Genomic DNA, 48,113 nt, shown 5'->3' on the forward strand with positions numbered 1-48,113 from the left:
ACTTTGCGCAAAAATTATACTTAGAATAAATGGTTCCGAAAAAGGGATTGAGGGAATACTAAAAAATAAAGGCGATGGTTATAGCGGTGCTGAGCTTAAGAACCTGAAATTTGACACTAAACAAGACAGTACATCTACAGAATTCGTTTTTAAAGAAATTAGCGGAATAATCGATTAATAAAAAACTCCCCCGTTATTGACATTCTTTGGAGGTTTTTTTTCTTGCTTCCGACCTCAAAAACGAACTTCCCACCTCTGCGAAATAAGAAAACGAGGCTTTTTACCTCGTTGATGAGGTTATTTACTTCTTCGTTGAGGTTTTGAACCTGAACGGTGAGGTTCTGTGCTTGGACGGTGAGGTTATTTAACTCGTCGACGGGGTTATTTGCTTCTTCGTTGAGGTTTTGAGCTGGGACGGTGAGGCTTTTTGCTCAAACGGCGAGGTTATTAACTTGGTGGATAAGTAAAATAATTTTTTATATTTGATAAATAAAATGTTTGTTGCGCCTATATACAAGTTATGCCCAATTGTAAAACGACAACATTGAAAAAAATATTGACACTTTTTTTGACATCACTTTCGATATTTACTTTCGGGCAGACAGACACGACAAAAAAAAAGTATGAATATGAAATATGTATTTACCATAGACCAAAAGAAAAACCGACAGTTATTAAGAACGAGAGAATTGGTATAGGCGACACAACAATAGCATTTGTTAGCGGGACAATTTATGACTACGAAAAGCAACCACTTGGCTTTGCTGCCTTAAACTTTTTAAGTCTGACTGACAGTAGTAAGCACGATGTATTTACAGACAGTTTAGGTAACTTCAAATTACACTTACCAGCAGACAAATATAAATTGACTGCATTATTTGTTGGTTACACAAGCTTGACAATTGACGACCTTCAACTTGGGACTGGAGAACTTCGTGAACTTAAATTACAACTTGGAAACGGTGGTGCATTCAAGACATATTTGATACAGTCTGACAAACCACTCAGCGAAAAGGATTTGCGAAAAACAGAGAAACGACTTAGACGAAAAGGATGAAAACAACTGGGCATAACAGCACCTACCCAAAAGGCGGGGTTTCGTGTTCCAAAGACAGTTTTGTGGCTAATCAAACATTAGTTTTTCAAATGAAGTTTTGTGGCAAATGTCCCGCCCTTCGGGTAGCTGCAAAACGTTACAGGCTAGTGTTCCCAAAATTGCGTGGAATGGAAATAACTTAAAATAGAAGTAAATTATAATTCTACCAACGTAATTTATAATGTTCGCGTTGAAATTTATAATGTTGTCATTGTAATTTATAATATTCGCGTTGTAATTTATAATGTTCGTGTTGTAATTTATAATGTTGTCATTGTAATTTATAATGTTCGTGTTGTAATTTATAATGTTGTCATTGTAATTTATAATATTCGTGTTGTAATTTATAATGTTGCCGTTGTAATTTATAATGTTGCGGTTGAAATTTATAATGTTAACGTTGTAATTTATAATGTTGGCTTAAAACACCAGCCTATAACAGCCGTTTCTCGCAATTGCGAATTTTGTGGTAAGTTCACGTTCTCGTTTCGCAAGAATTTTTATCTTTAACAGAAAATAATTCGTTCCGAAGTTCGCAACTGACGCTAAGCGTGGGAACGTTGCCGTCAATCGCCCATCACGTAAATTTACACTATAACTTATGAAATACTATTTTAAAACTATTTCAGTTTTTTTGCTATTCTTTTTTATAACATCATTCATCGTAAATGAGCAGAATAAACTAAAAACTGGATTTTATTATCTAGCTGACAAAGAAGATGGAAGCGAATTAATCAAAGATGTGGACGGAGAAGATACGTTCGCAGTTGACAAAAGAGAAATATTAACCGTTAATGATTTTAGTGATGCAAAATTTGTTATAAGAAATGCTAAACCAAATCCAATAAAAATAATAGAATTAAAGTTGACAAAAGTTGGTAGAAAAAAATGGTTAGAAATTAAAAACCAATTATCATCTTCCGGAGAAAGTGTTGTATTTATCTGCAATGACAAAATTTATTTAGAAAAAACTATATCTGGAAGTAATAATATAGAAAATTCAACGATTGATTTATTAATTGAATCAAAATATCAAGAAGAAGTTATTAAGGTAATTAAATCTGAAATTAACGACAGCCGCTAACAGCCGTTTAGTGCAATAATTAGTTCATTTTTTTCTTAACTGAATTCTAATACCCACCAAATGAAATACATATTAATTTGTTTCGCCTCCTTACTACTTATCTGTTGCAGTAAGTCAACCTTTAATCCGGAATGGACAAAGCAAACGGCACCGTCAACTTATACCGCACGGTTTGAAACATCAAAAGGGAATTTTGACATAGAGGTAACCCGCGCCTGGTCGCCACAAGCTGCCGACCGCCTCCACCAACTATTGACACATCACTTTTATGACAATCAGTATTTCTACCGCGTTGTACCTAATTTCGTGGTGCAGTTCGGGAATATTGATACTACAGTTACAAAGAGATGGGAGAAATTTAAGGTCGCCGATGAGCCCGTTCTCAAAAGTAACCTAAAAGGTTATGTAAGTTTTGCAAGGGCTGGTAAGGAAACACGAGGAAATGACCTGTTTATCAATCTTAAGGACAACGTCAGGTTAGATACTGTAGCCCCTGAAGGGGTTAGAGGATATCCGGTATTGGGTTATGTAACAAATGGCATGGAAGTGGTAGAAAAATTTTATTCGGGATATGGCAATAAGACTATGGACGTATATGATTCCCTGAGCGCCAACCGCGCGAAGTACTTAAAGCTTTTTCCAAAACTGGATTCCATTAGGAAAGCGTATATCCTAAAAAATACGAAAGATTGATAGAATTAAGCGCAATCAAAAAATAAATGGCTATATTTGAACTAGTGATTTCCAAACCTCAATAAGCATTGAGGTTTGGATTTTTACTTTTTGTATTTTTACAACACTATGGATTTACAGGAGCAATTAAAAAAACTTTTTCCGGAGCACCAACCTTCTAACGAACCTGAAGCGATTGAACAGCAAAAACATACTCTTTTTATCCAAAAAGAACCTGTGATTTGTAAGTATGAAAAACGAAAAGGAAAAGCAACAACCATCATTGAAGGCTATGAAGGCAACGATGAAGATTTTAAAATATTAGCCAAAGAACTTAAAACCAAACTCAGCGTTGGAGGAACTTTTAAAGACGGTGCAATCATTATTCAGGGTGACTACCGCGATAAGATAATGAATTTATTAAAAGATAAAGGCTTTAAGGTAAAGAGAGTAGGCGGATGAAAAATTACGAATTACGAATTATCAATTACGAATTGCAAATAACCGAATAACCAAATTAACAATAAAATGATCAAGTCATCTGAACTAATATTAAACCCAGACGGAAGTGTGTATCACTTAAACCTGAAACCCGAACATATTGCAAACGATATCATCTTTGTAGGTGATCAAAACCGTGTCGAGAAAATTACACAGTTTTTTGACAGCATCGAATTCTCAACACAAAAGCGAGAATTTAAAACGCAAACAGGTTTATACAAAGGCAAAAGAATTACTGTAATGTCAACCGGCATTGGGCCTGATAACATTGACATTACCATCAATGAATTGGATGCTTTGGTTAATATTGATCTGACAACGCGTCAGCCTAAGGAGCATTTAACGTCACTAAACATTGTGCGTATAGGAACTTCAGGTTCATTACAGCACGATATTCCTGTGGATAGTTTTGTTATGGGCGAATATGGACTTGGACTCGATAACATGCTCCGCTCCTACGTGATTGAGGATATCTGCGAAAAAGATATGGAAGATGCTTTTATCAAACACACTAATTGGGATATGAGAAAAGGAAAACCTTATATAATCGCATGCTCCGAAACAATGAAAAATAAATTCGACAGCGATCAAATCCACAAAGGAATTACAGGAACTGCGGGCGGATTTTATGGCCCACAAGGAAGAGTATTGCGTTTGGCAATTCAGGATCCGGAGTTAAACGGCAAAATGGATAATTTTAAATTTAACGGCGTCAGAATGGCGAATCTCGAAATGGAAACTTCAGCAATTTATGGTTTAGGAAAGCTTTTGGGACACAATTGCTTGTCGTTGAATGCCATTATCGCCAATCGCTCTGACGGAAGCTTCAGTGCTGATCCATACAAAGCGGTGGATGAATTGATTCAGTATACCTTAGGGAAGTTTGCTGACTAAAAATAGAGCAAAGAAAAAAGAAACAAAGACTTAAATCTTGCTTCCTGCTTCTTTCATCTCAACAATATGAAAACAATAAATATAGCCGGAGTTCCCGAACATTTCAACCTGCCATGGCAATTGTGCATCGAAAACGGTGAGTTTGAGGAAATCGGAATCGATTTACAATGGACCGACGTTCCCGAAGGTACAGGCAAAATGTGCCAGATGCTTCGCGACAAGGAAACTGATATTGCAGTTATCCTGACGGAAGGTATTGTGAAAGATATCGTTGCAGGAAATGACTGTTCCATTGTACAGGTGTATGTTGAAAGTCCATTGATTTGGGGAATCCATGTCGTTGCTAATTCAAAATACAATGCACTGGCTGATTTAGAAAATACCAAAGTAGCCATTTCCCGATATGGATCGGGTTCGCATTTGATGGCGTATGTCAACGCTCAAAATCAAAATTGGAATACTGAAAACTTGCAGTTTGAAATCGTAAATACTATCGAAGGTGCAGTTGAAGCACTGACTAACAGTAGCGCAGATTATTTTATGTGGGAACGTTTTATGACAAAACCTTTGGTTGATAAAGGTGTTTTCCGCCGCGTGGCAGATTGTCCAACGCCATGGCCGTGTTTTGTAATTGCTGTTCGGAATGGGTTTTTGGAAGCCAATGAACAAAGCGTTGCGCTTCTGTTGGAAACAATAAACAATACAACCATCGAATTCAGGAATATTCCAAGTATTGACAGAACATTAGCATCACGGTACAATCTGAAATCCGAAGATGTGAAAGAATGGCTATCGCTCACCAAATGGTCACAGAAACCATTAGCCGAAAAAGTGTTAAACAATATCCAAAATCAATTGTTTGACCTTAAAATTATCGATAAAAAAGGTACTTTTGCTGAAATCGTGAAAGCCGTTTAGCTTTTGCCATTGTCAATATGATAAAAATTGGAGGTCTTACTTATCAACAACTTAGAGAAAAATTCAGGATAAAAAGTCCGTGGGACATGATTATCATTTTTATCTTAAACATACTGATTACTATTCCAATTTTTATTATTGCCCACCACAATCTAATTACACTTGATTGGGCAAATCACGTAGACAGGGTTTTATTATTTATTCTTATCCTCGTAACGATTCAGCTTATTTTAAGGGCTATGAGAAGGATAACTTTAATTTCAGTGATACTCTATTTACTTTTTTTATTGTTTGGAACCCTATCCGGCAGATACAATTTTCAAACCGTGTTTGAAGATTATCGCTCCATGATGTACACTATGAACGATGATCCATATCCACAGGATATTATCATTACCAAATTGCTGCCTTTTCCAAATAAATCAACAATTCTGAACGCAGTTGAATACCAAAATCCAAGAGTTAGAGCTTTTGCCATCAAAGCGGTCAACAAACATTTTAAAAATGTAAAAAAATATTATGATTATTTTACTATCATTCAATCGTTCGCTGTTTTTAAGGAAATAAATAGCCGATGGAATTATGTCAGCGATCCAAAAGGTCATGATTATATTGCCAAAGCCACCGAATCTGTTCAATATCTTTCGGGCGATTGCGATGATCATTCCGTGTTTATGGCTGCCTGCATTAAATCTATTGGCGGCACTATGCGCCTTATTCATACCAAAGGACATATTTACCCCGAATTATTAATTGGCAGTAAAAAAGATTTGGAACATATTAACTATGCCATCAAAAAAGAGCTTTTCCCAATGGAAAGTAAAAACAAGTCGATCAATTACCACATTGATGAGCGTGGTAATATTTGGCTCAATCTGGATTATACAGCAAAATATCCCGGCGGACCATTCATGAATGAAGAAATACTTGGTGCACTTACACTTGATTAATTCACCATTCATAATTCACCATTCACAATTAATTTACTATATTCGTTTCTAAATAAAACGACCTATAATGAAAAAGTTATTTTGTCTATTTCTCCTGCTGTCATTGGCTTCTCAAGCACAAGAGAATACTGTGCTTGCCAACAAAAAGAATGAATTACGGGTAGATGTTCTCTCTGCCATCGTTTATGCAAAAGCAAGTGTTAGTTACGAACGTTTTTTTGGGAAGGATTGGTCTACGGGTTTTAACGTGAATTTTTCAAACAGCAATAAACTAAATGACGATTTTGATAACGGATACAGAAACAACGTTCCAAAATATGAGTTTAACCCTTATTTGAGATATGCGTTATCAAAAAGTAAATCAAGATATTATTTTGCCGAGGTTTTTGGCTCCTATAATGGTGGCGATTTTAAGGAAATAATGCGAGTGAACGGAGAAAATGGCATTGGCTATTATACCACTGTGAAATCAAAATACACCGATTTTGGTTTGGGTGGAAGTCTGGGTTATAAAATGTATTTCAATAATAGCATTGCTTTAGAATTTATTGTCGGGTTTGGTTCAAATCTTACCAATCGTGACAAAAGTCCAGACGTTATTTCAAGAGTTGGTTTAAATTTAGGGTATCGATTTTAATATAGATAAGATGAAAAAAATACAATATATACTGCTAATTAGTGTAGCGATTTTAGTTTCAAATTGCGTTACCAATGATGATGGATTTTATAACGATGTTTTTGTAGATGTGCCTAATTTAGTGTCTATTGATGCGCATTCTCCAACATATACTGTTGGTGAGAAACTATATATCAGTGCAGATTTTTCAAGATATTTGGATGAAAACGGTTCTACCTTAGATGTGTATCAAACTACGGGTGCAACACAATTTGCATTCTCTTATGTAATAGAAAAGCAGGTAAACGCCACTACCTGGGAAGTAGTAACAGTAAATAACAGCCAATTGGATATTATAAAAGGGGAAGCACAAAACGCCACTTTTGTTTATGGAGTATGCGACTACAATGCTACTGACGAAAGTTATGAATATCGCGTTGGATTTCCGTTATTATCGGCAGGAACGTATCGCATGAGTTTTGGCTACAACAGCGAATCTACAACAACAGTTGAATTACGCTCAGTAAGTGCCGCAAACCGGTTGACAGTCAACATTAATTCACTGATTACGGGCTTAGATAGTAGCGGATATTATAACTTTGCGGTAAGTCCGTAACCAAATAGTATCAAATAATATAGGGTAATTCTAATTTTGTATAGTTACCCTAATTTTATTTAGGTTATCCTAAACAAATGTTACCAGACAATAACTTCTTTTCCTAAACCTGAAAGATAGCTGTTCGTCTTACTAAAATGCTTGTTCCCAAACCACAAACCGCGATTGGCACTCAATGGAGAGGGATGACCAGTTTCTAAAACATGGTGCTTTTTCCGGTCAATTTTGGCACCTTTCTTTTTGGCAAATCCACCCCAAAGCAAGAATACAACATGCTTCTTCTCATCCGATATTTTTTGGATAACAGCATCCGTAAATGTTTCCCAGCCTTTATTTTGATGGCTGCCAGCTACACTTTCCCTAACCGTTAAGGTTGCATTGAGTAATAAAACTCCTTGGTCTGCCCAGCGTTCCAGGTTTCCGGTCCTAGGAAATGGCTTATTTAAATCCGTTTCAATTTCCTTGAAGATATTGATTAATGATGGTGGGAAAGCAATGCCGTCATTTACAGAAAAACACAATCCATTGGCCTGCCCTATTCCGTGATAAGGATCCTGTCCAATAATAACAACCTTAACATTTTCAAAACGACAGTGGTCAAAAGCGGCAAAGATTTCACTTTCTTTGGGAAAACATTGATGAGCCGTGTACTCGCTTTTAACAAAAGAAATCAATTGCTTAAAATAAGGCTTTTCAAACTCATGCGTAAGTACTACTTTCCAAGAGGAATGTATTTTGACTTCCATTTAACTTTTTTTACAAATATAAATACTTTAAAACTTTGTAACTTTGACACTTTGCAATTTTTATGATATCCATCACAGATAAGACATTACAGGATTTAGAATTCAACACAGTTTTGCAAACCATTTCAGAAAGATGCAATACTGAACTTGGGAAGCAGAAAGCTCTCGAAATTGTTCCTTTCAAAGACAAGGAAACATTGATGAAGTCCTTGTTGCAAACCTCTGAATATCTATCTTCTTTTTCCAATAATAATGCAATTCCCAATCACGGTTTCGACAATCTGACCAATGATCTAAAATTCCTAGCCATTGAAGATAGTTTCCTCGAAGTAAGTAGTTTCAGAAAAATAGCCACGTTATCGGAAGCTGTAAATGTTTTATTATTGTTCTTCAAGAAATTCCATGACTATTATCCAAAACTAAACGAGAAAGCAGCACAAGTAGAATACACCAAATTTATCATACAGAAAATTGATGAAGTGGCAGATAAATATGGCGAGATTAAAGACAATGCTTCGCCTGATTTAATCAATATTCGTAGGGATATGAGTTTGGTTCGTGGTAAAGTCAATCAGAGTTTTGGGCAAGCAATGACGCAATATAATTCACTAGGCTACTTAGATGAAATTAAAGAAAGTTTTGTTCAGAATCGTAGGGTTTTAGCTGTCTTAGCAATGTACCGCCGAAAAGTGAAAGGGTCTATTCTTGGCAGTTCAAAAACAGGAAGCATTGCTTATATTGAACCTGAAACAACACTACATTATTCAAGAGAGTTAAGCAATCTTGAATATGAAGAACGAGAAGAGATTACCAGGATTTTAAAAAAGTTATCTAACGATATTCGCCCGTTTATAGAACTTTTGAAGCAATATCAAGAGTTTCTGAGTGATATTGATGTCATTTCGGCGAAAGCCAAATACGCCAACAAAATCAATGCTATTTTACCAACCATTACTACCGAAAAGCATTTGTATTTGAGGGATGCCTTCCATCCTATTTTGTTTTTAAGCAATTTAGAAAAGAAAGAAAAAACGTTTCCGCAAACCATTGAGTTAAATAATCAAAGTAGAATTATCGTCATTTCTGGCCCAAACGCCGGCGGAAAAACTATTTCACTAAAAACCATTGGATTGTTGCAGTTAATGCTGCAATGTGGAATCCTGATTCCGGTTCATGAACGCAGTAAAACGTTTTTATTTGATAGAATTCTAACTGATATTGGCGATAACCAATCAATAGAGAATCATTTGAGCACTTATAGTTATCGCTTAAAAAACATGAATTATTTCCTTAAGAAATGCAATGCCAAGACTTTGTTTCTTATTGATGAGTTTGGAACAGGTTCTGATCCCGAATTAGGTGGTGCTTTAGCAGAAATATTTCTGGAGGAATTTTATCATCGGGAAGCTTTTGGAATTATTACCACACATTATTCTAATTTAAAAATCCTTGCCAACGAATTACCTTTTGCATCCAATGCCAACATGCTTTTTGACGAGAAATCTTTGGAACCAATGTACAAATTGATTTTGGGTCAGGCCGGAAGTTCTTTTACCTTTGAGGTTGCACAAAAGAATGGAATTCCTTTTGGTTTAATAAATAGGGCTAAAAAGAAAATTGATGGAGGTAAAGTACGATTTGACAAAACCATTGCCACACTTCAAAAAGAACGTTTTAAGCTTGAGAAAACTTCACAAAATCTAAAAGAGGAAGAAACAAAAACCCGTGAAGAAAGCAAGAAAATGGAAACGATAAATTCTAAAATTAAAGAAAAACTAGAACGTTACCAGGAATTATATGATGCCAATCAACGGTTAATTTATATTGGCCAAAAAGTAGATGATATTTCGGAGAAGTACTTTAATAATAAAGATAAAAAGATTTTGATTGGTGAGTTTTTGAAAATGGTAGAAATCGAAAATTCCAAACGAAAAAAAGCAACTGTAAAAGAAAAAACCGAAAAAGAAGTTATCCAAAAAATAGTACTTAATGAAGTTAAGGTTAAAGTTGAAGAAATTCGGGCTGAGAAGAAAGAAAAGAAATTAAAAGCTATTCCTGTTGAAAAACCAAAAGTTATTCTTAAAATTGGCGACAGAGTCCGAATGATTGATGGTAAGGCAATTGGAACCATTGATAAGATTGAAAAAAGTAAAGCTATTGTCAATTATGGCGTTTTTACTTCTAAAGTAAACCTGGAACAACTTGAGTATGTTCAGGTAAAATAATAAATATGGAAATCTCAGAATTACCAAAAGATAAAAAAATAATCCTTTTTGATGGGGTTTGTAATCTTTGTGATTCGTCTTTACAATTTGTTATTAAACATGATTTAAAAGATATTTTCAGGTTTGTTCCGCTTCAATCAGAATTGGGTCAAAAAATCATTAACCATATCGGAGCTATAAGCATTGACAGTACTATTTTATACGAACCTGAAAAAAATTGGTATATAAAATCAGATGTTGCATTTAAAATTATCAAAGAAGTTGGTGGGCCATATAAATTTTTACTTGTATTATCTATTCTTCCTAAATCAATCTTGGATTATGTCTATGATTATATTGCTAAAAACAGATACAAATGGTTTGGCACGAAAGAGTGTTGTATGATACCAACAACTAAACTACAATTTAAATTTTTAGCATAAAAAAAGCCATCATTTCTGATGGCTTTCTTATTATGAAATAAAAAATTATTGCTTAACAATTTTCTTAACAGCAATTCCTTGGTCAGTAGTGATTTTCATCATGTACATTCCTGTTGCTAAATCGCTAACTGAAATTTGACCTTCAGTAGCATTAACTTTTAACGTTTTAACTACTCTTCCGTTTAAATCGGTCAAGTCAACTGTACTAACAACCGCATTTTGATTGTTAGAGAAATTGATAACGTTATTAACAGGATTAGGGAAAACCGAGAACTTAGAAGATAAAAATTCGCTAGTTCCTAAAACTGATGTGAATGTAATTGTATCCAACCTCATATTAACAGCAGTTGCCGTAGGAGCTGAATTATCATTAAATCCAAAATAGTAAACACCCGCACTTGGTGCTACGAACGTAGTAGGGACATTAACCAGAGTCCAAGTAGTTCCCGGAGCGATGGTAAAGGTGCCTAAAACTGTAGTTTGTGCTGCTGTTGTATTAGCAGTACCTGCAGTTACTCGTAAAGTTCTTGCCGAAGTAGTGGCTCTATGGTAGAATGAAACTGAAACTGTTTCATTTGCTTGTAATGAAAACGCAGGTGTTATTAACCAGTTGTTATTTGCAGTTGTGGTACTTGATCCAAATATCCAATACCCAGGAGTAGCTCCCTGACCAGCAGTTCCTCCAGGAGGAACAACAGGTTGTGCTTGTTGAGCACCAGGACCGTTTGTTACAGCAGACCAACCAGCCAACTGAGATGCATTGTCAAAGGTAAAGGTTTCAGGTGTAAGTTTTGCCGTAGTAAATTTATTAACAGGGGTCCAAACACTTTGAGTTGCACCACAATTACTTCTAACATAATAATCATATACAGTATCGGCAGTCAAACCTGTTAAATTAACAGAATTTGTTGATGGGGAAACTGTTGTTCCGGCTCCTTGTACAAAACCAACAGGACCATATTCAACATCATAAGTTCCAGGATTGCTCAACGATGCCTGCCAATTTAATGTAACTGAGGTAGTTGTAGTAAGGGTTTGAAGACCAACATTGTATACCTTCAAGCATGTGATTGGAGTGTATGTAAGGTCAAAATCAAAACCTGCTCCATCCCAGTAGTTGCTCCATTCTATATAATAAGTAACACCAGCAGCTACAGGAAGTGTAACGGATGATAAATAGTTAGCAGCAGAAACGTCATCATTTGCAGCAACACATGTTAATGTGCCACAAGTTCCAGTCATAATTGAGACCATAGTATCTACACTATTTGGGGCTACATTTGCAGCTAAATTTGAAGAGATAGTAATTTCCCCATCAGAAACTGGGGTAAATGTATACCATAATCCGTTAATAGGTCCTCCAGCATTATCAGCGGTTAGATCATAACATCCGCCTTCATAAGTACCTGTAATTGCAGGAGCAGTATTAGTCCCTGTTGTTGCTACAAGAGGTGTAGCGCAATCATCTTGCGCAAACAAGGATAACGAACCTAGCATTAGAATCGAAGAAAGTAATAATTTTTTCATAAAATAGTTTTTAAGTTTAAGACACAAATTTAAATAAAGAATTTCTAATATAATAATTTTTTAACTATCTTTTTCCCATTTGCCTACAACTGATGTAGCTAAAGCGTTTCCGAGCACGTTTGTTGCACTTCTGAACATGTCGCAAAAATGGTCAATTGGGAGGATTAAAGCTATTCCTTCAATCGGGATTTTAAACATTCCACAAGTAGCTGCGACCACTACCAAACTGGCTCTCGGAACACCTGCAATTCCTTTACTGGTTAGCATTAAGACTAAAAGCATTGTCATTTGTGTGCCAAAATCAAGATGTACCCCATAGGCCTGGGCAATAAAAATACTGGCAAAAGTCATGTACATCATACTGCCATCCAGATTGAATGAATATCCTAACGGCAACATGAAGGAAACTATTCTGTCTTTCACTCCAAATTTTTCCAGCTCTTCAGTTAATTTGGGAAAAACCGCTTCCGAGCTTGTCGTTCCGAAGGCGATTATCAACGGACTGACAATATGTTTTAATAGCGTCGTCATTTTTGTCTTTAAAAAAATATAGCCAATCAATAACAGTATAAACCAAAGTGTGGAAATTCCAACCAGAAATGAACCAAAGAATTTGGCATAAGTAAGCAGCAATTCATTTAAATCCCGAATAGCGAAAACACCCGCAATCGCTCCAAAAACGCCAATCGGTGCGAACTTCATAACATAATTTACCATTTTTAAAATGATGTGTGATGTTTTGTCTAAGGCGTTTACGACAGGTTTAGCATGCTCACCTATTGAAGCTGCTGCCAATCCGAAGAAGATAGAGAAAATGACAATTTGCAGAATCTCGTTGCTGGCCATAGCTTCCACAATGCTTTTCGGAATGATGTGCTCAATAAAATTCTGTGCGGAAAAACCATCGGTCTTTTCTACAACTTCTGTTGCGGTTGCCACATCTACATTTCCCAATTTCAAACCGGTTCCGGGTTGTAATGTATTTACCCAAAACATTCCAATCAATAAGGATATGAACGAGGCGGTAAAGAACCATGCTAATGCTTTGCCTCCTATTCTACCAACAGCTTTGATGTCACCCAGTTTAGCAATTCCAACAACAAGGGTTGTGAATACTAATGGAGAAATAATCATTTGAACCAGCCTAATAAAAATAGTAGCCAGCATTTTTATGTAGCCACTGAAATCCTTTGCAATTTCCTCTGTATAATTATAATGAATAAAAATTCCTAAAAGTGCTCCAAGCAGCATTGCGATAAGAATCTGAACAGTAAGATTGGAAAAGAATGATTTCTTTTTATTTTTCATTTGCGCTCATTTTGGTAGGTTTTGTTTAATAAATAAAAATCAGCAAGTACTATTGCTGCCATAGCTTCAACTATAGGTACTGCACGAGGCACAACACATGGATCGTGGCGTCCTTTGCCATGTTGCTCAACCAAAGTATTTTCATTAGTGAGCACTTCTTGTTTTTGAATTAAAGTCGCTACCGGTTTGAAAGCTACCCTGAAATAAATATCCATTCCATTGGATATTCCGCCTTGTATTCCGCCGGAAAGATTGGTTTTGGTTGTTCCGTCTTCGTTGTATAAATCGTTATGCTCACTGCCTTTCATTTTGGCACCACAAAATCCGCTGCCAAACTCAAAACCTTTAACTGCATTAATCGAAAGCATTGCTTTGCCTAATTCAGCATGCAGTTTATCAAAAACAGGTTCGCCTAAACCAATAGGAACATTTTGCAAAACACAGGTTATTGTTCCGCCAACGGTGTCGCCTTCCTTCCGGATTTCCTTTATATAGCTTTCCATTTTTTCGGCTGTTGCCAAATCCGGGCAGCGAACTGCATTGGTTTCTGTTAAAGAGAAATCCAATTCCTGATAAGGTTTATCTATAAATATGTCGCCAACAGAAGATACAAACGCGTTGATTTTAATATTAGGTAAAACTTGTTTCGCGATTGCTCCTGCCACTACTCTGCATGCTGTTTCTCGCGCTGAACTTCTTCCACCTCCACGATAATCGCGAATGCCATATTTCTTTTCATAGACATAATCGGCATGACTAGGACGATAACTGTCTTTGATATGTGAGTAGTCTTCCGACTTCTGATTTGTATTTGGAATAATAAAACCTATTGGAGTACCGGTAGTTTTGCCTTCAAAAATACCTGATAGCAATAGAACTTCGTCTTCCTCTTTTCGTTGGGTAACTATAGAAGATTGTCCAGGCTTCCTGCGTTGCATCTCGTTTTGAATAGCATTTAAATCGAGCTCAATTCCCGAAGGGCATCCATCAATAATTCCGCCTAAAGCTTCTCCGTGTGATTCGCCAAAAGTCGTAAGTTTAAAAAGTGTTCCGTAGCTATTTCCGGCCATTTTATAATGTTTTAAACAAATATAGCGTAAAGTTTAAAAAGTGTAAAAAATTATTATCAAAGTTAACCCAGGACAAGCCAGATAAATTAAAGATTTATGGAAACTTTCAAAAAAAAATTTTTTTTCTATCCGAATCAAATAAAGCATCCAAAATAATTTTAATAATAATATAAGAAGTTTATCATATTATATAAGGTATTACTATCTTTTTATTTTAAATTTGCAGCAACTAATTTTAAAAAATAAGAAAATGAAAAAAATCATTTTATCTGCTTTTATGCTTATCGGATTGGCATTTAGCGCACAAGCTCAGGACATTTCAAAGAACGCCTTAGGTTTACGTCTGGGAGACAACGATGGTTTTGGTGGGGAAGTATCTTATCAAAGAGGTTTGTCTAAAAACAACCGCCTTGAATTGGACTTAGGATTGAGAAACAGTAACAATGTTGATGCTTTCAAATTAGTTGGTTTATACCAATGGGTTTGGGACATTGACAACGGTTTCAACTGGTATGCCGGCGTTGGTGGTGGAATTGGAAGTTGGAGTTATGATTATAACCAAGGAGGAAATGATTATAAAGATAATGGAACTATTTTACTTGCCGCTGGAGATATTGGTATTGAATATAACTTTAAGGAAGTGCCAATTCAATTATCTTTAGATTTTAGACCAGAATTTTATTTCGATTCAGATAGATATAGAGATCATAGTTTCGGTCCGGATCTTGGGCTAGGTATTCGTTACAGATTTTAAGCTATGCATTTATAAAACAAATCCCGTCTTTACAGGCGGGATTTTTTATTTAATGATAATTGGTTTCTTTGAGTTGATCTTAACTACCGTGTAAGGATAAAAGGTGTCATCATCAGTTTGAACGGCATCAATATTTATTTGGTTGTCTTTGACATATATTTCTATTTGCATAGGAGTTTCCAGGATTTTGTCGATTGTTACTTTATTTTTTTTCTCTAATGTTGGTCCTGCATTAAGAATAACAAAATTGCAATCGCTTATATCATTTGCCCTTATTTTTTTGCGCAGCGTTTCATCTCCCATAAGCATATTTATTTCTTTTGGTTCGGTCAACACTTCATAAAACTTAATGTTTGCACCATTATCATTATTTACCATGAGTACTTCATAGAGAGGCTTATTTGTTACACTCTTGGTCGATGAACAGGAATATATCAGTGCAATTACCAATATTGAAATTACTTTTTTCATTTGGAGTTGTTAAGAGCTTGGTGGTATAATGCTTCGTATAAAGGAAGAATATTTTTGATATCAAATTGTTGGGCAACACCCAATGCTTGAGCCCTAAATTGTCCTAATGTAGCATCATCAAAAAGAATTTTTAATGCATTTTCCGCCATGCCATCAATGTCGCCAACATCACTCAGGTAACCCGATATTCCCTCAAAGTTAACTTCGGGCAAACCGCCTGAATTACTTGATATTACCGGAACACTCCATGCCATAGCTTCAAGTGCCGCAAGACCAAAACTTTCTGTTTGGGATGGCAATAGGAACAAATCGGAATAGGAAAGAATCTGATCTATTTCATTACTGTTTCCAAAGAAAATTACTTTATCCTCAATACCCAGTTCTTTACAAAGTTGTTCCGCTCTTGATTTTTCAGGACCATCACCAACCATCATTAGCTTGGCTGGAATTTTTTGTTGAATTTTATAAAATATTTTGATAATATCCGGAATGCGTTTTACTTTTCTAAAGTTACTAATGTGAGTGACTATTCGTTCTTCCTTTTTTGCCATAACAGATCGATGGCATGAAATCTGACTCTCATTACGTATTTTTTCAAGTTCAATAAAATTCGGAATCACATGAATTTCTTTTTTGATATTGAACAATTTATTGGTTTCGTCTTTTAAGCTTTGTGAAACTGATGTTACTATATCCGATTTATTAATACTAAAAGTAACAGCCGGTTTGTATACAGGATGATTTCCAACCAAAGTAATATCAGTACCGTGAAGCGTAGTAACCATTGGAATTTTAATTCCTTCATTCTTCAACATCTGTTTTGCCATATAACCTGCATAGGCATGCGGAATAGCATAATGTACATGTAATAATTCTATTTTATAGAGTTTTACCATGTCAACTAATTTACTGGATAACGCTAATTCATAAGGCTGATAATGAAATAAAGGATATTCCGGAACATTAACTTCATGGTAATGCACGTTTGAATTTAAGAGAGCCAACCGCACGGGCTGACGATAGGTAATGAAATGAATTTCGTGTCCGCGATGAGCAAGTTCAAGCCCTAATTCGGTGGCTACCACACCACTACCGCCGAAGGTTGGATAGCATACAATGGCAATTCTCATGTGTCTTTTTTAATGATACGAATTTAAGCAAAATTGGATTGTCTTTTCTTAGTTTGTGATAAAAAGATTATGTGAATGAATTTTGCTACTTTAGTTATCTGAATTGAAACTATAATCAAAAAAAAATAATTAAAACAAATTTATTATGAATCCGATTTTAAGAAATATTTTAGCAGTAGTCCTTGGCCTCTTCATTGGCGGAGCAGTCAATATGGCTATCATTTTAATTAGCGGCTCCATTATTCCTCCACCGGCAGGAGCTAATTTGACAACAATGGAAGGTCTACAAGCCGCAATGCCATTCATGGAACCTAAGCATTTCCTGTTACCATTTTTAGCCCATGCACTGGGAACACTGGTTGGTGCTTTTGTAACAGCAAAAATAGCTGTTTCCAATAAAATGCGATTCGCCATCGCAATTGGAATTTGCTTTTTGGTTGGCGGTGTAATGAATATTTTCATGCTTCCTTCCCCTACTTGGTTTACTATCGTTGACTTAGGGTTGGCATATATTCCAATGGCGTATTTTGGTGGAAAATTGGCAATAAAAAAATGATTGAAGTAAGGATTATAACAATCCGTTATACTTTCTTATAAACCATTCCGAAGCAAGGGAAATTGCAATCAAAACCAATAACCAAATCCAATCAATCAATGGTGATTTTTTTACCAATGTTTTTTGAATGGCTTTATAACTGTCATCAGCGAGCAATTGTTGTATAAGTATATCTAATTGGTTTGGCAGGAATGCTTTGCCTTTGGTTTGTGTTGCCAATTGGTTTAGTTTGTTCCAGTCGGGATTTACAAATTGTTTTTCAATATTAAAATCCAGTACTTCAAAACTACTTGAGTAAACAGAGTTTGAATTCAGCTCTTTCACTTTAAAAGCATAATTTCCGGCCGATAATCCATCCAGGTTAACCTGAAAAGCATTCGTGGTTCGAAGCAAATCATAATTTTTAACTTGTTTGGTTTTGGTATTTGTGACCGCAATAGTTAATCGGGCTTTCTCATCCAGTTCATAGTTTTTGTTAAAATATTGAGCTGTAATTTCAATCCCTTCTCCCGAATTATAAAAGCGATCATGTGTAACTACCAATGATTTTTTGGCATTATTTGATGCCAGATATTGTATGGTTTTGTCTAAAAAAATATCAAAATCGGCAAAGCTTTTCTTGTCAACATAACTATTGGCTCTCCATTTCCATATGTTTTCTCCAAAAAGAAAAGCGCTTCTTCTTCCTTGATTTTCGGCGAAAGCCAATAAAGGCTGATTGGTTGGGATGTTACGGATGGTAGAAAATAACAACGTATTGGTATTACTGCTCGCTGTAATGACTCCAAAAGGATTTTCCAATGGTGGAAATTGTTCGAAACCAATATTATCCAAAGCAAAAAGGTTAAACTGGTTGTCAAACGCAGCAAGATAATCTTCTTTGCTTCCGCTCATTTTAAAGCTGAAACTCTTCTGGTTTTGATTCAGAAAATTATAATCGGTATCGTTTCCTGTGATTATCCAACTGTTGATTTTGGCATTTTCGTTTTGGTCAAAGATGGCTTTAAACTCCGCATTTGGTTGATACAATATCAAAACATTATAATTTACTAATGAATTGACCTGATTAGGTTTAAGAAGAGTTACTTTTCGTTGTGCGTTAGTTTCAATACTTCGTTTAATTGTACCCAAATCAGGATGGGAAATTGAAGATATTAAAGCAACTTCTGTCTTTTGATCAATAACTTCTACAGCGAAATTCTTGACATTGTTATAATTATTCTTTTCCTGCTCTTTTGATGTAACGCTAGCTCTTAAAATCTGCAACCCGACTTTGTTGGCAGGCAGCAATACATTCAGCGTGGTTGATTTTTTAGATGGAGAAAAAGCTACGGTTTGTTGGTTCAGAATACTATTACCTTGCGAGATCTTAAAGGTTGCATTTATGCTTTTGGTACCGGCATAATTCAGGAAGATTTCAACCGGATATTTATTCTTATGAAACGCATATTTGTTGACGTTCAACTGGGTAATTCTCAAATCTAGATACGTTGCTGTATCGCCCACCACTAAAGGATAAACCTTATTGTCAGGATTGAATCCAAAAACGTAATCTTCACCTGAAGTTTGATTTCCGTCAGAAATTAAAACCGTTGGATAATGCTGGTTTTTGTAAATGTTCTTTAGGTTTTTGGCAACAACATCAATATTGGTTTGTGTACCTTTAAAATCAATGGTATCCGAAGGCAAAAAATCAGTATCAAACTGATACGTCTGCACATCAAATTTATCTGTAAGCTGTTTGTTTTCAGAAAGCTTTTGAAAGATTTCCATCGCTGACTTATCAGCTTTCAAATCAGTAATAGATGCCGAATTGTCAATAACAATAGGCAGCGGAGTTTTAACGGTCTCAATGGTTTTTTTGGAAACAATAGGATTTATCAATAAAAGTAACAATCCAAAGATGCTGAAGAAACGCAGGAAAGCCAAAAGCAAGGCCACATTCGACCTGATTTTGACCTTGTATAAATATTGGTAAAATGATAAACCAGCAGCAATAAGTATTGATACGAGTAATAACAGGATTGTTGTGGTATTCATTAAAAGTTATAATAATTTAGGTTAGCATTCCTCCGCAAACATTCAACACTTGCCCTGAAACGTAAGCACTCATATCGGAAGCAAAGAAAAGACATGCATTAGCAACATCCTCAGGTGTTCCACCGCGTTTCAACGGAATAGAATCTCTCCAACCCTGAACAACATCTTCGTTTAATTTAGCAGTCATTTCAGTTTCAATAAATCCAGGTGCAATAGCATTACAACGAATGTTACGCGAGCCTAATTCAAGCGCAACCGATTTGGTAAAACCAATCATTCCCGCTTTTGAAGCTGCGTAGTTGGCTTGACCAGCATTTCCTTTTACACCAACAACCGAACTCATATTTACTATAGAACCTTTGCGGTTTTTCAGCATGATTTTCTGAACCGCTTTAGTCATGTTGAATACTGACTTAAGGTTGATTTCAATTACTTTATCAAAATCCTCTTCAGACATACGCATTAAAAGATTGTCTTTTGTAATTCCGGCGTTATTGATTAACACATCCACATTTCCAAAATCTGCCATAACATCATCAACTAGTTTTTGTGCTTCGTTAAAATCGGCTGCATTAGATTTATATCCTTTGGCTTTGATTCCCATCGCCGTTAATTCGTTTTCTAAAACCAAAGCTGATTCGGTAGATGAACTATAAGTAAAAGCTACATTTGCTCCGTGTTGTGCAAAAACTTTTGCGATTCCGCTTCCAATTCCTCTACTTGCGCCAGTTATGATGGCAACTTTTCCTTCTAATAATTTCATTTTTTAAAAGAGTTAAATTTGATAGCCCAAATATAGAATAATTTATACTTAGTAAAAAATCATTTAGTATCATTGTATGGCAAAAGCGAACACTTGACCAGATGATTGAAAACCAAAGTCAATTTGAAAAACTATATCATGAATATAAAACACTTGTATTCAATGTGGCGTTGAATTATTTGCAAAACATTGAAGATGCTGAAGAAATCACGCAAGATGTTTTTGTAAAGGTTTATAATTCGTTGGAGAACTTCAATCAAAAATCGTCGCATAAAACCTGGATTTACCGCATCACTATTAATCATTGTCTGGATTATATTAAACAAAAGAACAGCCAAAAACGCTTTTTTATTTTTGGCAAGAAAAGCCAGAACGAACAGGAATATCTGAACACAACAACTTTTGAACATCCCGGAATTTTAATGGAAAATCAGGAAGATGCAGCAATTCTTTTTGAAGTTATCAATACGTTAACCGAAAACCAAAAGACTGCTTTTTTGCTATCTAAACTGGATGGACTAAATAATCCTGAGATTTCTGAGATTATGCAGCTTAGTATTTCTTCTGTAGAATCGCTTGTATTTAGGGCAAAAGTTGCGCTTCAGGATAAATTATCTCAAAAATTTAGTAACTACCGCAAGAAAAAATAATAACATTCGTCAAAGTAATTATGGAAAGAAATAATTGGATAGAAAACATTTTAAACAGCACTAACGGAATTTTAAAAGTAGTGCCGAGTGATAATTTGTTTTCACAAATTCAACAAAGGATTCAACAAGATAAAAAGGTTTCATCAAAAATACTGTGGCTTGTTGCCGCATCAATTGCGGTTTTAGTAATACTGAATTTTTCGGTTTTATGTAAGTTTAATGAAAAAACAAGTTCAACCACAGCCTACTTAGAAATGACTGTCAATAAAAGTAATCAACTATATCAATAAAAATGGAAAAGACAAAACTATTAACGATTACCATTATCGGATTATTGTTGCTCAATTTGGGCACACTTGGATTTTTATTTTTTAATGGTTTTAAAGGTCACCGGCAGCTACATGATAGCAGACCAATGCCAAGAGAAATCATTATAGAAAAGCTTCATTTTGACACACAACAGCAAAAGGAATATGACAAATTGATTACCTGGCATCGTGCTGAAATCACTAGATTGGATGATGCTATCCGGAAAGCAAAAAATGATTTGTACTCTGGATTATCTAAAGATAAAATCGATCTACAAACTAAAGACAGCCTGATAAGTGTGATAAATTCTAATCAAAAGCAAGTAGAGGAAACCCATTTCAAACATTTTGAAGACATTAAAAAACTGTGCCGTAAAGACCAAATGGAAAATTTTAACGACCTGACAGAGGAATTTGGAAGAATATTTGCTCCAAAACCACACGGGCCAAGACATGACTAAGGCAATTTTAATCATAATTGCGTCTTTATTATTTTGCCTTCCGATTCATTCTCAAAGTAAAACTGATTCGCTAGCGATTAATTTTCATTTAGAATTCAATAAACTTCCGCTTGAAATAAACAAAAAATATGTTTCGGCAAACAAGGATACTTTGACAGTTGAAACCTTTCGATGTTATGTATCCAATATTCAGATTCAGTACAAAGACAACTCCGTCTTTACTCAAAAAAACAGCTATTACCTACTCGATTCAGAGCATCCCAACTCTTTTCAAATTCCGATAACCAAAAAGACTGACAAGCAAATTTCCAAAATTACCTTCAATATCGGAATCGACAGTTTGACAAATACTGCAGGAGCAATGGCTGGAGATTTAGATCCTGTGAAGGGAATGTATTGGGCATGGCAAAGCGGTTATATAAACATGAAAATTGAAGGCAAAAGCTCGAGCTGCAAAACCAGAAAAAATGAATTCCAGTTTCATGTTGGCGGCTATCTTCAACCCTATTATGCAATGCGTCAGATGAAATTTACCTTAGATAAAAAAGCAAATGATGACATAAATATTGGCATTGATTTATTTCCGTTTTTCTCCAATGTAGAATTAAAAGAAACCAACAGTGTTATGATTCCGGGAAACGAAGCTATGAAGCTGGCGAATTATAGCTGCAAAATGTTTTACATCCAATGAAAAAAATCATAGCTTTATTGGGATTTGGACTTTTCATTTTTGGAATTTTAGCTTTTTCCAATAACTTTTTTACTACGCCTTTATATCTTGAACTACCCAATGGTTGGCCAAAGCCAAAATATGATTTCAAAAAAAATCCATTAACCGAAGAAGGGTTTCAACTTGGGAGAAACTTATTTTATGACCCGATTTTATCAAAAGACAATACCATTTCCTGTCAGAGTTGTCATTTGCAACAAACCGGATTTACTCATGTTGATCATCAATTAAGTCATGGTATCGAAGGGAAAATCGGCACCAGGAATTCAATGGCATTAATTAATTTGGCCTGGAGCAAAGACTTTATGTGGGATGGCGGTGTCAACAATCTCGAAGTGCAACCTATAAATCCAATTACCAATCCATTAGAAATGGATGAAACATTGGAACATGTGATTGCCAAATTACAGGCAAGCGAAAAATACAGAAAGCTTTTTGCAAAAGCATTTGGTGATGAAAAAGTAACTAGTCAACGGCTTTTGAAAGCGCTAGCCCAATTTACAGTAATGCTGAAATCATCGAATGCAAAGTATGATAAAGTAATAGCCAAAGAAGAAAATTTCACAGTCCAAGAGCAGCATGGCTATGATTTATTTAAAACAAATTGTGCCTCCTGTCATAAAGAGCCGCTTTTCTCCGATGACAAATTTGAGAAAAATGGGTTAAAAATTGATGAAACCTTAAACGATTTTGGACGAATGAAAATTACCAACAACCCCGAAGATTATTTGCGGTTCAAAGTGCCGACTTTAAGGAACATTCAATTTACATTTCCGTATATGCACGATGGCAGGTTTAAAACCCTGACCGAAGTAGTGAAGCATTACAATTCTTTAGGTTATGATAAAAGTTTGCCCAAAGAATTAGACAAACCTATGAACTTATCCAATAACGACAGAGTCGATTTAGTAGCTTTTTTACAAACGCTGACCGATAAAGAATTTTTATTTGATAAACGATTTTCATTCCCAAAAGAATAATTTTAAACTAATGCGCAAGAAATAAAAACATCTTTCGTCTAAAAAGTTATAACCAAACTAACCAAAATGAAAAAATTACTTTTACTATTACTGTTTGCTAGTACTTCTCATTCACAAACCAATCCAATTATCACGACATGGCTGCGCAATACAACGGGAATTACAGGTCGTCATTATGTATCGGGAAATTCAACGCCAATAACTGATGCAGTTGCTGCCAATGTGCAAACCGTTCAATATTCAACCAATTGGGTTTATGTCACTACAAATGGAATCCCGGCTTATATAACCGGACCTTTTTTAGATGGAAATCCATCGTTGGCAACTACTCAAAATGGTGCTATCTTTAAAATGCCATTAAACCCAACCCAAAACACAGGAACAGCAACGGCTACCACTGGTGGAAATATTGGCTTGTTCAAAAACGGGGTGGCTTTATTTGATTATAGAGATGGCGTTTCCTGGAAAAACAGCACGCAAACTATTTGTGGTGGCCCCGTTCAACCCGCATGTATGGGTGATGGGGTCTGGAACAGGGATGCAATTCCGGCAGAACGTAACGGGTTCGATTGTGCAAAGGCACATCCGGCAATGGGAAATTATCACCACCATCAAAATCCAAGTGCTTTTAATTTAGATTTAGTAGTAATTTCAACGATTTGCGACACTTATCCTTCCGATGGTTTGTATGTAATCAATACGTCACAACATTCTCCTTTAATTGGCTTTGCTTATGATGGTTTTCCAATTTATGGTGCTTATGGTTACGCTAATGCTGATGGAACTGGCGGGATTGTCCGAATGAAATCAAGTTATCAGTTGCGCAACATTACAACAAGAACTGTCTATGCGGACGGAACTAATGTAACCGATGGTCCTGCAGTAAGTACGACCTATCCTTTAGGGTATTTCAGAGAAGATTATGAATATGTTGCACATCCTTCTGACGCGAGTTATTTGGATGTTCATAATGGAAGATTTTGCATAACTCCGGAATATCCTTTGGGGATTTATTGTTACTTCACAACGGTTGATTCCAATCATAATTCCGCTTATCCTTATGTTGTCGGCCCAACATTCTATGGCAATAAAACTGCGGTTAAAGTAACAAGTATTTCCGAAAGTACGACACAATATACTTTGGCGAATGCCGATTTTAATCTGTCCAACTTGAATATTAAAATCTATCCTAATCCCGCTCAGGATTTCATTGCGATTCAATCGGATATGATAGCAGATAATCTGGATGTTTCTTTAATTGACGAACTGGGCAAAGTTATTAAGACCAATAAAATCCTTCAGGGAAGCACACTTTCCATTATTGATTTAAGTACCGTTTACAACGGCGTTTACTTTGTAAAAGTAGCAAGTGCTAAAGACAGCAAAACATTCAAAATAATCATTAACAAATAACCATGAAACTACGCTATTTATCATTCCTTATTATACCTGCGTTTTGGTCATGTAACAGTTCAAGTAGTGATTATATTGATCCGTATGCCAATATAAAAGTCACATTTGGAACAACTATCGATTTAGAGAACCTGGCTAATTACGCAAATCAAACGATTCCAACATACATCACTAAAGACAATACCGCTGGAAATCCAATTTCTGATAAAGGTGCAACACTGGGCAGGATTCTTTTTTATGACAAAAATCTATCCGCCGATAATACTATTTCCTGCTCAAGTTGTCACCAACAGGCAAATGCCTTCAGCGATACAGATGTGGCGAGTATGGGCGTAAACGGAACAACCGGAAGACACGCCATGCGCTTAATCAATACACGCTTTGCTATTGAAAACAAATTCTTTTGGGATGAACGTGCGGCAACATTGGAATTTCAAACCACGCAGCCAATCCAAAACCACAACGAAATGGGTTACAGCGGCACGAGTGGTGACGAAGGTTTTAGCGGTTTGGTAACCAAGTTAAATCAAATAGGCTACTATAAAGAGCTTTTCAAGTTTGTGTATGGCTCGGAAGAAATTACCGAAAACAAAGTCCAATTAGCATTAGCGCAGTTCGTTAGAAGTATTCAGTCTTTTGATAGTAAATACGATACAGGACGAGCACAAGTTAGTGCGGATAATCAACCTTTTCCAAATTTTACCAATCAGGAAAACCAAGGGAAACAATTGTTTTTGGCACCACCCCAATTTGATGCTACCGGAAACCGAACAGGTGGCGGAGTAGGTTGTGCAGGCTGCCACGCGGCACCCGAATTTGATATTGCGCCCAACTCGGGCAACAATGGTATTATTGGAACCTTAGCCGGAAGCGGAATTGACATTACAAACACGCGTGCTCCTTCCCTACGCGATATTGTCAAACAAGACGGAACATTAAACGGGCCTTTAATGCATACCGGAGTTTTTACTTCGTTGCAAACAGTTATTGGTCATTATGGAACTATAAATTTAGCTCCTGGGAATACTAATTTAGATCCAAAATTGAGACCAAATGGTTTCGGGCAAAAGCTGAATTTTACAGCTCCGGAAGTAAACGCTTTAATGGCTTTTCTCAGAACACTTTCTGGTTCGAATGTGTATGTTGATAGTAAATGGTCTAATCCGTTTCCTAATTAGTCATTGCAAGGAAGAACGAAAAAGCAACCTGTTGAAGCCGTCATTGCGAGGAACGAAGCAATCTGTTCAACTTTACGTGGGCTTCAACAGATTGCTTCGCAAGCTCGCAATGACTGGCTTCGTTCCTCGCAATGACTACTTTAAAAACCCAAGCTCATAAACCATGGGTTGTAATTTCTCGGTTAATGTTTTATAGGCTTCCTCAAAGGGTTTGAAACTCACAGGTACATAATCGCCACTTTCGTTTCGTTTCTTCAGGGCGTTTCTAATTTGATACCAACCCACATCGGGGCGGTTTAGTTTTAGTTCGTCGCGCACGGCTCTAACATCGGTATTTGCAAAATAGGCTTGCCATAGTTTTTTGCCTTCGGCTAGGACTGCTTTGGCTTCGGGAGATTGCTTCGTGCCTCGCAATGACAGGTAGCGTACCATAAAATCGCTTTCAAACCTATCGGGTGCGCCTACTTCTTCCTCGGTAAACGGTATAAAATGGTTTACTATGCTCCATTTCCTGTCGTTCCACTCTAGGTCGTTGGCACTGGCGGTGAGGTTACTGCCGTTAAACAACATCCAGATTATACAATCATTTTTAAATTCATCTGTTAACGGCTCTGTTGGTATTAAAAACTGATCGCGGTCGTTGAGCCAAGTGGGTTTTATTAATCGTCGTACTGAAAAAACTATTGCGGCTTGCCAAAGGTTTTCTTTATTAATATAAAATCCATTTCCTCCACCATAAGGAGATGAAAAAACTACAGTTTGTTGAGTTGCATGTTGAATATCATTTACTCCGCAATACATGTATGCAACTGCATTATCAGACCAATTCGAAACTCTTGCTTTACCTGGAGTTGGAGCTATTGCATTTTTTAAAGGTATAACCTCAACCTTATTAACTTTTGGTCTTTTTAACCAAACATTTAAAAATGATTTATTTGGTAAATTGTAAAATGATTTTTCTCCAATTGGCTTTGCACTTTTATCTAATACTTCCGTGTTAATATCAGTAATATCAATTCTTTTTGTAGAAAGCATATCTGTTTTCCAAATCAAAAAGCCAATAGGAAAATTCCCTTTTAATCCATCAAAAGATTTACTATGAACAATAAAGCCTCCTAAATATTTTGCTTTCCAAATCTCTCTAAACTTTTCAAAGTTTGGTGCATTTACATATTTCATTTTGCTAAACATAGCAACAGTTGCTGTTGGTATTTCTTTTGCAATTCGTGCAACAAACTGCGTAAACAGTTCATTACTTGCTTTTCCATAATCTCTCATTGCAGTAGCAGCAAATTTTGTTTTTGCAACTCCTGATTTGTTTTCAGCGTCTTCACCTACAGAAATATTATCTGCATTAGTTGCCTCCGCATAAGGCGGATTAATCAACACCAAAATCTTTTTGCCTTGCGCTATAGCATCTCGCAAGCCTTGGGGTAATTTGTTGGTTAACGTGTAATCAATCGTTCCTTCATCGGTAATATCATCATTTAGGTAATCGTACTGAAACCGTGTAGCCGCTACGCAGGTTTTGGTAGCGCGCATTACATCTACATCGGCAGCATCTAGAGTACTCATATATATGTTGCGTGGGTTAGAGTGTTTTACCTCTAGGTTGCCCACACCACAGCACATATCCCATACTATATAGTTTTTTTGCCAGTTATTACCCAGCGTTTCGGCTAGTTTGTCATAGGCTTTGTCTACCACATTTAGCGGCGTATAATAAGCACCTTTAAAACTGCGTTCATCAATAGGTATTAAGCTGTCTCGCCGTTCTAACAGGTAATTGCGGTATTCGGCTTTAGGTGGTTTGTGGTATATCGTCCAAAACTGTCGGTAGCCTTCTTTGTTGCCTAGTTTATAAACCTTTCCGTTAAGCAGGAATACGGGCGAGCCGTCTTTGTGCATTAGTTCGGCAGGCAGGTTATCATGAGTGCTTACCGTGCCATCGTGCATAATATCGGCAAAAAATAACAGGGCATACTCTTCGGGTGCTACACCCTCTATCTCATTTCCAACCATGAGTACCCATTTGTCAAATACTTGTTTGAGGTTATCGGGTGTTATAGGTGTTCGGATAATGTCGCCTTTTTTAATGGCATTTTTTACCGTATTGATAAACTCTTCTTCGTGGGTTTCTATCTTAAACGATACGAAGTGTGTCCCGATATGTGCCGAAATTGCATCGAGTGCATCCTGCGTATACTGGCTTGCCGATTTACCCCACTTGATAGTTTTCTTTTCCAGGAACGGAATCACATCACCGCTTTTCATAATCGCTGCCTTTTGCGTATCAATAACACATAAAAATGGCGGCACATATTCACCTTTGTTTAGCGCATCCTGCACGTAATGCATGAGTTGGGTAAACATGGCGTAGGTAGAAATCCTGCTGTTGTCTTTGGCTTCAAACCATATTTCTTTGGTTTGTATATCGATAAGGTTTTTTTGGTACTCTTTTAAACCCAATGCTTTTATATAGGCATCTTTTACATCTTCTTCGCTCGAAGCTTTTTGCAGTTTTTCGTATAGGGTCATGTTGAATTATGAATTGTGAATTGAACAAATATAAATAATTGCAAGTTGTTTGTAGTGAATTATGGATGGTTTTTCTTAAAAACCCCACCGTTGACGTAACAAACCCAAAAAATGACGTCATCTAATCCGTCGTTGGGGTTGCTGACGCCAAATTTGGGGTTATAGTACCCCAAATTTTAGGTTCACAACGCCAAACGCCAGGTTCGTAATACCAACAACGGTATACCTGACGCCATAGCTGGGGTATTTTGCAGATTGGTATCACTAAAAAACCCTTTTGGCATAATTACCAAAAGGGTTTATGTGTTTAAACAGCTGCTTTTTATGCCGGTGTAGTAGGAGTTGAACTGCTTTTGTTAAAAAACTGCGCTATGTCTTTTACCTTAGATTCAAAACCTGCCGCTTTGGTTCCTGCTTTATATTGGCTAAAACCATAATCGGTTAAAGCAGCCTGATAATTGTCATTATCGTGAAGAATCCTGTTGTTGTCTAAACCGTCTAACAGGTTTTGTAAACGAGCCATGGCAGCTTGTATAAAAACACGGGAGTCATAATCGTTTTGATACTCTGTCCAGTCTACATCTGGGCTGCTAAGTCCGGGCTGGTTGTTGCGGTAATCTAAGGCTTTGTTTACAACGAGTTTGTTTTGCTCGTTGATGCTGCCATACTTTCTGCGCTCGTCGGCAGAAAGGTTTCTTAGTTTAGCCGTTAAGGCTGTTTCGAGAGCGGTTAATGCTGTACCTACTGCAGTTTTCTCGGCAGCGGTGTAATGCACATTGTTTAAATTTTCTAAAGGCATGATACTTTAATTTAAGGGTTACTATAATAATTACCTTTCAAAATTAGTAATTCACAATAACAAAAAAATCCCCACTAGAGGGGATTTTTTTATTTATTATTTAGGATAAATTATCCCATCACTTCCTTAACTTTTTTACCAATCTCAGCAGGAGAATCTACTACGTGAATACCACATTCTCTCATGATTCGTTTTTTCGCTTCGGCAGTATCATCCGCTCCGCCAACAATTGCTCCTGCATGACCCATTGTTCTTCCTTTTGGAGCTGTTTCTCCGGCAATAAACCCAATAACCGGTTTGCGGTTACCATCGGCTTTTATCCATTTGGCAGCATCAGCTTCCAATTGACCACCAATTTCTCCAATCATCACAATGCATTTTGTTTCTGAATCATTCATCAACAATTCGACTGCTTCTTTTGTTGTAGTTCCAATAATTGGATCACCGCCAATACCTATAGCTGTTGTAATTCCCATTCCCTGCTTCACAACCTGATCGGCCGCTTCATAAGTTAATGTCCCCGATTTAGAAACTATTCCAACCGTTCCCTTTTTGAAAACAAAGCCCGGCATAATACCTACTTTAGCTTCTTCGGGAGTAATGACTCCGGGACAGTTTGGGCCAATTAATCGGCAGTCTCTGTCTTTAATATATTCATAAGCCTTAATCATATCGGCAACCGGAATGCCTTCAGTGATAGCGATAATCACTTTTATACCCGCATCGGCAGCTTCCATAATAGCATCAGCAGCAAAAGCAGGTGGAACAAAAATAATTGAAGTATCAGCTCCGGCTTTCTCAACCGCATCTTTTACCGTATTGAAAACCGGTCTGTCCAAATGGGTTGAACCTCCTTTTCCCGGCGTAACGCCACCAACAACATTGGTTCCGTATTCAATCATTTGCTCAGCGTGGAAAGTTCCCTCGCTGCCTGTAAATCCCTGAACTATTATTTTTGAATTCTTATTAACTAAAACGCTCATGTTTGTGTTTTTTATTGTGTTTATTTTATTGTGTTGCAAAAGTAGAAAATAGTAATTAGTAATTAATGGTTCGCAAGTATTTTTTTCCGCCCGTCAGTTCGAGTGATTCCGATGCAATCGGAATTTTATCGAGCACTTACAACTGACTCATCTGATAACCTCGGTACAGCTTGTTGTTTTTCAATTCCCAGATAACCATGAAATGAGCCAAAAGCATTTCTTCCCGTGGGTTTTCAATAGTTTTTACATAATGAGAATAACGAATAGAAACCGTATTTCCTTCTTCAAGGATATGAGTTATTCTGGCTTTGGATCGAACATACGCTTTGCTTAATTCGCTGGTTAAATCAATTATCTCCTGACGTTTTAGTTTCAAAAAACCTTTAGAACTGTGCCATTCCAAAACCACATCTTCGTGTAAAAGTTTCGCAACTCTTTCGTTTTCAAGCAACGCATCCGATTTGTAAAATTCCTGAACAATTTCTTTAGCGCTCATCTTATTTAAGTTTGTTTAGTATTTCCGGTATTCTTTTGACGTTGGCCAACTGCTTCAGTTTCTCACGAGATTCTTCTATTGGTGTACCAAAATAACTCTTTCCGCCTTCAACCGATTTGGTTACTCCGGTTTGTCCCATGATAACCGCTTTGGTTCCAATGGTAATTCCGCTTGTCGTACCAACCTGCCCCCACATTGTAACTTCGTCTTCAATTATTACGCAGCCCGCAATCCCCGTTTGGGAAGCAATCAGGCATTTTTTCCCAATTACTGTATCGTGCCCAACATGCACCTGATTATCGATTTTGGTTCCGGCACCGATGGTGGTATCTCCGGTAACACCTTTATCAATAGTACACAACGCTCCTATTCCCACATTATCTTCAATAACCACTCTTCCTCCGGAAAGCAATTGATCAAAACCTTCAGCGCGTTTTTTATAATAAAAGGCATCAGCGCCAAGTATGGTTCCTGAATGAATGATTACGTTATCTCCAATTACAGTATTGTCGTAGACAATAACATTCGCGTGAAGCAGACAATTTTTACCAATAATAACATTGTGTCCGATAAAACAATTTGGCTGAACAACTGTATTTTCTCCGATTGATGCTGAATTTGAAATGCTGACATTCGCGGCCACAAAAGGTCGGAAATGTTTAGTCAATGTATTGAAGTCCCTAAAAGGATCATCAGAAATCAATAATGCTTTTCCTTTTGGGCAATCCACTTCCTTGTTAATCAAAATAATAGTAGCCGCGGATTCCAATGCCTTATCATAATACTTCGGATGGTCTACAAAAACAATATCTCCCGGCGTAACCACATGAATTTCGTTCATGCCTTCCACAGGAAAATCATTAGCACCAACATATTGGCATCCGATAATGGCGGCAATTTCTTTTAAGGTATGTGTTTTTGAGAATTTCAAAACTACTCTTTTACTCTTTCCATATAAGAACCGGTAGCAGTATCAATCTTGATTTTATCCCCTTCATTGATAAACAAAGGAACATTTACCGAAGCTCCGGTTTCTACTTTCGCGGGTTTGGTAGCGTTTGTTGCTGTGTTTCCTTTTACGCCCGGCTCAGCATAAGTAACTTCCAAAACAATAGAGGCCGGCATATCTACAGATAGTGGCAAATCTGTTTCAGTATTAATCTGAACCATTACTACTGTTCCTTCTTTTAACAAGTCTGGGGCGTCAAGGACTTTTTTATCCAAAGTAATTTGTTCGTAAGAATCCGTGTTCATAAAATGAAACTGATCTCCTTCAGCATATAAATACTGGAAGTTTTGCGTTTCAACACGCACTTCTTCAATTTTATGTCCGGCTGAAAATGTATTGTCCAACACTTTTCCGTTTGTTAAGCTTCTTAGTTTAGTTCTAACGAAAGCCGGACCTTTACCAGGTTTTACGTGAAGGAATTCAATGATTTTATAAATATCGTGATTGAACTTGATGCATAATCCGTTTCTAATATCTGATGTAGATGCCATTTTACTATTTATTTGTTAATGTTTTACTTTGGTTGCTGTAATAATTACGATCCCGAGTAGCCTTTCATAATCCCTCTTGAAGAGTTTCTGATAAAATCCAAAATCTCATCACGTTCCGGTGACGCCGACATTTCAGCTTCGATAATCCCAACAGCCTGTGATGTGTTATAATTTTTCTGATACAGAATTCTGTAAATATCCTGAATTTCCCTAATCTTTTCTGAAGTAAATCCTCTTCGGCGTAAACCAACTGAATTAATCCCAACATAAGAAAGCGGCTCTTTCGCAGCTTTAGTATACGGTGGAACATCTTTACGTACCAGCGAACCTCCGGAAATCATTGCATGATCACCAATCTGAATAAACTGATGAATGGCAGCCAAACCTCCAACAATGGCATAGTTCCCAACAATTACGTGTCCGGCCAAAGCTACTCCGTTTACGATGATAGCGTTATCCCCAATATGACAATCGTGCGCAATGTGGGCCGTTGCCATGATTAAACAATTGTTTCCAATCTTAGTTTGACCAGATGCAATTGTACCACGGTTTATCGTAACACATTCTCTTATAGTTACATTGTCACCAATTACCGCAAGTGATTCTTCTCCACCAAATTTTAAATCTTGAGGCACTGCCGAAATTACTGCACCTGGAAAGATGTTGCAATTTTTTCCAATTCGTGCACCTTCCATAATGGTAACATTGGAACCAATCCAGGTTCCGTCGCCAATAACAACATTATTGTGAATGGTGGTGAATGGTTCTATAACTACATTTTTGGCAATCTTTGCTCCCGGATGTACGTATGCTAACGGTTGGTTCATTTGTCTTTGTATATTATTCTTAATTTTCAAATGTAATTCGCATTTACAATTAAATTGCAAAATGCGTATTTCATAAGTGATCGTTTAATTAATTCTGGCAATTTGTGCCATTAATTCAGCTTCGGCTACTAATTTTCCATTAGCATAAGCCCTAGCCTGCATATGACAAATTCCTCTACGGATAGGCGAAATCAAATCACATTTAAATATCAATGTATCTCCCGGCAATACTTTATGTTTGAACTTCACATTGTCAATTTTCATAAAGTAAGTAAGATAGTTTTCAGGATCAGGAACCGAGCTTAAAATCAATATTCCACCCGTTTGTGCCATTGCTTCTACAATGATTACGCCCGGCATTACCGGTGCGCCTGGAAAATGCCCAACGAAGAACGTTTCGTTCATGGTTACATTTTTCAAACCAACTACATGGTTGTCTGACATTTCAATGATTCTGTCGATAAATAAAAACGGCGGCCTGTGCGGAAGAATACTCATTATTTTATGAATATCCATTAGAGGCTCTAAGTTTAAGTTGTAAACCGGAATCTGATTTTTCTGTTCTATTTTGATAATCTTAGACAATTTTTTTGCAAACTGAGTGTTTACAAAATGTCCGGGTTTATTGGCAATAACCTTTCCTTTAATGCGGGTTCCAACCAACGCTAAATCACCAATAACATCAAGCAATTTATGACGTGCTGCTTCATTTGGATAATGTAAAGTCAGGTTATCAAGAATGCCATTTGGTTTAACTGAAATGGAATCCTTTCCAAAAGCCACTTTTAGGTTTTCAATTGTTTTTGGAGATATTTCCTTGTCAACATAAACAATGGCGTTATTCAAATCACCGCCTTTAATCAAACCGCTGTCTAAAAGTGTTTCCAATTCGTGAAGGAAACTAAAAGTTCGCGCATCGGCAATTTCCGTTTTAAACTCCGAAATGTTTTTCATTGTAGCATTTTGAGTGCCTAAAACCTTGGTTCCAAAATCAACCATGGCAGTTACCTGATATTCATCGGATGGCATCAAAAGAATTTCACTCCCTGTTGCTTCATCCATAAAAGAAATCACTTCTTTCACAACATAATAACAGCGTTCCGCATCTTGTTCGATAACACCCGCTTTCTCGATTGCTTCTACAAAATATTTAGAAGAACCGTCCATGATTGGCGGTTCCGATTCGTTTAATTCGATAATTACATTATCAACATCACAGCCTACAAATGCAGCTAAAACATGCTCTGAAGTCTGGATTTTAACTCCTAATTTTTCGAGGTTTGTGCCACGTTGCGTATTTACTACATAATTGGCATCAGCCTCAATAACCGGAGAACCTTCAAGATCTACCCTCACGAAAGAATAACCATTGTTAACAGGTGCGGGTTTGAAAGTCATTTTTACTTCTTTCCCTGTGTGAAGTCCAACACCCGTAAGCGAAATTTCGTTTTGGATGGTTTTTTGTTTAACCATTGGTAAGCTATTTAATTAGTATTATTTTTTTTCAATTCGTCTATATCGGCTACTATCTTTGGCAAATTCCTAAAATGGACATACGATTTACTATAATCAGCATATCCAAATGCCGGGCTGCCCTGCAATACTTCACCATCATTTACATTCTTTCCAACACCGGATTGTGCCTGAATGCGGACATTATTCCCAATAGTGATATGACCTGCAATGCCAACCTGGCCGCCAATCATGCAATTGCTGCCTATTTTAGTTGAGCCTGCAATACCTGTTTGCGCAGCGATTACGGTGTTCTCACCAATTTCAACATTATGGGCAACCTGAATATGGTTGTCCAGCTTTACTCCTTTTCGAATAAATGTAGAACCTAAAGTTGCTCTGTCAATAGTGCTGTTGGCACCTACATCTACATTATCTTCTATGATTACGTTGCCAATTTGAGGGATTTTACTAAATGTTCCATCTTCGACAGGCGCGAAACCAAAACCATCAGAACCTACAACACTTCCTGAATGAAAGTTACAATTGTTGCCGATTTCAGTTTCAGAATATATTTTTACACCTGGAAAAAAGATACAGTTATCTCCAATGATTACATTATCACCAATAAAACAATTTGGATATATCTTTACATCATTACCGATAGTAACATTTTTACCGATATAGCTAAAACTTCCCAGATAAAGGTTTTTGCCATAAGTTACTCCCTCTGAAATCACTGATGGTTGTTCAATACCTGATTTCATTAGCTTCACTTCATTGTAATACTCTAACAATTTGGAAAAAGACTGATAAGCGTCTTCCACTTTAATTAACGTAGTGGTCAACTCGTTGTCAGGAACAAAATCGTTATTGACTATGGTAATAGTGGCTTCAGTAGTGTATATAAAATTTACATACTTAGGATTGGCCAAAAACGTCAGCGAACCTTCAGTTCCTTCTTCTATCTTTGCTAATTTAAAAACCACTGCATCAGGGTTGCCTACCACTTCGCCTTCAAGAATTCCCGCTATTTGAGCTGCTGTAAATTTCATTCCGACAAAAGTATAAAAAAATCAATTTTAATAGTGATTTTCGTCAAGTAGTTTTGGAAAACATATAAAATACTTGGTCACTGGTTTTGACAATGCTTTTAAATTCAGTTGGTCTGAAGCTTCCACAACATCTTCAATGGTTTTGTCTTTCTTTAAAATCCGGATAGGCTCAGCATCTTTGCTGTAGGCCTGGTTTTCAATCTTTCCTTTAAAAATAAAATACTTTGCTTCCTGCTGTGTAATGTTGTTGTCTTTTGCAAAGCGGCTGGTCATTTCTTCTAATACTTCTTTCGGAAATTTATCGCTGTTGAGTTTTATTTTTGATAAATCTCTATTAATAATCATTTTGCTCAAACTACTTAAGATAAAATCATTGTGATGCTGCCAGTTTTTTAAGGCACTAATTATATCAAAATCATCTAGTTGCGCAAAGCTATCTAAATTACTATTGGAGAAATTATCGCATGTCACTTTATGTTCCATAAAATGTTTTAAAGGCTTGCTGCATTCTATATCAGCCCCTTTATGGAATAATTCTTTGGCTCTTTTAAGTGTATTGGTCAAAGTCAATTCGGCTACTAAACTTGTTTTATGCAAATAGGCTTGCCAGTACATCAATCGTCTTGCCATCAGGAACTTTTCAATAGAATAGATGCCTTTTTCTTCCATAACCAAAAAATCATCCGCCACATTAAGCATTTGGATTAGCCTGTCCGAATTGATATTACCTTCGGCAACACCTGAATAAAAGCTATCGCGCTTCAGATAGTCCATCCTATCCATATCTAACTGACTTGAAATCAGTTGTAACATGAATTTTCTATGGTATTCTCCTTTAAAAATCTGAATTGCCAAACTTAACTGTTCATTAAACTCTTCGTTAAGTTTATTCATAAACAACAGCGATATTTCTTCATGGTGGACTTCCACGATACTGTGTTCTAAAGTATGTGAAAAGGGTCCGTGTCCAATATCATGCAAAAGGATTGCTATATATAAAGCATTCTCTTCTTCTTTAGTAATCGAAACTTCTTTTGAACGCAGTACTTCTATTGCTTTCTGCATTAAATGCATAGCCCCAATTGCATGGTGAAAACGCGTGTGATGTGCACCAGGATAAACCAAATAAGACAGTCCCATTTGACTTATACGTCGCAAACGCTGGAAATAGGGATGCTGAATTAAATCATAAATCAACGTATTGGGAATGGTAATAAAACCATAAATTGGGTCGTTGAATATTTTAAGTTTATTAGTGTCGCTCACAAATTTGTTGGTTTTCGTAAAGATATAAATTTATACCAAAGCTTTAAAGTAGCCTTTTAATAGTTTGTCGTTTTCGCGGGTCGGAGTAAAAACTTCCAGTATCATTGGTCTGTCGTTTTGCATAAAAAGTTTGGACAAACCTTGTTTCAGTGAAGCATCATCACTTGCAATGAGGTAATCCAACTGATACATTTTGGACAAATGCTCGGCTGTTAAACAATGAGATGTTTCGAAATACGTATTGAACGTTTCGGTTTCCTGATGTCCGGGTAATATCCTAAAAATGCCGCCGCCGCCATTATTAATTAAAATGATTTTAAAATTACTAGGAATATAATTGTTCCAGAGTGCATTACTGTCATATAAAAATCCAACATCGCCTGTGATTAAAACCGTTGGTTTTTTACTTCCAACCGCAGCTCCAATAGCCGTTGAAGTGCTGCCATCAATACCACTTGTTCCTCTATTGCAGAATACTTCTATCGATTTATCTATATCAAATAATTGCGCATAACGAATGGCAGAACTGTTGCTAATCTGCAATTGGATTTCCTTTGGCAAACCTGAAAATATTATTTCAAATGCTTTTAAATCTGAAAAAGCAACCGTAGAAAGATACTCTGAATGTTTTACTTTTCGATTTGAATGAATATTTTGAAAAGTTACTTTGTAATTGCTTTCAATATCTTTTACAAAAGGCAGAAACTGTTTAAAGAACTGATTCGGACAGACAGTAAAATGTTTGGTCAAAATACCAAAAGTGTCATACGCACGGCTTTCATCAATATGCCAATGATGCCTTGGTTTGTATTTTCTGAGAAATGCTTTTACCCTTTTTGAAACTATCATTCCACCAAACGTGATAAGAACTCTCGGTTGCAGTTTTAAAAAATCAGAAGGTGAAAATGGGGTGATGACTGTATCAATGTTGTTGATAAAGCTGGGATGATGGAGATTAGAAGTTGTTTCAGTCATTACTACAACCGATGGAATTGCAGCCAATTGGTTCAACCACTTTTGTTCTATCGAATTTGGGGCACATTCGCCAACCAAAATTAATATCTTCCTGCTGTGATTCCAAAGCGTTGAAAAAGCAATAATATCATCAACGTCAACAAATCTTAGGGGTTTAAGCAAACCTGTTACATTAAAATCGACCGAAAGTTTATTTGTTGTTTCGTATAATGGTTCCTCAAACGGTACATTGATATGCACCGGTCCTTTTCGGGCAATAGCCACATTAATGGCTTGATTTATAAATACATCATTTTCTTCTGAAGCGTCTTCGGTCAGATTAGCGTTATATAACGAATGATTGATAAAAACATTTTCCTGACGGATGGTTTGCCCATCGCCAATATCAATTTTATCAAAAGGCCTGTCGGCTGAAATAACAATAAACGGAATCTGACTATAGAATGCTTCGGCCAGTGCCGGATAGTAATTCAGCAATGCCGAGCCTGAAGTACAAACCACAGCAACAGGCTTTTGGGTTTGTTGGGCAATCCCCAATGCAAAAAAAGCCGCACAACGTTCGTCTGCAATACTATAGCAAGTAAACTTTGGATTATTAGTAAAACCTATGGTCAAAGGTGCATTTCGGGAACCTGGAGAAATAATAATATCGTGAACTCCTTTGGCATGACATATCTCAATAATGCTTTGTGCTAAAGGTATTTTAGGATAAATCATTGTTGTTTTTTAATGAAAACAAAGATACAACTTGTATGGCTTTTTCAATGCAAAAAGATTTCACAACTTAGAACTTTTAGAGTGAGGAATCCCTTGACCGCTATTGACACCTTATGATGTTTTTTGACACCTACTGAATCATTTTGACACTTAGTGACACCTCAAACCTTGCATTTTGATACCGTTCTTCGGGTATTGTTCGGGTGTTGTTCGGGTATTGTTCGCAAAACAGGGTCATTTTGGGAACAACACCCGAACAAAGGTGGGAGAAGCTTCTTAAAAAGTAAATTGTTTTCCTATTTTTACCTTATGGAAATAAAAATCAGGCCTTATCAAAACAATGATGCTGAAACCATCGTTGCCATTCTTAATTATTATATCGTAAACTCAACGGCTTTGTATGATTATGAATTGCGGACATTGGAACAGCAACGGTCAATTTTAGAAGAAAAACTAAAAAAACAGTTTCCGGTAATTGTTGCAACAATTAATGAGCGGGTGGTTGGTTTTGGCTATTACAGCGAGTTTCGCTTTCGCGAAGCCTATAAGTTTACAGTCGAGCATTCAGTCTATGTAATGCCTAACGAGCATGGAAAAGGTATTGGAAAGGAAATAATGAGGCACTTAATTGATTTAGCCAAAAAACAAAAACTGCACACCATGATTGCGGTTATAGATTATGAAAACCAAAGCAGCATTGCCTTTCATGAGCAGTTTGGATTTGCTACGGTTGGAATTATAAAAGAAAGCGGCTTTAAGTTTGAACGATGGCTTCACTCTGTGATTATGCAATTAATGCTGGAATAAATACCTATTTAAAAATTAACAATCGACAGTATTAAATTGTAATTTTAAAACTTTAATTCTTATGAAAAGTTATGAAAAGAAGAAACTTTATAGCCAATACTGCACTGGTTACTATCGGATTTACATCCTTACTGGCATCATCCTGTACAACAAAATCTACTGAAACTAAATCGGAAGGCAATGATGATGAAGTAGCTGATGATTTTGAATTGAACGAAATCACAATCAGTGAACTACAGGAAAAAATGGAATCGGGAAAATATTCTTCCGAACAAATTACCAAACTATATTTAGACAGAATTGAAGCCATTGATAAAAATGGGCCCAAATTAAATGCCATTATTGAATTGAATCCGGAAGCTTTAGCAATTGCCAAAGCAATGGACAAGGAACGAAAGGAAGGCAAAATAAGAGGCAATCTACATGGTATTCCAATTCTAATAAAAGACAATATTGACACAGCAGATAAAATGATGACAACCGCCGGTTCTTTGGCATTGGTTGGAAATATTGCTTCAAATGATGCTTTTATTGTAAAAAAATTACGAGATGCGGGTGCTGTATTACTTGGAAAAACAAACTTAAGCGAATGGGCAAACTTTCGTTCTACTTCTTCTTGTTCGGGTTGGAGTAGTCGTGGTGGGCAGACTAAAAACCCTTATATTATAGATCATTCCCCTTGTGGCTCCAGCGCCGGTTCCGGAGTTGCTGTGGCTGCCAATCTATGTGTTGTTGCCGTTGGAACAGAAACCGATGGCTCTATTGTTTGTCCGGCATCTGTAAATGGAACGGTAGGCATTAAACCAACAGTTGGCCTGGTAAGTCGTTCGGGTATTATTCCCATTTCACATACACAAGATACCGCGGGACCTTTGGCAAGAAATGTTAAGGATGCTGTTATTCTTTTGGAAGCTATGATTGGCATTGATGCTACTGATAAGGTAACCAAAGAAAGCAAAGGGAAATCAGTTGAAAACTACACTCAGTTTTTAAAAATAGATGGTTTGAAAGGAAAAAGAATTGGTATAGAGAAAAAGAAATATACAAATCCGCTGCTAAACGAGCTATTGCATAAAGCTAAAGAAATAATGAAACAACAAGGTGCTACTATAGTTGAAATAGAATACCTTGACAAGATTAATGCAAATGGAGAAGCGGAAAATGATGTTTTACAATTTGAATTTAAATATGGGGTAAACAAATATTTAACTACATCCAATTCCAAAATGAAATCATTGGAAGACGTTATTGCTTTTAATAAAACAAACGAAGCTAAAGCGATGCCAACATTCAAACAGGAAATTCTTGAAATGTGTCAGGATAAAGCAGGATTAGATAACACAAAATACATTCAGGCACTAGCTAAAAGTCATAACGATGTAAAAAATATCATCGACAACGTAATTAAAGATAACCAACTTGACGCTATTTCCGGATTAACAATGGGTCCGGCTTGTAGCATTGACACTATTTATGGTGACCGATGGGGCGATGTCTTTCTGACAGCTCCGGCGGCAATGAGCGGTTATCCTCATATTAGTGTTCCTTGCGGAAAAGTATATGAATTGCCTGTAGGGCTTTCGTTTTTCAGTGGTGCATACCAAGAAGGAGCGATAATAAGTCTTGCGTATGGATACGAACAAGCATCTAAAAGTAGAATAAAGCCTGAGTTTAAGGAGGCATTTTTAGACTAATAAAAAAACCTGTTACTTAAAAGTATCAGGTTTTGAATTTTTTATGATTGAGTTAAATTATTTCAATTCCATTTTCTTCGAGTATTCCTAAAAGATAGCTACTTTGATTTGGATTGTACTTTTCGATTCCGCTTTGATACCATTTAGAAATAACATCAATCTGGAAAGCGGTGTAGTCATCATCATTTATGCTGATTCCAAGCATACCCGCTAAAAGGAAATCCTCCAGGACTTTATTGGTAACAATCAATTTGGGAATCCCATAGGAAACTTTTCCATTCATTCTCTCATAGTCCAATCTTCCTTGGTTAAAACCAAAAAGATAAGCCTCATTTTGATTTTCTGCTATATCCAAATATGGATTTAGACCATTTGAAAAACCTTGTAAATAATCCTGTCTGTATACGGAGTTAAATATATTATTCATTATTGGAGTGTTGTGGCATTTAAAATTCTATTCAAACTTATTAAGAATAATTTAGTAACTATCTAAAAATCGTTTAACGGAAAAAAAACTCTTTCAACCACAACATAGGCGACGTTTGTCGATAAAACTAAATCAAAAAACCTGATGAAATTCATCAGGTTTTTTGATTTAAAATAAATTATTTGTTACCCTTTCCCATTAATCCAGCCTACAATAGACACATCGGTTGGCAATACTCTGGGTGATAATACTTTTACCAATTCACCTTGCTCGTTAATTAAATATTTCTGGAAGTTCCATTCTACTTCGCTGTCCTGCAAACCATTTTTACTTTTTTGGGTCAGGAATTGATATACTTTGTCCATATCATTTCCTTTTACCGAAATCTTACTCATCATTGGGAATGTCACTCCATAATTCATTTCACAGAACTTGGCAATTTGCTCGTTACTTCCAGGTTCCTGTGCTCCAAAATTATTGGCCGGGAAACCCACTATAACAAAATTAAGATTTTTATATTTTTCATAAATAGCTTCCAAATCTTTGTATTGAGGTGTCAACCCACATTCTGAAGCAGTATTGACTACTAATATTTTCTTTCCTTTTAGGGAAGCAAAGTCAAACTCCCTGCCATATAAATCCGTTACTTTAAATTGATAGATTGTTTCCGCCGAAATAGCTTCTTGTGTTTCCATTGTTTTATTATTTGATTTATTTTTCTGTGCCTGATTTTGACAACTCCAAAGCAGTAAAATACTGCAACTTAATAGTAAAGATTTTCGCATTGCGTTATTTTTTTATAAAATTAGAAAATATTTTAATAGTTACGGTTATCATGTTCCTAAAGTTTTATTAATATTAAAAAAAAGCTCAGCGACTAAATCAATCGCTGAGCTTCTAACAAAACAATAGAAAAACCATTTCTATCACCAAAACCTTGAAAGAAAATATTCATAGCATATTCTTCCCAAAATCACATACGTATAAAAGAACCATTATGGATTTATGATTTAATAACTTTATGTGTTTTGTTAAGAAAAAAGTAGTTTTTTTACAATAAGTTTCTTTAATTTACAATCAAAATTTTATCGCCATGACACAAGAAGAATTGTTGCCCATGCTCTTAAGAAAAGAAGAAAGGGCATTTACCCAGTTGTATGATATGTATTCCAAAAGCCTGTTTAGTGTTATTACTAATTTAATCAGCGATCGTGAAGAAGCCGAAGATGTGCTTCAGGAAGTGTTTGTTAAGATTTGGAAAAATATTGAAACTTATAACCAAAGTAAAGGAAGGTTATACACCTGGATGCTCAATATCGCCAGAAATACAACTATAGACAAACTGCGGTCGAAAGGTTTTAACAATAGTCAAAAAAACCTCTCTTCCGATAATTTCGTACATCTGTTGGATGACAGTAATAAGTTAACGAACAAAATTGATAGTATTGGATTAAGAGATTTTGTAAATAAACTTAAACCTAAATGTGTTCAATTAATTGATTTATTGTTTTTCAAAGGATTTACACAACAAGAAGCATCGGATGAGCTAGCCATCCCACTTGGAACTGTAAAAACCCAAAATCGAATGTGTATGAATGACCTACGAAATTTTTTAAAAGTATAATGGAAACAAAAGAGTATATCGAATCAGGAATTTTGGAACTCTACGTTTATGGTTTGTTAAACGAATCAGAAAATGACGAAGTTACCGCTATGGCTTTCAAGCATCTAGAAGTTAAAGACGAAATCGTTTCTATTGAAAAGGCAATTATTAACCTTTCCAGCAGTTTTTCTCCTTTTATTTCTCATAGTCAGTTTGAAAAAATAAAATCACAACTAGCCCTCAAATATGGCAAAGTGATTGATATGAAACCCAGAAGCAATTGGACAGCATATATGGGTTGGGCGGCTTCAATTTTATTGTTAATCGGAATTGGTTACCAATATTCTAAATTGAATCAAACCAATAATCAGGTTGTAACTATCGAGAAAGAAAAATCAAAATTTCAAGAAGTTGTAGTAAATTTAGAAACTAAAAACAAAGAAACACAAAATGTATTGGGTGTAGTTCGAGATGAAACCAATACGATTGTTACACTTGGCGGACAAGCTGCAGCACCAACTGCTAAAGCAAAAATCTACTGGAACAAACAAACACAAGTAGTTTATGTAGATGCCAGCGGATTACCAGAACCACCTAAAGGAAAAGAATACCAAATTTGGTCTTTGAAACTGCAACCACAATTAACGCCGACAAGTATTGGACTGTTATCTAATTTTCAGGCCAACGAAAGCAAAATATTTGCTGTTGATAAAACAAATGATGCCGAAGCATTTGGAATAACCTTGGAACCAACAGGTGGTAGCGCATCGCCTACCATGGAACAACTTTATACTTTGGGAAAAGTCTAAAAATTTACGTCAAACTCAATAATCAGAAAAGAGTCCTAAATAATTAGGACTCTTTTTATTTATTGTCGTGTAATTCCTAGAGACTATTAATTACAAATTTATTCGGATGAAACTGAAGCAGTTGGATTTGTAAATCTCCCTTTTGAATTGTAAGGATACATTTTTTTATGGATTATGATAAACTGGTATGGCTCCTCTCCGTCAAAATCGGTAATTGCTACTCTGACTTTGTTGTATAATGAGTAACCTCCATAATTTGTTGGTAAATTTTCGTTTTTTTGCCATTGACCATTAACTTTATAATAATACACCAATTCGAGATTTTCAAAGTAAGCTTCAAGGTTTGGAAAATAATAATAACGGATGTAGCAATTCGTTTTAGAATCAATTGGCAATGAAGATATGTCGCCTATAGAGGTTTGTGCACTTGAGACATAGGAAGTGAAGAAAAACAATACCAGGAATAGTTTTTTTATTGATTTCATAATTTCTTAATTTTGTTTAAGTTTTGAGGCATAAAACGATACAATCATTTTACAAAACATAACTATTAGTAGTCAAATATATATAATAAATATTAAAATATATAGACTAAATACATAAAAAATCGACGAAATGCGTGTTTTATTAAAAAAAATAAGAATTATATTATTTACAAATGTTTTTAAATAATGAATGTAATCAAAAAAAGCAAAGACGTAGTCTTTGCTTTTTTTTAAAATAACTATTTTATTTTTTATTTTTTTCCATGGCCTTTTCCGTGCCCTTTTCCATTGCCTCCTTCGTTATCATTGTCGTGGTCTTTATCATCATCGTCATCCTTTTCATGGTCTTTTCCATTCCAAATTTTCTTTGGTTGTCCGTATTGGTTCCCTTCATCATGTTCATGTCCTTTATTTTTATTTTTAAATTGTCCATAATGGTTTCCGTTATCGTGTCCATTTTTTTTCCATTCTTTTCCAACATATTTCACCTTATGTTGATGATAATACTTGTATGGAGCATTCCCTTTATAATCTGTTAGGTAAACAGTCTGACCATGATATAAATCATAACCTTTGTAACGAGTTGGTAAGGCTGCAGTACGCACCCAACTACCGTTTTGTTGATAAATGTAACGTTTAGCGGGTACATCGTAATAGGTTTGAATATCCGGAAGATAATAGTACTGTGTTTTAACCGGAGCTTTTGGTGCCCATGCAGGAGTGGTTCCTCCATAATGCCTATCCACTTTCACTGCTTGTGCCTGCGTATTAAATGCCATTACTAACAAAGTTGCAAGCATTAAAATTTTTGTTGTTTTCATAATTTAATTATTTAGTTAATTTTAATATTATTTAACCCTTTGAAATAATCGTGCCAAAAAAATATTCTTGCAATTATAGTCCTCGAACTAAATTACTGAATTCATTTAAATTTGAGCATTATTACACTTGGTAAAGATACAATGAAATAAAGTGAAAAAGTTGCATATATATATATCTTACTTAATGTAATTCACATCTCAGACTATATTTAAAGATTAGGCTTTAGCAATTCGTTAAAAAAAAATTAATCTGTAAATTCTTTATCTTCAAATTTAGATATAACTATGGATATACCCTTTTGAAGTAATAGATTATTTGGATAGGTTATACGCTCTCCTTTATCCGTTCTTAGATAAATATGAAAAGCTTTAATATCTTCAATTTCAGCTTGAATTGGAAAATCTTTGTCATGCACCTGAATAACATCTCCTATTCTGAAAGGAAAAAAGAAAAATAAAATTATACCGGAAGTAATATTGCTTAAGATAGACCATTGGGCAAACATAGCAACGCCAACAACGGTTGTTACCGAAGACAACGTAAAGAAAATATCTTTTTTTTGAACACCCCAAATAACAATAAGGCCCACCATTGCAACAATGTTGATTAACAAATGAATGTATTTTATGACCAAATTAGTTCTGTGTTCCATGATGGAAGATAATTTGGCATAGCGGCGGATTAGCTTTGAAGTAATAATTCTAAGAAATATAATAATGACTAAAACTATTCCTGTGGCAATCACTTCTTTGGTTAAACTGGAGAAGAAGGACATATTTTTTTATGTAAAAATACTTAAAATAAAACTATTATCAAGCGATGTCCGTTGTACTATTTTCATCCTTTTTCGTATCATCTTCTATTGGTACTGTAGGTGTGAAATCTGTTATCAAGTCAACCGAAGTTGATGTGTTTCGAAAATTGTAATGCGGAAGTTTTATTTTACGCCATTCGTAGGTTTTTGGCAAATCATCGCCTAATAAATATCCCCAGGGTTCAAATGTGTCTATTCTATCAAAAATAACTTTTAAGATCGCAATAATTGGTATTGCCAAAAACATACCGGTGATACCGCCTAAAACATTTCCAACAATAATCCCGATGATGGAAACTAAGGCATTGATTTGCACTTTTGAATTGATAAACATTGGAACAAGAATATTATTATCAATAAACTGAACAACTAAATTTACCCCAATGACTCCAAAAACAATTGTTAAATCCGTCGAACCTGAAAGTGAGACACCAATACTCAAAGCGCCTGCAAATAGTATACCTATATAAGGAATCAAATTTAAAATACCAGTTATGATTCCGAGCAGTATATAATATTCACATCCAATGAAATATAGACCAACAGTAGTCAATACCGAAACCGCAATCATTTCAAATAACAATCCGGTAATATAACTTTGAATCGCAATTTTTATTTGATATAAAACTTCTTGTAGTTTTTTGTGGCTTTCGGGTTTTATTAATTTGGTCAAAAATGTAATAAAATGATTTTGATATAACAAAAACAGAAAAGTGTAAATAGGAATCAATATGAGATTCAAAAGAATATCGGCAAACGAATTTAAAGTAGTACCAACAATTTCCTTACTTGAAGTTATACTGTCATTTGTAGCGTTACTAATGATTTCCTTTTGTTCCCTTTTCGTCAGATTAAAATTGTCTCTAATCATTCGTTGAAAGTGCTCCAAATGATAATAAAAATTGGTTTTAATTTTTCCCCAATCACTTGCCATATCGCTTATTTGCATTGATATAAAATAGAAAACTCCTAAAAAGAGTAACACAAACAAAAGAATTGCAAAAACAACTGCTATAAAATGAGGAAAACGGAGTTTCTTTATCAGAAAACTAACTACCGGGCGGAGCATTATCGCAAAAAGGAGCGCAAGCAATACGGGAGAAATAATATCCTGACCAAAATAAAGCGTAATGAATATTACTACCAAAATTATCAGTATGGCAGAAAGTTTAAAATAGAGCGGAAATTTCATAGTGTCAGACATAGTAGGTTGTTTTTTAGTAAAGTTACTGTTTTAGTCGTAATTACTCAAGTACTGATAAACTTTTTCTGTGGGTAAACCAACGACATTGGTGTACGAACCATCAATTCTGGTAATGCCAATTAAGCCAATCCATTCCTGAATACCATAGGCGCCAGCTTTGTCAAAAGGTTTATAATTCTTTAGATAATAATGAATAGCTTCATCCGAAAGCTCATTGAAAGTCACTTTGGTTACATCAAAAATTGTCTCCATTTTTTTAATCGTCTTAAAACAAACAGAAGTAATCACTTCGTGCGTTTCGTTGGATAATAACTTCAAAATGGTAAATGCATCGTCATAATCTTTGGGCTTCCCCAAGGCTTTGTTATTTAGCCAAACAATAGTATCGCTTGTAACTAAAATTTCGTTTGCTACTAATTCTTCGCCAAAAGCATTGGCTTTTAATTGGGCTAAATAGTTGGTAATTTCCACGCCTTGCAGGTTATCCGGATAAATTTCCTCAATATCCTTTAACCGAATTTCAAAATCTAAATCTAAATCCTTGAAAAACTGCTGTCTCCTTGGTGAACCAGAAGCTAATATTATTTTATAACCTTTGAGTTTATCCCTTAACATTATACATTATCATTGTTGTCCGATAAAAGTAAATAAAAAAGAAGCCATAAAAATGGCTTCTCAATTAAAATCGTAATTTAGAGTTGCAAAAATTCAAATAACGATGAGTAAAAGTAATTATTTTTCTAGTAAATCTGTTTTCGGAC

Annotated in this window: 51 protein-coding genes; 25 read left to right on the forward strand and 26 right to left on the reverse strand. The window is 35.8% G+C overall.

Going from position 1 to position 48,113, the window contains the following annotated elements; genetic code table 11:
* Positions 1-544: 544 nt before the first annotated feature.
* The 10 genes from Q0Q99_RS01510 (at position 545) to Q0Q99_RS01555 (ending at position 7,347) form a co-directional block, all read left to right on the forward strand.
* Positions 545-1,057 carry a carboxypeptidase-like regulatory domain-containing protein gene (locus Q0Q99_RS01510; protein WP_293890294.1) on the forward strand — a complete coding sequence of 171 codons (513 nt, stop codon included), beginning with the start codon at positions 545-547 and terminating at the stop codon, positions 1,055-1,057.
* Positions 1,054-1,239 carry a hypothetical protein gene (locus Q0Q99_RS01515; protein ID WP_293890296.1) on the forward strand — a complete coding sequence of 62 codons (186 nt, stop codon included), beginning with the start codon at positions 1,054-1,056 and terminating at the stop codon, positions 1,237-1,239. Before Q0Q99_RS01510 ends, Q0Q99_RS01515 begins: the two co-directional genes overlap by 4 nt.
* Positions 1,240-1,697: 458 nt before the next feature.
* On the forward strand, positions 1,698-2,180 hold the full coding sequence (locus Q0Q99_RS01520; protein WP_293890298.1) for a hypothetical protein: 483 nt from the start codon (positions 1,698-1,700) through the stop codon (positions 2,178-2,180).
* A gap of 60 nt (positions 2,181-2,240) precedes the next feature.
* Positions 2,241-2,873, forward strand: a complete 633-nt coding sequence (locus Q0Q99_RS01525; protein ID WP_293890301.1) for a peptidylprolyl isomerase — start codon at positions 2,241-2,243, stop codon at positions 2,871-2,873.
* 108 nt (positions 2,874-2,981) lie between these two features.
* Positions 2,982-3,314, forward strand: a complete 333-nt coding sequence (locus Q0Q99_RS01530) for a translation initiation factor (RefSeq protein WP_293890420.1) — start codon at positions 2,982-2,984, stop codon at positions 3,312-3,314.
* 66 nt (positions 3,315-3,380) lie between these two features.
* Positions 3,381-4,247, forward strand: coding sequence for a nucleoside phosphorylase (locus tag Q0Q99_RS01535; protein ID WP_293890304.1), 867 nt, complete (start codon positions 3,381-3,383; stop codon positions 4,245-4,247).
* Positions 4,248-4,313: 66 nt separating this feature from the next.
* Positions 4,314-5,165, forward strand: a complete 852-nt coding sequence (locus Q0Q99_RS01540) for a substrate-binding domain-containing protein (protein ID WP_293890307.1) — start codon at positions 4,314-4,316, stop codon at positions 5,163-5,165.
* Between the two features lie 17 nt (positions 5,166-5,182).
* Positions 5,183-6,115, forward strand: a complete 933-nt coding sequence (locus Q0Q99_RS01545; protein WP_293890310.1) for a transglutaminase — start codon at positions 5,183-5,185, stop codon at positions 6,113-6,115.
* A gap of 67 nt (positions 6,116-6,182) precedes the next feature.
* Positions 6,183-6,752 carry a DUF3575 domain-containing protein gene (locus tag Q0Q99_RS01550; RefSeq protein ID WP_293890313.1) on the forward strand — a complete coding sequence of 190 codons (570 nt, stop codon included), beginning with the start codon at positions 6,183-6,185 and terminating at the stop codon, positions 6,750-6,752.
* A gap of 10 nt (positions 6,753-6,762) precedes the next feature.
* Positions 6,763-7,347, forward strand: coding sequence for a hypothetical protein (locus tag Q0Q99_RS01555; RefSeq protein ID WP_293890316.1), 585 nt, complete (start codon positions 6,763-6,765; stop codon positions 7,345-7,347).
* Between the two features lie 80 nt (positions 7,348-7,427).
* On the opposite strand, the gene Q0Q99_RS01560 is transcribed toward Q0Q99_RS01555, so the two are convergent.
* On the reverse strand, positions 7,428-8,093 hold the full coding sequence (locus Q0Q99_RS01560) for a uracil-DNA glycosylase (RefSeq protein ID WP_293890319.1): 666 nt from the start codon (positions 8,091-8,093) through the stop codon (positions 7,428-7,430).
* Between the two features lie 62 nt (positions 8,094-8,155).
* Between Q0Q99_RS01560 and Q0Q99_RS01565 the strand changes: the two genes are divergently transcribed.
* Both Q0Q99_RS01565 and Q0Q99_RS01570 read left to right on the forward strand, forming a co-directional pair.
* Complete coding sequence (locus Q0Q99_RS01565) at positions 8,156-10,318, forward strand: DNA mismatch repair protein MutS (RefSeq protein ID WP_293890322.1); 2,163 nt, start codon at positions 8,156-8,158, stop codon at positions 10,316-10,318.
* 11 nt (positions 10,319-10,329) lie between these two features.
* Positions 10,330-10,740 (forward strand): thiol-disulfide oxidoreductase DCC family protein, encoded by a 411-nt coding sequence (locus Q0Q99_RS01570; protein ID WP_293890423.1) that lies wholly within the window; start codon positions 10,330-10,332, stop codon positions 10,738-10,740.
* A gap of 45 nt (positions 10,741-10,785) precedes the next feature.
* On the opposite strand, the gene Q0Q99_RS01575 is transcribed toward Q0Q99_RS01570, so the two are convergent.
* Genes Q0Q99_RS01575 through aroC form a run of 3 tightly spaced genes read right to left on the reverse strand, consistent with a single transcriptional unit; the run spans position 10,786 to position 14,645 of the window.
* Entirely contained in the window at positions 10,786-12,267 is a 1,482-nt protein-coding gene (locus Q0Q99_RS01575; protein WP_293890325.1) for a T9SS type A sorting domain-containing protein, read from the reverse strand.
* 60 nt (positions 12,268-12,327) lie between these two features.
* Positions 12,328-13,575 (reverse strand): cation:dicarboxylase symporter family transporter, encoded by a 1,248-nt coding sequence (locus tag Q0Q99_RS01580; protein ID WP_293890328.1) that lies wholly within the window; start codon positions 13,573-13,575, stop codon positions 12,328-12,330.
* A complete protein-coding gene (gene aroC / locus Q0Q99_RS01585) occupies positions 13,572-14,645 on the reverse strand; it encodes a chorismate synthase (protein WP_293890330.1) in 1,074 nt (357 codons plus the stop codon). Before aroC ends, Q0Q99_RS01580 begins: the two co-directional genes overlap by 4 nt.
* Positions 14,646-14,895: 250 nt before the next feature.
* Between aroC and Q0Q99_RS01590 the strand changes: the two genes are divergently transcribed.
* Complete coding sequence (locus Q0Q99_RS01590; protein WP_293890332.1) at positions 14,896-15,399, forward strand: hypothetical protein; 504 nt, start codon at positions 14,896-14,898, stop codon at positions 15,397-15,399.
* A 45-nt stretch (positions 15,400-15,444) separates the two neighbouring features.
* On the opposite strand, the gene Q0Q99_RS01595 is transcribed toward Q0Q99_RS01590, so the two are convergent.
* On the reverse strand, positions 15,445-15,870 hold the full coding sequence (locus tag Q0Q99_RS01595) for a hypothetical protein (RefSeq protein WP_293890334.1): 426 nt from the start codon (positions 15,868-15,870) through the stop codon (positions 15,445-15,447).
* The gene (bshA, locus tag Q0Q99_RS01600; RefSeq protein ID WP_293890336.1) at positions 15,867-17,000 is read right to left on the reverse strand and encodes an N-acetyl-alpha-D-glucosaminyl L-malate synthase BshA; all 1,134 of its coding nucleotides are present in this window, start codon (positions 16,998-17,000) and stop codon (positions 15,867-15,869) included. The genes Q0Q99_RS01595 and bshA overlap by 4 nt, the downstream gene beginning before the upstream one ends.
* Before the next feature lie 145 nt (positions 17,001-17,145).
* Between bshA and Q0Q99_RS01605 the strand changes: the two genes are divergently transcribed.
* Positions 17,146-17,556 (forward strand): hypothetical protein, encoded by a 411-nt coding sequence (locus tag Q0Q99_RS01605; protein WP_293890338.1) that lies wholly within the window; start codon positions 17,146-17,148, stop codon positions 17,554-17,556.
* Positions 17,557-17,568: 12 nt separating this feature from the next.
* Here Q0Q99_RS01605 and Q0Q99_RS01610 read toward each other — a convergent pair whose 3' ends face one another.
* Both Q0Q99_RS01610 and fabG read right to left on the reverse strand, forming a co-directional pair.
* Positions 17,569-19,596 carry a hypothetical protein gene (locus Q0Q99_RS01610; RefSeq protein ID WP_293890340.1) on the reverse strand — a complete coding sequence of 676 codons (2,028 nt, stop codon included), beginning with the start codon at positions 19,594-19,596 and terminating at the stop codon, positions 17,569-17,571.
* A gap of 16 nt (positions 19,597-19,612) precedes the next feature.
* The gene (fabG, locus tag Q0Q99_RS01615; protein WP_293890342.1) at positions 19,613-20,359 is read right to left on the reverse strand and encodes a 3-oxoacyl-[acyl-carrier-protein] reductase; all 747 of its coding nucleotides are present in this window, start codon (positions 20,357-20,359) and stop codon (positions 19,613-19,615) included.
* Between the two features lie 101 nt (positions 20,360-20,460).
* On the opposite strand from fabG, the gene Q0Q99_RS01620 reads away from it, so the two are divergent.
* The 7 genes from Q0Q99_RS01620 to Q0Q99_RS01650 all read left to right on the forward strand — a co-directional run bounded on the left by Q0Q99_RS01620 (position 20,461) and on the right by Q0Q99_RS01650 (position 26,079).
* On the forward strand, positions 20,461-21,009 hold the full coding sequence (locus Q0Q99_RS01620; protein ID WP_293890344.1) for an RNA polymerase sigma factor: 549 nt from the start codon (positions 20,461-20,463) through the stop codon (positions 21,007-21,009).
* 20 nt (positions 21,010-21,029) lie between these two features.
* Entirely contained in the window at positions 21,030-21,299 is a 270-nt protein-coding gene (locus Q0Q99_RS01625; RefSeq protein ID WP_293890346.1) for a hypothetical protein, read from the forward strand.
* Between the two features lie 2 nt (positions 21,300-21,301).
* A complete protein-coding gene (locus Q0Q99_RS01630; RefSeq protein WP_293890347.1) occupies positions 21,302-21,778 on the forward strand; it encodes a hypothetical protein in 477 nt (158 codons plus the stop codon).
* Positions 21,771-22,469 carry an MbnP family protein gene (locus Q0Q99_RS01635; RefSeq protein WP_293890349.1) on the forward strand — a complete coding sequence of 233 codons (699 nt, stop codon included), beginning with the start codon at positions 21,771-21,773 and terminating at the stop codon, positions 22,467-22,469. The genes Q0Q99_RS01630 and Q0Q99_RS01635 overlap by 8 nt, the downstream gene beginning before the upstream one ends.
* On the forward strand, positions 22,466-23,488 hold the full coding sequence (locus tag Q0Q99_RS01640; protein WP_293890352.1) for a cytochrome c peroxidase: 1,023 nt from the start codon (positions 22,466-22,468) through the stop codon (positions 23,486-23,488). Before Q0Q99_RS01635 ends, Q0Q99_RS01640 begins: the two co-directional genes overlap by 4 nt.
* 66 nt (positions 23,489-23,554) lie before the next feature.
* Complete coding sequence (locus tag Q0Q99_RS01645) at positions 23,555-24,901, forward strand: YHYH protein (protein ID WP_293890355.1); 1,347 nt, start codon at positions 23,555-23,557, stop codon at positions 24,899-24,901.
* 2 nt (positions 24,902-24,903) lie between these two features.
* Positions 24,904-26,079 carry a cytochrome c peroxidase gene (locus Q0Q99_RS01650; protein WP_293890358.1) on the forward strand — a complete coding sequence of 392 codons (1,176 nt, stop codon included), beginning with the start codon at positions 24,904-24,906 and terminating at the stop codon, positions 26,077-26,079.
* Between the two features lie 135 nt (positions 26,080-26,214).
* On the opposite strand, the gene Q0Q99_RS01655 is transcribed toward Q0Q99_RS01650, so the two are convergent.
* The 11 genes from Q0Q99_RS01655 to menD all read right to left on the reverse strand — a co-directional run bounded on the left by Q0Q99_RS01655 (position 26,215) and on the right by menD (position 38,687).
* Entirely contained in the window at positions 26,215-28,617 is a 2,403-nt protein-coding gene (locus Q0Q99_RS01655; protein ID WP_293890361.1) for a hypothetical protein, read from the reverse strand.
* Positions 28,618-28,939: 322 nt separating this feature from the next.
* Positions 28,940-29,416 carry a hypothetical protein gene (locus tag Q0Q99_RS01660; RefSeq protein WP_293890364.1) on the reverse strand — a complete coding sequence of 159 codons (477 nt, stop codon included), beginning with the start codon at positions 29,414-29,416 and terminating at the stop codon, positions 28,940-28,942.
* A gap of 110 nt (positions 29,417-29,526) precedes the next feature.
* Complete coding sequence (gene sucD, locus Q0Q99_RS01665; RefSeq protein ID WP_293890367.1) at positions 29,527-30,399, reverse strand: succinate--CoA ligase subunit alpha; 873 nt, start codon at positions 30,397-30,399, stop codon at positions 29,527-29,529.
* Between the two features lie 136 nt (positions 30,400-30,535).
* Positions 30,536-30,895 (reverse strand): nuclear transport factor 2 family protein, encoded by a 360-nt coding sequence (locus Q0Q99_RS01670; protein WP_293890370.1) that lies wholly within the window; start codon positions 30,893-30,895, stop codon positions 30,536-30,538.
* Between the two features lies 1 nt (position 30,896).
* Positions 30,897-31,826, reverse strand: a complete 930-nt coding sequence (locus Q0Q99_RS01675; RefSeq protein WP_293890373.1) for a UDP-3-O-(3-hydroxymyristoyl)glucosamine N-acyltransferase — start codon at positions 31,824-31,826, stop codon at positions 30,897-30,899.
* Positions 31,827-31,828: 2 nt separating this feature from the next.
* Positions 31,829-32,395: an elongation factor P gene (gene efp / locus Q0Q99_RS01680; RefSeq protein WP_293890376.1), complete on the reverse strand. Its 567-nt coding sequence runs from the start codon at positions 32,393-32,395 to the stop codon at positions 31,829-31,831.
* Positions 32,396-32,439: 44 nt separating this feature from the next.
* Entirely contained in the window at positions 32,440-33,222 is a 783-nt protein-coding gene (lpxA, locus tag Q0Q99_RS01685; RefSeq protein WP_293890379.1) for an acyl-ACP--UDP-N-acetylglucosamine O-acyltransferase, read from the reverse strand.
* Between the two features lie 84 nt (positions 33,223-33,306).
* Positions 33,307-34,695, reverse strand: a complete 1,389-nt coding sequence (locus Q0Q99_RS01690; protein ID WP_293890381.1) for a bifunctional UDP-3-O-[3-hydroxymyristoyl] N-acetylglucosamine deacetylase/3-hydroxyacyl-ACP dehydratase — start codon at positions 34,693-34,695, stop codon at positions 33,307-33,309.
* Between the two features lie 11 nt (positions 34,696-34,706).
* On the reverse strand, positions 34,707-35,729 hold the full coding sequence (gene lpxD, locus Q0Q99_RS01695; protein WP_293890383.1) for a UDP-3-O-(3-hydroxymyristoyl)glucosamine N-acyltransferase: 1,023 nt from the start codon (positions 35,727-35,729) through the stop codon (positions 34,707-34,709).
* A gap of 27 nt (positions 35,730-35,756) precedes the next feature.
* Positions 35,757-36,995 carry an HD domain-containing protein gene (locus tag Q0Q99_RS01700; RefSeq protein WP_293890384.1) on the reverse strand — a complete coding sequence of 413 codons (1,239 nt, stop codon included), beginning with the start codon at positions 36,993-36,995 and terminating at the stop codon, positions 35,757-35,759.
* Positions 36,996-37,025: 30 nt separating this feature from the next.
* Complete coding sequence (gene menD, locus Q0Q99_RS01705) at positions 37,026-38,687, reverse strand: 2-succinyl-5-enolpyruvyl-6-hydroxy-3-cyclohexene-1-carboxylic-acid synthase (protein ID WP_293890386.1); 1,662 nt, start codon at positions 38,685-38,687, stop codon at positions 37,026-37,028.
* 309 nt (positions 38,688-38,996) lie between these two features.
* On the opposite strand from menD, the gene Q0Q99_RS01710 reads away from it, so the two are divergent.
* Positions 38,997-39,494 (forward strand): GNAT family N-acetyltransferase, encoded by a 498-nt coding sequence (locus Q0Q99_RS01710; RefSeq protein ID WP_293890389.1) that lies wholly within the window; start codon positions 38,997-38,999, stop codon positions 39,492-39,494.
* A 71-nt stretch (positions 39,495-39,565) separates the two neighbouring features.
* Positions 39,566-41,188 (forward strand): amidase, encoded by a 1,623-nt coding sequence (locus tag Q0Q99_RS01715; protein WP_293890392.1) that lies wholly within the window; start codon positions 39,566-39,568, stop codon positions 41,186-41,188.
* 52 nt (positions 41,189-41,240) lie between these two features.
* On the opposite strand, the gene Q0Q99_RS01720 is transcribed toward Q0Q99_RS01715, so the two are convergent.
* Together Q0Q99_RS01720 and Q0Q99_RS01725 are read right to left on the reverse strand one after the other, a co-directional pair.
* Entirely contained in the window at positions 41,241-41,615 is a 375-nt protein-coding gene (locus tag Q0Q99_RS01720) for a hypothetical protein (RefSeq protein WP_293890394.1), read from the reverse strand.
* Positions 41,616-41,800: 185 nt separating this feature from the next.
* Positions 41,801-42,400: a glutathione peroxidase gene (locus Q0Q99_RS01725; protein ID WP_293890396.1), complete on the reverse strand. Its 600-nt coding sequence runs from the start codon at positions 42,398-42,400 to the stop codon at positions 41,801-41,803.
* A gap of 308 nt (positions 42,401-42,708) precedes the next feature.
* Here Q0Q99_RS01725 and Q0Q99_RS01730 point away from each other — a divergent pair, with 308 nt between their 5' ends.
* Positions 42,709-43,239 carry an RNA polymerase sigma factor gene (locus tag Q0Q99_RS01730; protein WP_293890399.1) on the forward strand — a complete coding sequence of 177 codons (531 nt, stop codon included), beginning with the start codon at positions 42,709-42,711 and terminating at the stop codon, positions 43,237-43,239.
* Complete coding sequence (locus Q0Q99_RS01735) at positions 43,239-44,027, forward strand: anti-sigma factor (RefSeq protein ID WP_293890402.1); 789 nt, start codon at positions 43,239-43,241, stop codon at positions 44,025-44,027. The genes Q0Q99_RS01730 and Q0Q99_RS01735 overlap by 1 nt, the downstream gene beginning before the upstream one ends.
* 98 nt (positions 44,028-44,125) lie before the next feature.
* Here the strand turns inward: Q0Q99_RS01735 and Q0Q99_RS01740 are convergent, their stop codons facing one another.
* The 5 genes from Q0Q99_RS01740 to Q0Q99_RS01760 all read right to left on the reverse strand — a co-directional run bounded on the left by Q0Q99_RS01740 (position 44,126) and on the right by Q0Q99_RS01760 (position 47,967).
* Positions 44,126-44,512, reverse strand: coding sequence for a hypothetical protein (locus Q0Q99_RS01740; RefSeq protein ID WP_293890405.1), 387 nt, complete (start codon positions 44,510-44,512; stop codon positions 44,126-44,128).
* Between the two features lie 251 nt (positions 44,513-44,763).
* On the reverse strand, positions 44,764-45,333 hold the full coding sequence (locus Q0Q99_RS01745; protein WP_293890408.1) for a hypothetical protein: 570 nt from the start codon (positions 45,331-45,333) through the stop codon (positions 44,764-44,766).
* 245 nt (positions 45,334-45,578) lie between these two features.
* Entirely contained in the window at positions 45,579-46,109 is a 531-nt protein-coding gene (locus Q0Q99_RS01750) for a mechanosensitive ion channel family protein (protein WP_293890411.1), read from the reverse strand.
* Between the two features lie 37 nt (positions 46,110-46,146).
* Positions 46,147-47,352 (reverse strand): AI-2E family transporter, encoded by a 1,206-nt coding sequence (locus Q0Q99_RS01755; protein ID WP_293890414.1) that lies wholly within the window; start codon positions 47,350-47,352, stop codon positions 46,147-46,149.
* Positions 47,353-47,382: 30 nt separating this feature from the next.
* Positions 47,383-47,967, reverse strand: a complete 585-nt coding sequence (locus tag Q0Q99_RS01760) for a Maf-like protein (protein ID WP_293890417.1) — start codon at positions 47,965-47,967, stop codon at positions 47,383-47,385.
* Between the last annotated feature and the right edge of the window lie 146 nt (positions 47,968-48,113).

Origin of the sequence: Flavobacterium sp. (genome assembly GCF_025352425.1) — a bacterium.
Lineage (GTDB): Bacteria > Bacteroidota > Bacteroidia > Flavobacteriales > Flavobacteriaceae > Flavobacterium.

Bases quoted from the DNA above. Each gene is read 5' to 3' on its own strand.
- Q0Q99_RS01515 (WP_293890296.1), top strand. From the start codon at position 1,054: ATGAAAACAACTGGGCATAACAGCACCTACCCAAAAGGCGGGGTTTCG.
- Q0Q99_RS01520 (WP_293890298.1), top strand. From the start codon at position 1,698: ATGAAATACTATTTTAAAACTATTTCAGTTTTTTTGCTATTCTTTTTT.
- Q0Q99_RS01525 (WP_293890301.1), top strand. From the start codon at position 2,241: ATGAAATACATATTAATTTGTTTCGCCTCCTTACTACTTATCTGTTGC.
- Q0Q99_RS01530 (WP_293890420.1), top strand. From the start codon at position 2,982: ATGGATTTACAGGAGCAATTAAAAAAACTTTTTCCGGAGCACCAACCT.
- Q0Q99_RS01535 (WP_293890304.1), top strand. From the start codon at position 3,381: ATGATCAAGTCATCTGAACTAATATTAAACCCAGACGGAAGTGTGTAT.
- Q0Q99_RS01540 (WP_293890307.1), top strand. From the start codon at position 4,314: ATGAAAACAATAAATATAGCCGGAGTTCCCGAACATTTCAACCTGCCA.
- Q0Q99_RS01545 (WP_293890310.1), top strand. From the start codon at position 5,183: ATGATAAAAATTGGAGGTCTTACTTATCAACAACTTAGAGAAAAATTC.
- Q0Q99_RS01550 (WP_293890313.1), top strand. From the start codon at position 6,183: ATGAAAAAGTTATTTTGTCTATTTCTCCTGCTGTCATTGGCTTCTCAA.
- Q0Q99_RS01555 (WP_293890316.1), top strand. From the start codon at position 6,763: ATGAAAAAAATACAATATATACTGCTAATTAGTGTAGCGATTTTAGTT.
- Q0Q99_RS01560 (WP_293890319.1), bottom strand. From the start codon at position 8,093: ATGGAAGTCAAAATACATTCCTCTTGGAAAGTAGTACTTACGCATGAG.
- Q0Q99_RS01565 (WP_293890322.1), top strand. From the start codon at position 8,156: ATGATATCCATCACAGATAAGACATTACAGGATTTAGAATTCAACACA.
- Q0Q99_RS01575 (WP_293890325.1), bottom strand. From the start codon at position 12,267: ATGAAAAAATTATTACTTTCTTCGATTCTAATGCTAGGTTCGTTATCC.
- Q0Q99_RS01580 (WP_293890328.1), bottom strand. From the start codon at position 13,575: ATGAAAAATAAAAAGAAATCATTCTTTTCCAATCTTACTGTTCAGATT.
- aroC (WP_293890330.1), bottom strand. From the start codon at position 14,645: ATGGCCGGAAATAGCTACGGAACACTTTTTAAACTTACGACTTTTGGC.
- Q0Q99_RS01590 (WP_293890332.1), top strand. From the start codon at position 14,896: ATGAAAAAAATCATTTTATCTGCTTTTATGCTTATCGGATTGGCATTT.
- Q0Q99_RS01595 (WP_293890334.1), bottom strand. From the start codon at position 15,870: ATGAAAAAAGTAATTTCAATATTGGTAATTGCACTGATATATTCCTGT.
- bshA (WP_293890336.1), bottom strand. From the start codon at position 17,000: ATGAGAATTGCCATTGTATGCTATCCAACCTTCGGCGGTAGTGGTGTG.
- Q0Q99_RS01605 (WP_293890338.1), top strand. From the start codon at position 17,146: ATGAATCCGATTTTAAGAAATATTTTAGCAGTAGTCCTTGGCCTCTTC.
- Q0Q99_RS01610 (WP_293890340.1), bottom strand. From the start codon at position 19,596: ATGAATACCACAACAATCCTGTTATTACTCGTATCAATACTTATTGCT.
- fabG (WP_293890342.1), bottom strand. From the start codon at position 20,359: ATGAAATTATTAGAAGGAAAAGTTGCCATCATAACTGGCGCAAGTAGA.
- Q0Q99_RS01620 (WP_293890344.1), top strand. From the start codon at position 20,461: ATGATTGAAAACCAAAGTCAATTTGAAAAACTATATCATGAATATAAA.
- Q0Q99_RS01625 (WP_293890346.1), top strand. From the start codon at position 21,030: ATGGAAAGAAATAATTGGATAGAAAACATTTTAAACAGCACTAACGGA.
- Q0Q99_RS01630 (WP_293890347.1), top strand. From the start codon at position 21,302: ATGGAAAAGACAAAACTATTAACGATTACCATTATCGGATTATTGTTG.
- Q0Q99_RS01635 (WP_293890349.1), top strand. From the start codon at position 21,771: ATGACTAAGGCAATTTTAATCATAATTGCGTCTTTATTATTTTGCCTT.
- Q0Q99_RS01640 (WP_293890352.1), top strand. From the start codon at position 22,466: ATGAAAAAAATCATAGCTTTATTGGGATTTGGACTTTTCATTTTTGGA.
- Q0Q99_RS01645 (WP_293890355.1), top strand. From the start codon at position 23,555: ATGAAAAAATTACTTTTACTATTACTGTTTGCTAGTACTTCTCATTCA.
- Q0Q99_RS01650 (WP_293890358.1), top strand. From the start codon at position 24,904: ATGAAACTACGCTATTTATCATTCCTTATTATACCTGCGTTTTGGTCA.
- Q0Q99_RS01655 (WP_293890361.1), bottom strand. From the start codon at position 28,617: ATGACCCTATACGAAAAACTGCAAAAAGCTTCGAGCGAAGAAGATGTA.
- Q0Q99_RS01660 (WP_293890364.1), bottom strand. From the start codon at position 29,416: ATGCCTTTAGAAAATTTAAACAATGTGCATTACACCGCTGCCGAGAAA.
- sucD (WP_293890367.1), bottom strand. From the start codon at position 30,399: ATGAGCGTTTTAGTTAATAAGAATTCAAAAATAATAGTTCAGGGATTT.
- Q0Q99_RS01670 (WP_293890370.1), bottom strand. From the start codon at position 30,895: ATGAGCGCTAAAGAAATTGTTCAGGAATTTTACAAATCGGATGCGTTG.
- efp (WP_293890376.1), bottom strand. From the start codon at position 32,395: ATGGCATCTACATCAGATATTAGAAACGGATTATGCATCAAGTTCAAT.
- lpxA (WP_293890379.1), bottom strand. From the start codon at position 33,222: ATGAACCAACCGTTAGCATACGTACATCCGGGAGCAAAGATTGCCAAA.
- Q0Q99_RS01690 (WP_293890381.1), bottom strand. From the start codon at position 34,695: ATGGTTAAACAAAAAACCATCCAAAACGAAATTTCGCTTACGGGTGTT.
- lpxD (WP_293890383.1), bottom strand. From the start codon at position 35,729: ATGAAATTTACAGCAGCTCAAATAGCGGGAATTCTTGAAGGCGAAGTG.
- menD (WP_293890386.1), bottom strand. From the start codon at position 38,687: ATGATTTATCCTAAAATACCTTTAGCACAAAGCATTATTGAGATATGT.
- Q0Q99_RS01710 (WP_293890389.1), top strand. From the start codon at position 38,997: ATGGAAATAAAAATCAGGCCTTATCAAAACAATGATGCTGAAACCATC.
- Q0Q99_RS01715 (WP_293890392.1), top strand. From the start codon at position 39,566: ATGAAAAGAAGAAACTTTATAGCCAATACTGCACTGGTTACTATCGGA.
- Q0Q99_RS01720 (WP_293890394.1), bottom strand. From the start codon at position 41,615: ATGAATAATATATTTAACTCCGTATACAGACAGGATTATTTACAAGGT.
- Q0Q99_RS01725 (WP_293890396.1), bottom strand. From the start codon at position 42,400: ATGCGAAAATCTTTACTATTAAGTTGCAGTATTTTACTGCTTTGGAGT.
- Q0Q99_RS01730 (WP_293890399.1), top strand. From the start codon at position 42,709: ATGACACAAGAAGAATTGTTGCCCATGCTCTTAAGAAAAGAAGAAAGG.
- Q0Q99_RS01735 (WP_293890402.1), top strand. From the start codon at position 43,239: ATGGAAACAAAAGAGTATATCGAATCAGGAATTTTGGAACTCTACGTT.
- Q0Q99_RS01740 (WP_293890405.1), bottom strand. From the start codon at position 44,512: ATGAAATCAATAAAAAAACTATTCCTGGTATTGTTTTTCTTCACTTCC.
- Q0Q99_RS01745 (WP_293890408.1), bottom strand. From the start codon at position 45,333: ATGAAAACAACAAAAATTTTAATGCTTGCAACTTTGTTAGTAATGGCA.
- Q0Q99_RS01750 (WP_293890411.1), bottom strand. From the start codon at position 46,109: ATGTCCTTCTTCTCCAGTTTAACCAAAGAAGTGATTGCCACAGGAATA.
- Q0Q99_RS01755 (WP_293890414.1), bottom strand. From the start codon at position 47,352: ATGTCTGACACTATGAAATTTCCGCTCTATTTTAAACTTTCTGCCATA.
- Q0Q99_RS01760 (WP_293890417.1), bottom strand. From the start codon at position 47,967: ATGTTAAGGGATAAACTCAAAGGTTATAAAATAATATTAGCTTCTGGT.